The 51,647-nt window shown below is 47.6% G+C and carries 45 protein-coding genes, 8 pseudogenes and 1 riboswitch; of the genes and pseudogenes, 25 read left to right on the forward strand and 28 right to left on the reverse strand.

Features of this window, described 5'->3' with window-relative positions; translation table 11 throughout:
* Positions 1-56: 56 nt before the first annotated feature.
* Together fucP and rbsD are read right to left on the reverse strand one after the other, a co-directional pair.
* Complete coding sequence (gene fucP / locus JCM11969_RS07755; RefSeq protein ID WP_054710124.1) at positions 57-1,418, reverse strand: L-fucose:H+ symporter permease; 1,362 nt, start codon at positions 1,416-1,418, stop codon at positions 57-59.
* 63 nt (positions 1,419-1,481) lie between these two features.
* Positions 1,482-1,877, reverse strand: a complete 396-nt coding sequence (gene rbsD / locus JCM11969_RS07760) for a D-ribose pyranase (protein ID WP_054710127.1) — start codon at positions 1,875-1,877, stop codon at positions 1,482-1,484.
* Positions 1,878-2,247: 370 nt separating this feature from the next.
* Between rbsD and JCM11969_RS07765 the strand changes: the two genes are divergently transcribed.
* Positions 2,248-2,526, forward strand: coding sequence for a hypothetical protein (locus tag JCM11969_RS07765; RefSeq protein WP_054710131.1), 279 nt, complete (start codon positions 2,248-2,250; stop codon positions 2,524-2,526).
* Positions 2,527-2,633: 107 nt separating this feature from the next.
* Here the strand turns inward: JCM11969_RS07765 and JCM11969_RS07770 are convergent, their stop codons facing one another.
* The 4 genes and pseudogenes from JCM11969_RS07770 to JCM11969_RS07780 all read right to left on the reverse strand — a co-directional run bounded on the left by JCM11969_RS07770 (position 2,634) and on the right by JCM11969_RS07780 (position 7,364).
* Positions 2,634-3,269, reverse strand: a complete 636-nt coding sequence (locus JCM11969_RS07770; protein ID WP_054710134.1) for a helix-turn-helix transcriptional regulator — start codon at positions 3,267-3,269, stop codon at positions 2,634-2,636.
* Between the two features lie 109 nt (positions 3,270-3,378).
* Positions 3,379-4,287, reverse strand: coding sequence for a sce7725 family protein (locus tag JCM11969_RS17705; protein WP_056987936.1), 909 nt, complete (start codon positions 4,285-4,287; stop codon positions 3,379-3,381).
* Between the two features lie 18 nt (positions 4,288-4,305).
* A pseudogene (locus tag JCM11969_RS07775) lies at positions 4,306-4,975 on the reverse strand (hypothetical protein); the annotation flags it as partial.
* Entirely contained in the window at positions 4,953-7,364 is a 2,412-nt protein-coding gene (locus JCM11969_RS07780; protein ID WP_054710136.1) for an ATP-dependent DNA helicase, read from the reverse strand. The gene JCM11969_RS07780 and the pseudogene JCM11969_RS07775, both read right to left, overlap by 23 nt.
* A 192-nt stretch (positions 7,365-7,556) precedes the next feature.
* On the opposite strand from JCM11969_RS07780, the gene JCM11969_RS07785 reads away from it, so the two are divergent.
* The 5 genes and pseudogenes from JCM11969_RS07785 to JCM11969_RS07805 all read left to right on the forward strand — a co-directional run bounded on the left by JCM11969_RS07785 (position 7,557) and on the right by JCM11969_RS07805 (position 12,977).
* On the forward strand, positions 7,557-8,963 hold the full coding sequence (locus tag JCM11969_RS07785; protein ID WP_054710139.1) for an MFS transporter: 1,407 nt from the start codon (positions 7,557-7,559) through the stop codon (positions 8,961-8,963).
* Between the two features lie 929 nt (positions 8,964-9,892).
* Positions 9,893-10,837, forward strand: a complete 945-nt coding sequence (locus tag JCM11969_RS07790) for an aspartate carbamoyltransferase catalytic subunit (protein ID WP_054710141.1) — start codon at positions 9,893-9,895, stop codon at positions 10,835-10,837.
* Positions 10,838-10,852: 15 nt separating this feature from the next.
* Positions 10,853-12,129, forward strand: a pseudogene (gene pyrC / locus JCM11969_RS07795) (dihydroorotase).
* Between the two features lie 102 nt (positions 12,130-12,231).
* Positions 12,232-12,441, forward strand: a complete 210-nt coding sequence (locus tag JCM11969_RS07800) for a hypothetical protein (RefSeq protein WP_054710144.1) — start codon at positions 12,232-12,234, stop codon at positions 12,439-12,441.
* 134 nt (positions 12,442-12,575) lie between these two features.
* On the forward strand, positions 12,576-12,977 hold the full coding sequence (locus tag JCM11969_RS07805; RefSeq protein WP_054710147.1) for a hypothetical protein: 402 nt from the start codon (positions 12,576-12,578) through the stop codon (positions 12,975-12,977).
* 119 nt (positions 12,978-13,096) lie between these two features.
* On the opposite strand, the gene JCM11969_RS07810 is transcribed toward JCM11969_RS07805, so the two are convergent.
* Positions 13,097-13,552: a MerR family transcriptional regulator gene (locus JCM11969_RS07810; protein ID WP_054710151.1), complete on the reverse strand. Its 456-nt coding sequence runs from the start codon at positions 13,550-13,552 to the stop codon at positions 13,097-13,099.
* Between the two features lie 76 nt (positions 13,553-13,628).
* Between JCM11969_RS07810 and JCM11969_RS07815 the strand changes: the two are divergent.
* Positions 13,629-14,359 (forward strand): annotated as a pseudogene (locus JCM11969_RS07815) (SDR family oxidoreductase).
* A 365-nt stretch (positions 14,360-14,724) separates the two neighbouring features.
* On the forward strand, positions 14,725-15,879 hold the full coding sequence (locus JCM11969_RS07820) for a 5-methyltetrahydropteroyltriglutamate--homocysteine S-methyltransferase (protein ID WP_054710152.1): 1,155 nt from the start codon (positions 14,725-14,727) through the stop codon (positions 15,877-15,879).
* 169 nt (positions 15,880-16,048) lie between these two features.
* Here the strand turns inward: JCM11969_RS07820 and JCM11969_RS07825 are convergent, their stop codons facing one another.
* The 6 genes and pseudogenes from JCM11969_RS07825 to JCM11969_RS07850 all read right to left on the reverse strand — a co-directional run bounded on the left by JCM11969_RS07825 (position 16,049) and on the right by JCM11969_RS07850 (position 22,606).
* Complete coding sequence (locus tag JCM11969_RS07825; RefSeq protein ID WP_054710155.1) at positions 16,049-17,464, reverse strand: hypothetical protein; 1,416 nt, start codon at positions 17,462-17,464, stop codon at positions 16,049-16,051.
* A gap of 486 nt (positions 17,465-17,950) precedes the next feature.
* Positions 17,951-18,133, reverse strand: coding sequence for a hypothetical protein (locus JCM11969_RS18875; RefSeq protein ID WP_054710158.1), 183 nt, complete (start codon positions 18,131-18,133; stop codon positions 17,951-17,953).
* 652 nt (positions 18,134-18,785) lie between these two features.
* Positions 18,786-19,858, reverse strand: a pseudogene (locus tag JCM11969_RS07835) (ABC transporter substrate-binding protein).
* On the reverse strand, positions 19,858-20,685 hold the full coding sequence (locus JCM11969_RS07840; protein WP_054710161.1) for an ABC transporter permease: 828 nt from the start codon (positions 20,683-20,685) through the stop codon (positions 19,858-19,860). Before JCM11969_RS07840 ends, JCM11969_RS07835 begins: the two are co-directional and overlap by 1 nt.
* On the reverse strand, positions 20,682-21,503 hold the full coding sequence (locus JCM11969_RS07845) for an ABC transporter permease (protein ID WP_054710163.1): 822 nt from the start codon (positions 21,501-21,503) through the stop codon (positions 20,682-20,684). Before JCM11969_RS07845 ends, JCM11969_RS07840 begins: the two co-directional genes overlap by 4 nt.
* Positions 21,500-22,606: an ABC transporter ATP-binding protein gene (locus tag JCM11969_RS07850; RefSeq protein ID WP_054710165.1), complete on the reverse strand. Its 1,107-nt coding sequence runs from the start codon at positions 22,604-22,606 to the stop codon at positions 21,500-21,502. Before JCM11969_RS07850 ends, JCM11969_RS07845 begins: the two co-directional genes overlap by 4 nt.
* A gap of 359 nt (positions 22,607-22,965) precedes the next feature.
* Between JCM11969_RS07850 and JCM11969_RS07855 the strand changes: the two genes are divergently transcribed.
* The 3 genes from JCM11969_RS07855 to JCM11969_RS07865 all read left to right on the forward strand — a co-directional run bounded on the left by JCM11969_RS07855 (position 22,966) and on the right by JCM11969_RS07865 (position 25,496).
* Positions 22,966-23,640 carry a Crp/Fnr family transcriptional regulator gene (locus tag JCM11969_RS07855; RefSeq protein WP_054710168.1) on the forward strand — a complete coding sequence of 225 codons (675 nt, stop codon included), beginning with the start codon at positions 22,966-22,968 and terminating at the stop codon, positions 23,638-23,640.
* Between the two features lie 138 nt (positions 23,641-23,778).
* On the forward strand, positions 23,779-24,138 hold the full coding sequence (locus JCM11969_RS07860) for a YxeA family protein (RefSeq protein WP_054710170.1): 360 nt from the start codon (positions 23,779-23,781) through the stop codon (positions 24,136-24,138).
* 635 nt (positions 24,139-24,773) lie between these two features.
* Entirely contained in the window at positions 24,774-25,496 is a 723-nt protein-coding gene (locus tag JCM11969_RS07865; protein WP_054710171.1) for an SDR family oxidoreductase, read from the forward strand.
* A gap of 48 nt (positions 25,497-25,544) precedes the next feature.
* Here the strand turns inward: JCM11969_RS07865 and JCM11969_RS07870 are convergent, their stop codons facing one another.
* A complete protein-coding gene (locus JCM11969_RS07870; RefSeq protein ID WP_054710173.1) occupies positions 25,545-26,795 on the reverse strand; it encodes a chloride channel protein in 1,251 nt (416 codons plus the stop codon).
* Between the two features lie 375 nt (positions 26,796-27,170).
* A pseudogene (locus tag JCM11969_RS07875) lies at positions 27,171-28,357 on the reverse strand (NADH-dependent flavin oxidoreductase).
* A gap of 127 nt (positions 28,358-28,484) precedes the next feature.
* Here JCM11969_RS07875 and JCM11969_RS07880 point away from each other — a divergent pair.
* Positions 28,485-28,895, forward strand: a complete 411-nt coding sequence (locus tag JCM11969_RS07880) for a winged helix-turn-helix transcriptional regulator (protein ID WP_054710176.1) — start codon at positions 28,485-28,487, stop codon at positions 28,893-28,895.
* A gap of 46 nt (positions 28,896-28,941) precedes the next feature.
* Here the strand turns inward: JCM11969_RS07880 and JCM11969_RS07885 are convergent, their stop codons facing one another.
* Positions 28,942-29,421 (reverse strand): AP2 domain-containing protein, encoded by a 480-nt coding sequence (locus tag JCM11969_RS07885; RefSeq protein WP_054710179.1) that lies wholly within the window; start codon positions 29,419-29,421, stop codon positions 28,942-28,944.
* 275 nt (positions 29,422-29,696) lie between these two features.
* Positions 29,697-30,362, reverse strand: coding sequence for a hypothetical protein (locus JCM11969_RS07890; RefSeq protein ID WP_054710181.1), 666 nt, complete (start codon positions 30,360-30,362; stop codon positions 29,697-29,699).
* Between the two features lie 248 nt (positions 30,363-30,610).
* On the opposite strand from JCM11969_RS07890, the gene JCM11969_RS07895 reads away from it, so the two are divergent.
* The 3 genes from JCM11969_RS07895 to apf all read left to right on the forward strand — a co-directional run bounded on the left by JCM11969_RS07895 (position 30,611) and on the right by apf (position 32,497).
* Positions 30,611-30,931: a MazG-like family protein gene (locus JCM11969_RS07895; protein ID WP_054710184.1), complete on the forward strand. Its 321-nt coding sequence runs from the start codon at positions 30,611-30,613 to the stop codon at positions 30,929-30,931.
* Positions 30,928-31,404: a GNAT family N-acetyltransferase gene (locus JCM11969_RS07900; RefSeq protein WP_054710188.1), complete on the forward strand. Its 477-nt coding sequence runs from the start codon at positions 30,928-30,930 to the stop codon at positions 31,402-31,404. The genes JCM11969_RS07895 and JCM11969_RS07900 overlap by 4 nt, the downstream gene beginning before the upstream one ends.
* 451 nt (positions 31,405-31,855) lie before the next feature.
* Positions 31,856-32,497, forward strand: a complete 642-nt coding sequence (gene apf, locus JCM11969_RS07905; protein ID WP_054710192.1) for an aggregation-promoting factor — start codon at positions 31,856-31,858, stop codon at positions 32,495-32,497.
* Positions 32,498-32,959: 462 nt separating this feature from the next.
* Here the strand turns inward: apf and JCM11969_RS07910 are convergent, their stop codons facing one another.
* Positions 32,960-33,337, reverse strand: coding sequence for a hypothetical protein (locus JCM11969_RS07910; protein WP_054710195.1), 378 nt, complete (start codon positions 33,335-33,337; stop codon positions 32,960-32,962).
* A gap of 223 nt (positions 33,338-33,560) precedes the next feature.
* On the opposite strand from JCM11969_RS07910, the gene JCM11969_RS07915 reads away from it, so the two are divergent.
* Both JCM11969_RS07915 and JCM11969_RS07920 read left to right on the forward strand, forming a co-directional pair.
* Positions 33,561-35,000 carry an MFS transporter gene (locus JCM11969_RS07915; protein ID WP_404814722.1) on the forward strand — a complete coding sequence of 480 codons (1,440 nt, stop codon included), beginning with the start codon at positions 33,561-33,563 and terminating at the stop codon, positions 34,998-35,000.
* Positions 35,001-35,008: 8 nt separating this feature from the next.
* Positions 35,009-35,695, forward strand: a complete 687-nt coding sequence (locus JCM11969_RS07920; protein WP_225353184.1) for a YjjG family noncanonical pyrimidine nucleotidase — start codon at positions 35,009-35,011, stop codon at positions 35,693-35,695.
* A gap of 593 nt (positions 35,696-36,288) precedes the next feature.
* On the opposite strand, the gene JCM11969_RS07925 is transcribed toward JCM11969_RS07920, so the two are convergent.
* The 3 genes from JCM11969_RS07925 to JCM11969_RS17710 form a co-directional block, all read right to left on the reverse strand.
* Complete coding sequence (locus JCM11969_RS07925; protein WP_369523215.1) at positions 36,289-36,885, reverse strand: AEC family transporter; 597 nt, start codon at positions 36,883-36,885, stop codon at positions 36,289-36,291.
* Positions 36,779-37,198, reverse strand: coding sequence for an AEC family transporter (locus JCM11969_RS20385; RefSeq protein ID WP_369523214.1), 420 nt, complete (start codon positions 37,196-37,198; stop codon positions 36,779-36,781). The genes JCM11969_RS07925 and JCM11969_RS20385 overlap by 107 nt, the downstream gene beginning before the upstream one ends.
* A 344-nt stretch (positions 37,199-37,542) precedes the next feature.
* Entirely contained in the window at positions 37,543-37,701 is a 159-nt protein-coding gene (locus JCM11969_RS17710; protein ID WP_156319303.1) for a hypothetical protein, read from the reverse strand.
* Between the two features lie 116 nt (positions 37,702-37,817).
* Here JCM11969_RS17710 and JCM11969_RS07930 point away from each other — a divergent pair, with 116 nt between their 5' ends.
* The 3 genes from JCM11969_RS07930 to JCM11969_RS07940 all read left to right on the forward strand — a co-directional run bounded on the left by JCM11969_RS07930 (position 37,818) and on the right by JCM11969_RS07940 (position 40,394).
* On the forward strand, positions 37,818-38,792 hold the full coding sequence (locus JCM11969_RS07930; protein WP_054710204.1) for an asparaginase: 975 nt from the start codon (positions 37,818-37,820) through the stop codon (positions 38,790-38,792).
* 72 nt (positions 38,793-38,864) lie between these two features.
* Positions 38,865-40,031 carry a hypothetical protein gene (locus JCM11969_RS07935; RefSeq protein ID WP_054710207.1) on the forward strand — a complete coding sequence of 389 codons (1,167 nt, stop codon included), beginning with the start codon at positions 38,865-38,867 and terminating at the stop codon, positions 40,029-40,031.
* Between the two features lie 12 nt (positions 40,032-40,043).
* A complete protein-coding gene (locus JCM11969_RS07940; protein ID WP_054710211.1) occupies positions 40,044-40,394 on the forward strand; it encodes a hypothetical protein in 351 nt (116 codons plus the stop codon).
* A gap of 226 nt (positions 40,395-40,620) precedes the next feature.
* On the opposite strand, the gene JCM11969_RS07945 is transcribed toward JCM11969_RS07940, so the two are convergent.
* Positions 40,621-41,460 (reverse strand): DegV family protein, encoded by an 840-nt coding sequence (locus JCM11969_RS07945; RefSeq protein WP_054710215.1) that lies wholly within the window; start codon positions 41,458-41,460, stop codon positions 40,621-40,623.
* 161 nt (positions 41,461-41,621) lie between these two features.
* Between JCM11969_RS07945 and JCM11969_RS07950 the strand changes: the two genes are divergently transcribed.
* Together JCM11969_RS07950 and JCM11969_RS07955 are read left to right on the forward strand one after the other, a co-directional pair.
* Entirely contained in the window at positions 41,622-41,819 is a 198-nt protein-coding gene (locus JCM11969_RS07950) for a hypothetical protein (RefSeq protein WP_156319304.1), read from the forward strand.
* A 12-nt stretch (positions 41,820-41,831) separates the two neighbouring features.
* A pseudogene (locus tag JCM11969_RS07955) lies at positions 41,832-42,337 on the forward strand (O-acetyl-ADP-ribose deacetylase).
* Between the two features lie 177 nt (positions 42,338-42,514).
* On the opposite strand, the gene JCM11969_RS07960 reads toward JCM11969_RS07955, so the two are convergent.
* Positions 42,515-42,697 carry an LBP_cg2779 family protein gene (locus tag JCM11969_RS07960; protein ID WP_173585416.1) on the reverse strand — a complete coding sequence of 61 codons (183 nt, stop codon included), beginning with the start codon at positions 42,695-42,697 and terminating at the stop codon, positions 42,515-42,517.
* Positions 42,698-43,363: 666 nt separating this feature from the next.
* Here JCM11969_RS07960 and JCM11969_RS07965 point away from each other — a divergent pair.
* From JCM11969_RS07965 to JCM11969_RS07975, 3 genes and pseudogenes are all read left to right on the forward strand, one after another.
* On the forward strand, positions 43,364-43,984 hold the full coding sequence (locus tag JCM11969_RS07965) for a C40 family peptidase (protein ID WP_054710224.1): 621 nt from the start codon (positions 43,364-43,366) through the stop codon (positions 43,982-43,984).
* 284 nt (positions 43,985-44,268) lie between these two features.
* Positions 44,269-45,139, forward strand: a pseudogene (locus tag JCM11969_RS07970) (bifunctional 5,10-methylenetetrahydrofolate dehydrogenase/5,10-methenyltetrahydrofolate cyclohydrolase).
* Positions 45,140-45,444: 305 nt separating this feature from the next.
* Complete coding sequence (locus JCM11969_RS07975; protein ID WP_054710227.1) at positions 45,445-46,080, forward strand: hypothetical protein; 636 nt, start codon at positions 45,445-45,447, stop codon at positions 46,078-46,080.
* Between the two features lie 22 nt (positions 46,081-46,102).
* Here JCM11969_RS07975 and JCM11969_RS07980 read toward each other — a convergent pair whose 3' ends face one another.
* The 5 genes and pseudogenes from JCM11969_RS07980 to JCM11969_RS08000 all read right to left on the reverse strand — a co-directional run bounded on the left by JCM11969_RS07980 (position 46,103) and on the right by JCM11969_RS08000 (position 50,689).
* Positions 46,103-46,456: a hypothetical protein gene (locus tag JCM11969_RS07980; RefSeq protein WP_054710230.1), complete on the reverse strand. Its 354-nt coding sequence runs from the start codon at positions 46,454-46,456 to the stop codon at positions 46,103-46,105.
* 65 nt (positions 46,457-46,521) lie between these two features.
* A complete protein-coding gene (locus JCM11969_RS07985; protein WP_054710233.1) occupies positions 46,522-47,184 on the reverse strand; it encodes an energy-coupling factor transporter transmembrane component T family protein in 663 nt (220 codons plus the stop codon).
* The gene (locus JCM11969_RS07990; protein ID WP_054710237.1) at positions 47,181-48,620 is read right to left on the reverse strand and encodes an ABC transporter ATP-binding protein; all 1,440 of its coding nucleotides are present in this window, start codon (positions 48,618-48,620) and stop codon (positions 47,181-47,183) included. The genes JCM11969_RS07985 and JCM11969_RS07990 overlap by 4 nt, the downstream gene beginning before the upstream one ends.
* A 15-nt stretch (positions 48,621-48,635) precedes the next feature.
* Positions 48,636-49,208, reverse strand: a complete 573-nt coding sequence (locus JCM11969_RS07995) for an ECF transporter S component (RefSeq protein WP_054710239.1) — start codon at positions 49,206-49,208, stop codon at positions 48,636-48,638.
* Positions 49,209-49,318: 110 nt separating this feature from the next.
* Positions 49,319-49,408: riboswitch (TPP riboswitch) on the reverse strand.
* Positions 49,409-49,457: 49 nt separating this feature from the next.
* Positions 49,458-50,689, reverse strand: a pseudogene (locus JCM11969_RS08000) (MFS transporter).
* Positions 50,690-51,647: the final 958 nt, after the last annotated feature.

The raw sequence follows: 51,647 nt of genomic DNA on the forward strand, positions 1-51,647 counted from the left end.
CCAAGGCCAAGGGACCCAGTTGGTATTTTACTGTCCTAAAAATTTAAAGCCTCTAACTAATGTTCCTGCAGTTCTTCCGGATGTTTCTTCTCATAACGATACTCTAAGAAGAAGTAAACGGTAATATAGAGGTAGCAAAGCGCGGGCACGATGAATGAGAATTGCATTGAGCCGGTCACATCTGACACAACTCCTTGCAAAGCAGGCATGATAGCCCCACCAATCAGTGCCATTACAATAATGGCACCAGCCGTTTCGGTATATTTCTTTTCCTTAACTTGATCGAGCGTATGCGTGTAGATCGTTGGCCATTCGGGACCGAAGAAGAAGCTGGTCATGATGGCGGCGTACACGGCCGTCATGTTCGGCACGGTGAACGTGATGATCAGACTGACGACGCCGAGTAGTGAAAATCCAGTCAGCGTACAAGTAATCGAAAAGCGACTCATGAAGAAGTTGGCGACCAGCTTACCGATAAACCAAGCAACATAACTGTAGATCATGAACGTTGAAGCCGCACTATCGGTAATGTTGTGGTTAAGGTTCAGGGCTAAACGAATCGTAAATGACCAGACCGTTGTTTGCAAGCCGGCGTAGATCAGTTGCGTGAAGACGCCTTTTTTGAAGTTTTTGTTGTGCCAAAGGTAGGCGACAGTTTCCTTCAAACTTGGTTTTTCTTCTTCAGCGACTTCAGTGCCTGAAGTTGTTTCAGCAGTGGCTTTCGCGCGAGGCATTGGGACCAGGGCAAAGATGACCAGCATCACTAACAACACGATCAAAATGTACTTGTATGGCCGAAGCGTCATTTGCAGCATTTGTTCCCCGTAAGCTAACCGTGCAGCACCGTGCATGGTGGCCATTTTTTCAGAGAGGTTGCCAACGGACCCAAAAATCAGGTACTTCCCTAGCAGGATCCCGGCGATGTCACCAAGTGGAACCAGGGTTTGAGAAAAGTTCAACCGAATCGTGGCGTACTGTTTCGGGCCAAGCATTGAGCTGTACGTGTCACAAGAGGTTTCGAGGAAGCTCAGTCCCACCGCGATGGCGAAAATGGCAACCAGAAACATGCTGTAAGTGGCGACGTGTGACGCTGGAAAGAAGGTTGCACAGCCAATAATGTAAAAAATTAAACCGGTCATAATGGCAAATTTATAGCTGTTCTTCTTGATAATGAGTGATGCGGGGATAGCAATCAAGAAATACCCGCCATAAAAAGCGCTTTGCACGAAGGCTGTTGCGGCATCGTTGAGCTGAAACACCGTTTTAAATTGGGTGATCAAGATGTCGTTTAGACTAGCGGCTGCGCCCCAGAGTGGGAAGATCAATGAAACCAATAAAAACTGGAAAACAGGGGTTTTGCTGAGGTACCCATCTGAAAGTTGGGTCCAACTATGGTGTTTTTCGGCTGTTTGTTCCATGAGAATTAAGGACTCCTTTAGTCGTAATTGAAATTGTGCATAAAACGTTTTACTAATGAAAATTTAGAAGGTGACACCGGATTCTAAAATGATGTTTGAGAAGGGGGTCATTTCACCCGTCCGAACAAATGCGTGGGTGTTGGCCAGATTCTTTTTTAAGTCGGTGTGGGGCATGAACGCAACCTCAACGTCAGGTAACAGCGCCTTGATCGCAGTCAATTGTTTAGGATTTTGTGTTTTGATCTCATCAGCGAGGTAGATCTTTTGAACTTCCAGCTCACTGAGAATGTTCTTGAGTACGTCAATAAAGCTCGGTAAGTTCTTGGTCAGGGCTAGATCGATCTTCTTGGTACCCATTGGGACGGGCATACCGGCGTCACCGATGCTGAGCCAATCCATGTGGCCCATGCCAGCGATAACGGCGGATAATTCAGAATTAATAACGGTGGTCTTTTTCACGATGGTCATCCTTTCAATGTTGGGAACTATAGCGATGATCGAGCAGTAAACAGCATATGTAAATCGTTTTACCTAAATCATCAACGAGAAATACTTTATCATACCCTGAAAACGATTGCAACCATTTCTTTGATAATCACATCACAAAATGACAGCAACAAAATGGCTACGTAGGCACTGCTTGTACGACCATACTTTAAGAAATCAATAAGCGGTCTCATTTTGAAAACCGCGCTATGAAAGGGTTTCCTTTTTGTCAGTTATGGCAATATTAGAAGTTGATAAAGCCTCTTCAAAACCCCTGTATTTCGGGCACTAGTGCGTTACAATAATCATGGAAATTAAAGAAAACCGATGGGAGTGATTGATAATGATGAATCGTCTGAATTTACAGTTGGTAGCACGAGAACACCGAATCACGGAGGGCCAATTCTTGGTCGTGATGCTCAACATTGTTAACTTCTTCGCACTGCTGGTCAGTACCTCAAATGCCGTCTATGGCATGCTGATGTTCACGAGTTTGGTTGTGCTGAGCGGCCACTTCATTGTCTTTCCTTCGACTAAAAATGCTGGCCGGTTAGCGGATCTGAATTTATGGATCGTTGGCCTAACGCTTGCAGCAGGTATCGTGAAATTATTATTGTTATGATGGCACACTAAAAAGGACCTGGGAATGCTAAATTCCCGGGTTCTTTTTTGAACGCGCTTGTCCTAAAGTGATGTACTAGCGGCCTTAAAACATGCGTTTGAGTACAGTCAGTCATCGTGTGTCGTACCCGATGGTTTAAAGAATACCATGATCTCAATGCCAATACTGATCAGCGCAATTAAGATGTAGCGTCCTAAGAACAATCCGTTCAGGAAGCTGTAATTATGCAGATGGTGCCAGGTAATGATCGTTGGCGTGAGTAAATTGAGGTAAACGTGGAGTGCGAAAACGGCCGCAAACACGATGATGGCTAACCATCCAAGCCACCGGCGTCCGGCAAATCGTTGCCAGTCGTTGAAGTAGGCCATAAAAACAACCTCGTTGATGACCATGATGAAGGAAATCAGGATGGTGTGAAACCCGTGTGGGTGAAATAAATTGAGATAACTAACCAGCCACATGATGATATTGATATAGTACGCGTAGGTTAAAACGCGCTGTTCACGTTTGGTGTGCTTGGCCTCATTGGCGTAGTGCTCAAGCAAACGATCGTCGCGCACCAGGTCATCAACGGAGACGTGGTACAGATCACTTAACGCGACCAGCCCGTTGATGTCTGGAAAACTCCGGTCGTTTTCCCAACCTGAGATGGTTTTACGGGACACGTGAATCAGGTCCGAAACCTCTCCCTGAGTCAAATTCGCCTTGGTGCGGCAGTATTTTAGTTTTTCCGATAATTTCATTGTTCAAATAACCTCTGACCGTTAATTTAGCATAGATTACTGAACGGGCAAGGTGCAGTCAGTGGGTGGTGTGACAACCGACACAAAAAAGACGCCAAACAATAGCGTCTTAACCGTTTTTTCTGAGGTGGAGATACCGTGACATGATTGCTAAATGATGTTCAATCATGAGCTGCTTTAAAATCCCCATGCCAGGGAATTTATGCGTTGTCTGTAAGGCAATCAACCGGGTGGTGGTTGTTGTCAGATTTTCTTCTGGTTGGTCTGAAATCCACTCGACAGCTTTGTCTAACGCTTCAAAAAATTTTTCTTTCGGGTGCGAAAAATCGGCATGTTGATCGGACACAAAGTGGCGAACGCGTACCTGCGCATCCTTAAGATAGGTGAGGTGCAGCGTGACCGCTCGGCTGGGGTGTCCCTGTTCCGAGTAGGTGTGGCCGAGGGTCAGAAAGTCGCTAAAGCCGGTCTCACCATATTGGTGGGCAAACGTGATGTCGTCGGCATAAAAACTGTCCGTCATGTTTTCAAAATCAGCGCTGTGTTCCGGAAACGGAAAATGGTCAAATATATGGCCAAATTGACGGCCCTGCAACAGCTGGCGCGTGCGTGCTTCTGGCGGGGCTAACAGGGGCGCTGTTTCGGGCAACCAGCCACGCTGGATAAACAGTCTTAAATCATCAAAGTGTTGCACGATAATGAGCGCTCGCGGGTTTGCGGCAAGGGTTTCTGGCGGCAGCAATGGTGTCAGCACAAACGCCGGCACAATGTTCACTGCGTCAAGCACCGCGTTGATTGGGTAACGTTGCTGGGCCTGATACTGGTAATGCCCGACCTGGGGATTTTGAATGATAGCAAGTGGACGGTTAGCAGTTGTGAAGGCGGCAATCGTTTTCGGGAGGGCGTTGAGATCCTTGACAGGTTCGATCACTGGCACGATATCGGCGTAGTCGGTCGCGGCAAACTGTGTGAGTGCCCGCAGATCGAACTGTCGACCGCGAAAGTAGGGGTAGTAGATCATGCGTCGCCTCTTGAGTAAATCAGCCTGTAACTGGGCAATCTCCAGGTTCAACGCGTCGATTTCTTCCTGTAATGCGGTGACGGCCGTAGATTGCGTCTCGTCGATGAACCGGTCATAAAAATTCGCTTCTGGATCGTAGATATCGTAGTGCTGATGCCGTTTTTTAAGCTCGTTATAGAGTTTTTCGGTTGGATACTGTGCGATGCCAGTGTCCATGCGCTTCGCCTTGCCGACTTCGCGCGCCAGGGAGTGCACAAAATGATCGGTCAGCGCGGATTCATCTAATTGCAGGTCTTGGTAACGTGGTTTGCGTTCAACGGTAAAGTAACCGGGTACCGTAACGGGTTCGTCCTCTGCAGCGAGGCGTTCTGCGTCATAGTTGATAGGACAACACCCCGATGCGTTCGGGAATCTCGTCAGCGACCTCCCGATAGAGTTTAAGCGGCAGCACAAAGTAGTTATAGTGGCCGATGAACGATAATTTTGCTTTTGAGTGGAAATCACTCTTAGTGACTTTGAGTTCGTAACAGCGCCATTCGACATGACCGTCTGCCTGACGCTGGTAACTGAGGGTGTCAACGATGCCCTGGTCATCCGGCATCGTCACTTCCTCGACGGCGACACAACCGGCGTCACGGCAGTATTGATAAAGCGTGCGTTCCATTTCAAGCGTGAGTTTGGTCTTCATTTTCAGCCTCCGTTTCAGCGTCGATCATTTGCCAGAATTGTTGGATCGTGGGTGCGAGGTCGTCTTGTTGATACAACGTACGATGAAATTGCCAGTGCGGCGGGAAGTAGCGGGTATACCTGCCGGCACTGAAACGACGGTCCATCAGGAGAATCACCCCGTGGTCGTGGACGGTCCGAATTAGGCGCCCAGCGGCCTGAAGCACGTGGTTTAAGCCGGGTAACTGATACGCGTATTCGAAGCCGGGTTCATCCTGCAGGTCGAAGTAGTCCCGCAGCAGGTCGTTTTCCGTACTGATTCCCGGCAGACCAACGGACACGATGCCGACGCCGATCAAGCGGTCAGCGGTCAGGTCAATGCCCTCAGAAAAAATACCGCCAAGAATCGCAAATCCAACCAACGTTTCGTCTGGATCATCATCAAACGCGGCCAGAAAATCACGCCGAGTGTACTCATCCATGGCGGTCGTTTGCGCAATTGTTTTGACGTCGGGAAAGGCTGTTTGAAAGACCTGTAAAACGGTATTCAGGTAGCTGTACGACGGGAGAAAGACAAGGTAATTCCCCGTTTTTTGGGCCACCATTGTGTGAATGCTGGCGACGATGTCGGGCAGACTGGCCTCCCGATTGCGATAGGTGGTATCAATATAGTTGGCAATTAAAATGGCCTGGTGCTTCGGCGGGAAGGGGGACGGTAGCTGGTAGCACAGACTATCCGTGTCGCCGCCAAGAACCCGCTGGTAATAAGATAACGGCGAGAACGTGGCGGAAAACAGGACTGCCCCGCAGCCCTTCAAGAGGGAATCCCGTAGAAAAGCACTGGGGTCAAGACATAGCTGTTTGAACACGATATCACGGTTTTCGTCGTCACCGATCATGATTCGCGTTCGGAACGTATCATCATAAAAGTCAGCTATTTTGAGGTAACTTAAACAGGCAAAGTAGTAGTTTAAAACGGCTTCGGTAAAGTCGTTTTGCGGCTGCTCATCCGCCAACCAATCACTGATGGTCCCAGAAAGTTTGTCGACAGCCTTGTTGAAGTCATCGGCTGGACTGTTAAACACGCTCTCATGCGTTGGCTTGGCCATCGTTGGTCCACTAAAGGTAAAGAAGGCCTTGCGGAGTTTGCGAAAGGCGGAAAGTAATGGCGTGCTTTTACCTTCCTGAGCCTTGGATAGATCAATGAGGTCTTGCAGTCCGGCTAGTGACAGTTCAGTAGAATACATATCCCGAGCCCGGTTGACGAGGTTGTGTGCCTCATCGACCAAAAAGAAATTATCATCATCGTGGTCGACTGCGAAGAATCGCTGGAGATAAACTTGCGGGTCGAACAGGTAGTTGTAGTCACAAATGATGACGTCACAAAATAGACTGAGGTCCAATTGAAATTCAAACGGATCCAGTTGATGGTCGCGGGCATAAGTTTCGACAGTCGTTCGCGTAATGGCGTCTTCGTGTTCCAAAACGTCCTTCATTGCTGGTTTGAGCCGGTCATAGTAGCCGACCATGTAAGGGTTATCCTCCGGCGCTAAGTCGGCCTCTTCAGGAAAGGTGATGGTGTCCTTTGCAGTCAGCGTGATACTTTTGAGATGCAGATCCTGTTTGGCTAACAGTGTGAGCGCCTCTTCCGCAACGTGGCGGGTACTCTGCTTGGCCGTTAAATAAAAGAGGCGCTGCATCTGGTTTTCCCCCATCGCCTTAATACAAGGAAAAATGGTCGAGATCGTTTTCCCGGTACCAGTCGGCGCTTCGATGAAAAGTTCGCGCTGCAAGCGAATCGCTTTATAAACAGCTACAGCAAGTTCTCGTTGGCCCTGACGGTAGTGGTCGAACGGAAACTGTAGTGGCGCAATGCTGGCGTTGCGCTGGTCACGTAAATCAGCGCGTAACTGCAACCATTCTTCATACTCCTTGGTGACACCGTCAAAAAAGGTCGTGGCTTCTGCTAAGGTATAGGTGATTTTCTTAGTCGTGACTTGTTCGGTCGGCCGTTGGTAGTAGGTGAGCTGCAGGGTCAAACTAGATAGCCCTTCATCGGTCATTAGGATGAAGGCGTACATCTTCGCTTGCCCCCAATATAGGGTCAGCGTGTTTTCGGGGAGTTTTTCAAACGGCAGGTCAGAGGTCTTGATCTCTTCGATCACCGTCTTATCGCCGTTTAAAATAATACCGTCAGCACGGCCGTGAATTAACAGGTCCCGGCCCGCAAGCGTAATGGGGTAGTCCAAGGTGTACTCTTTTTGATAGTTTTCACCACGTTGACTTTGCAACATACGGTGAATGCGGGCACCTTCCAACGCGGTGTTCGTACTGTTGAGACTGGCGTTTAAGTCGCCGCCCTTCAACGTAAATTCAATTAGTTCGCGAATCCCGATCTTTGTGACGCTCATGCTGATTCCCCTTCGATTTTAGTCCAAACCAGTATACCATGTTTTGCGGGTCACTTAACGATGTGTGACTGTGTGTTCAGCATAAGTTGACCCCGTTAACTTGTGTGATTTTACGCAAGTCGCATCCCAGCGTGATCTCGCTTATGGCGTTATAATTCTCTTAATCAAAAAGGGTGAATTGGGGGTAATTAAATGAAAAACCGATGGTGGATCTTAGTTTCAATTGGACTGTTTGCGTTTATGTCTAATCTTGATGCGAGCATTGTGAACGTTGCGATGCCGTTGATGGCAAAGCAACTACAGATTCCCATGAACCAAATTGAGTGGGTCGTGTCCTTATACTTGATCGTGTTGAGTGCGTTCCTCTTATTCTTTGGGAAGTTGGGGGATCTGTACGGTAAAATTCGGATCTTCAAAATCGGCACAATCGTCTTTTTAATGGGCTCATTTCTGTCCGGTTTGCAGATCAACTTTCCGTTTTTATTATTCGGTCGAATTATTCAAGGACTAGGCGGGGCCATGACGTTGTCAAATACGTATGGCATCACGACTGCAACCTTTGATTTGAAAGAACGGGGGCGTGCGATGGGGTTTATTAGCACCTTCGTGGCATTAGGTGCCGTTGCGGGCCCAGGTGTCGGCGGTTTGATTCTCGCAAAACTGTCGTGGGGCTATATTTTCTGGGTCAACTTGCCGATTGGGCTTATCGCTATTATTCTGGGCATGTTTGTCCTACCCAAATCAACTGCTGAGACCAGTGGGAAAATTGACTGGGCCGGATTCTTAAACTTTGCGGTCCTCATTGTAAGTTTCTTTGTGGCCATTTTTATTGGTCAGGAAGTCGGCTACCTCAAGCCAATTCCACTGGTGCTTTACGCCATTGCTATCGTTACTTTTTGGGGCTTTATTCATAGCGAAAAACGTGCTGATTCGCCGCTAATGCCGTTATCAATGTTTAAGATCAAACCGTTTACGTATGGGGTTGGCGCGGCTGTCCTGATTTTTCTGTCAAACTTCTTTACGGTGGTCATTATTCCGTTTTATCTGGAAGATGCCCGCCACCTCACCGCGAGTGAAGCGGGATTGCTGTTGATCATCTTCCCAATCGTCATGACGTTTGCAGGACCGATTGGTGGTTATCTGGCGGACCATTTTTCCCAAAGTCGCATGGCAACGTTGGGACTATTGATCGTCGCAATTGGTCAATCCGGGTACATTTTCCTTGGCCTCAATAGTCCAATCTGGGTCTACGTTGCGGTCACGGTCGTCATGGCAATTGGCACCGGGTTGTTTCAATCGCCCAACAGCGACATCGTGATGTCGGTCGTCCCACGAAGTCAGCTGGGCAGCGCTGGTAGTCTTAACGCGCTAGCCAGAAACATCGGCATGATCTCAGGCACAGCGCTGTCCACGACGACCCTATTTTTAGCAATGAGCGTTAAGGCGGGCGTTCGCGTAACAAATTACCTGCCTAAACAACCAGAAGTCTTTATTTTTGGGATGCACGCGGCCTTTCTGGTCTCACTGGTGATCATCATTTTGGCGTTCTTGCTGTCCCTGCTACAGGGGAAGGCTGTCGCGGATGTGAAACTGCAGTAGGCTGAATGATTTAAATAGCACTAATATGCCACTCCGTTGCGCCGGTCGGTCCTGCAGGCTGAGGTGGGACTCCTACATCTCCCGTGTTCGTAACCGACCCAAAAACGGTCGCTAACGAGCACCGACACCACAGCCTGCAATGCCGACCAGCGCCACTATACTACGATACTTGTAATTGTTTGCATAGATGATCAGGCTTCATAAGCAATATCATGAAACCCGTTGATCAATCGTGACCTATAACTAGAGCAAGGTGAGAAGCATACCTGTTAATGATCTGATTAGCAGTCGAGGGCGGATTCACCGCAAACTAGGGTTAATGTAATTGCGATGCTTAGTTAATAGAAAAAAGACAGCTCAACGATAGTGGAATGGCGCAATTTGGCACGGCGCTGTGGTGTCGACATCAGTTGGCGACCGTTCTTTGGTCGGTTACTGATGTGCGAGACGATGAAGATCCATTCGAGAGCTGCGCAGCAGAAATCGAATTAGCTTCATCGCGAGCCACTTCAGCGCCGTGCCAAATTGCGGAATGCAACGGACTGTTACCTGATCTTAGCCTGTTTACTAGAGACCTTAACATCGCAGCTAACATCCGCACGATGTCGTAAAGTCAGACAAAACCAGATTTCTGCAAAAACATCGCAAAACGACCTTGCATTTTTTAAAATAGTGCGTATACTTTAATTCAATTAAACCTTTAACATTTAGTCCTGTGAGGCTAAAAAGGATCGGCTATGACTGGACAGAAGTCTAGACTCGCAACCTCTTTACTCACAGGCAGTAAAGAGGTTTTTTAATTCATATTGACGATTTAATTGTCTCCCGTGAGAGCAAAACGTCCAGGAAAATCCGAACATTACAACGGACTCCTAAAAGGCGCGCTTTGCAAACATGGCAAGGCGCGTTTAATTTTAGGAGGAACTATTATGCTAGAAACCACCAAGCCGTTAAGTTACGCAAACGTACTCAGTATGAAAGAGTTAAGTGCTGAAGAAGTCATGGACATGATCCGTGAAGCCCAACAATTTAAAGCCGGTAAAGAGATTCAATTGAAGCGGCCAGTCTACGCAGCCAACCTATTTTTCGAATCAAGCACCCGGACACACACAAGTTTTGAAGTGGCAGAACGAAAACTCGGCCTGCAAGTGGTCAACTTTGATCCATCAAACAGCTCAGTGAACAAGGGCGAAACGATGAGCGACACCGTTAAAACATTCCAGGCCTTAGGGGTGGATGTTGTGGCGATTCGCGACCGGAAGAATGAATACTACAATGACCTGGTTAACGACCCACACATCCATTTAGGCATCGCGAACGGCGGGGATGGCTCTGGCGAACATCCATCACAATCGTTGCTTGACATGATGACCATCTACGAAGAATTTGGTCACTTTGACGGCTTGAAGGTTGCCATCGTTGGCGATCTGACCCACTCACGCGTTGCCCGGTCCAACATGGAAGTGCTGAACAAGTTAGGCGCTGAAGTGTACTTTGGCGGACCTGAAAAATGGTTCAACAACGAATTTGCTGAATACGGCACATGGATGCCCGTCGATGACTTAGTTGAAAAGGTCGACGTCATGATGTTTCTGCGGGTTCAGCACGAACGTTTGGATGCGTCAGAAAACAGCACCTTTACCGCTTCGAAGTACAACGCTGCTTATGGCTTAACTGCAGAACGCGAAGCACGTATGCAGGACCACGCCATCATCATGCACCCGGCCCCCGTTAATCGCGGCGTTGAAATTGCTGATGAGCTGGTTGAATGCGACCGGTCTCGTATCTTTGCACAGATGGCCAATGGCGTGTTCATCCGGATGGCAATCATGGCCAGCATGCTGCGTTACCGCGGCCTGATCGACGAAGACTAGGCGGCTAAGAGAAGAATGAAACGATTGATTAAAAACGGCCAGTTACTGATCAATGGCCAACTTAAAACACAGGACATATTAGTCGAAAATGACAAAATTGCTGCCACTGGGTCACTTGATGACGTGCAAGTCAACGCGGACGCTGTTTTCGATGCCACTGGACTGTTCGTCAGCCCAGGCCTTGTTGACGTCCACGTGCACTATCGCGAACCGGGGCAGACGGATAAGGAAACAATTAAAACTGGGAGTCTCGCTGCTGCTCACGGCGGGTTTACGACCGTCGCAGCCATGCCGAATGTCATCCCAACGCCAGACACACCAGAGCGCATCACGACACAAATTGCCAAAAATCAGCAGGATGGCGCAGTGCATATCGTGCAGTATGCGACCATCACAACTGATCGCGGCGGTGACGAACTGGTGGATTTCAAAGGCCTTAAAGTGGCCGGCGCCTTCGCGTTTAGTAACGATGGCAACGGTGTTCAGACCAGTGAAACCATGTACGAAGCTATGAAACAGGCTGCTGCGTTGGACATGGCAGTGGTTGCGCACGCGGAGGATGATAGTCTGACCCACGGCGGCGTGATGCACGAAGGCGCAGCGTCACAGCGACTCGGGTTACCCGGAATCCCAAGCGTCAGCGAAACGGCGCAGGTAGCGCGTGACGTGGTGTTAGCACAAGCAACGGGTGTCCATTACCACGTTTGCCACGTTTCTTCGGCCGCAACGATTCAGGTCGTTCGGGCAGCAAAACAAGCTGGGGTCCATGTGACAGCTGAGGTCTCACCGCACCATTTACTCTTGTCAGATGATCAAATTACGACCGATAATGCCATGCTGAAGATGAACCCGCCACTGGGAAGCGACACGGACCGACAGGCGCTGATTCAAGCTTGTTGGATGGGACGATCGACATGATTGCCACCGATCACGCGCCGCATACGGATGCGGAAAAGGCGCAGTCGATGCTGCAAGCACCGTTTGGCATCACAGGCAGTGAAACGGCTTTTCAGGAACTGTATACGAAGTTCGTAAAGCCGGGCACGTTCAGTTTGGCACAACTGGTTAACTGGATGGCGGTGCAACCAGCAAAGGTCTTTGGCCTGCAACAGGCTGGCAGTTTAACAGTTGGTCAACCAGCTGATATTGCGGTGTTTGAGCTAACAACACCGTATGAGATTCAAGCTGCAGACTTTCTTTCAATGGGACACAATTCACCATTTGTCGGCGATACCGTTTATGGCGGCACGCAACTGACATTGGTTGATGGCCAGATTGCTTATCAGCGTTAATGAAGACACAGAATTTCTCCTTAAAAAACTACCGGACAGTTGACCGGTAGTTTTTTGAGTCTGTGGTAAACTTGATGGGAGACTAAAAAGGGAGCATCAGAAATGACTGCAGCAGATCTTCAAAAATTGACTGAATTACTAAAAGCCTACAATATTGAGTTGAAAACAGACGGCACCAAAATTACGCACGTGAACGGCCACGTTGCAGAGCTTAACGGCGAAGATTACATGCCAGAACAACTCATTAACGTGGTGTTACAGATTGTTGGGACGGACCTTCGAAGTGCATGGTTTAAAGCATTACACGGATAGTGTTACATTTTTATTTCAATTATGACAAAACAACAGAATTAGGTAATCTGTATGTGACAGGCACGTCACGTTTTCTTGGTATGCTATTCCCCGGGTTGTTAAGAAAATTTAAAGGAATCGGGGAATGAAGAACAGTGTCAGTTAAAAAGTGGTTAAACGTCATCATTATCTTTGTTGCGATGATTGGTGGTCTGGCACTGCCTTCATTGTCAACGGCCGCGCCGCAAGCATACGCAAAGGCCAAATATAATCCGAGTTCGGATGCCGTCATGAGCGTGAGTGTCTTTAAGCGCATGGGGCGTGTCTACTACCATAAGCGGGTGTTTACCTATTACTCTCCAAATGGTAGCCACGTCTATGGGATGGGCGCATATACATCCGATGGAACCTACACGCTAAACGGCCGTGATAAAAACGGCTATCTCATTTTAGCCAATAACAAAAAATTTGGCACAAAAATCAAAACACCATTGGGCGTTGGGGTCGTTCACGACCGCGGGACCTATGGCAGTCACTATGATATTGTTGTGAAATGAATTGAAAGACACCACCTAAAAGACGACTCCAGAACTTTTAGGTAGTGTCTTTTTTATTGCTATTTTGGCGGGAACGGAGCGGCATGACAGCGCCACATGAACCATTGGTCTATAAAAGCCTACTTTGCGTCATCCTGTTCTTTGAGATAAATCTGCCGCCATTTACCGTCGACGATTTTGGTACCCGGAATCAAAAAATCCTGTTCAGTACCAGCTTCGTTGGCTTTTTGGTAATACCATTTTTTCCATCGCAGAAAGTCCAGATTAGCATTGAGAACTGCAATCCGCTGTTCCAGCAGGGTTTCTTGATCCGTCATGAACTTGAACCGTTCTGGTAGTGTTTCATCACCCTGCATACACCAATCGATAAAGACTCGGATATCCTTTAAAGGGATAGCGGATTGTTTTAAACAGTCGATAACTTCAAGATACCCAAGGTCATCATCCGTAAAAACCCGCTGACCCGCGGCGTTGCGTTTTACGAAGGGCAGTAGACCGCTCTCGTCATAGTACCGCAGTGTGGGGACGGTCACGTGGTAGGTTGCGGCAATTTCACTGATCGAATAAGTTTTCAAGTTCTTCTCCTTGCGCTCAAGCTAACTTGAGCTGTTATAGTGGCTTACATCATAACAAAAAGGATGGGAATTAAAAATGGAAAAACCATTGAACGTGATTACAGGCGCATCATCTGGGTTTGGTGCCGCTATGGCAAAACAGTTTAACGAAGAAGGATACGCGCTGTTACTACTAGGACGTCGCGTTGAAAAGATTGAGGCACTGCCGTTAAATTTTGACCGGGTCATGGTTCGAGCTGTTGACGTCACCGATAAGGCTACCTTTGGCGCAGCATTACAGAAGCTGAGGCAGTGTATGGCCCAGTTGATCTGCTGGTGAACAATGCGGGCGTTATGTTGTTAGGCAATGTGCTGCATCAGGACCCACAGGAATGGCAAACGATGTTGGACACCAATGTCATGGGGGTGTTAAACGGCATGCAGCTTGTGTTACCAGACATGGTAGCGCGTAAAAGCGGAACGGTGATCAATATTTCCTCGTTGGCTGGCAAAAAGACGTTTGTTAACCATGCCGCTTACGTTGCATCGAAGTTTGGCGTTCACGGATTATCTGAAACCATTCGTGAGGAAGTTTCTGGCAACAATGTTCGGGTGACCATCGTGGCACCTGGCGCTGCTGAAACGGACCTGTTGACCCATGTGACCGATGACGGTGCCTTAAAGGATTACGAAGCTTGGAAACAAACGATGGGTGGGCTGTCACTGGATCCTAAGCACGTCGCTGAAGCGGTCGGGTTCATTTACCACATGCCGCAAGATGTTAATGTGCGTGAAATTGACATTGCCGCTACTCGTCAAGATAGTTAGTCTCTTGACATTCACAGTGGAATCTCATATAATCTACCTAGAATTTAATTAATCGTTAATCAAAATGCGTTGATGAGAAGAGTAGTTGCGTGAGTGGTATTCAGTGAACCGTGTAAGTGAGAAGCGGTAACCATGATCGTGACGAAGATGAGCTCAGAGCAGTCGCAAGGTTCACGCTTTGCTTCCGGTTGCCACCGATAATAGGCCGGGTATCAGCAGGTACCTCGAGGTATTGCGTGTGAACGCAGTACGAACTAGGGTGGTAACACGAAAAATCGTCCCTATACCAGAACACTGGTATAGGGACGATTTTTTGATTAACGGGCAATATTGGCAAATGAGAATATATAAAGGAGATTTTTTAAATGAGTGAAACCACAACAAAAACCTTTACAAAGCGCACCACCTCGCCATTTCGATACGATGTCGTTGGCAGCTTTCTGCGCCCATCATCACTTAAGCGTGCTCGTGACCAGTTCGCTAACCATGAGATCAACGCCGTCGAACTCAAACAGGTTGAGGACCAATCGATCATTGAGCTGTTACGGAGAGAAGAGAACGCTGGCTTGCACGCGGTTACCGATGGCGAATTTCGGCGCAGCTGGTGGCACTTAGACTTCTTCTGGGGCTTACAGGGTGTTGAAAAAGTTGCCCTGGATTCTGGCTACAGTTTCCATGATGAAGAGACCCGGGCTGAAAGTGCGCGGTTGACCGGCCTACTTAGTGGGGCCAACCATCCGTTCGTTGACCATTTCAAGTTCACCCTGAAGCACGCCAGCGATAATGTGTTGGTGAAGCAAACGATTCCAGCACCCGCTCAGTTTTTGGCGGAATTACAGCGACCAGAAAATTTAAAGGCTACGCAAGCGTACTACCCAACGGATGATGATCTGATCGAAGGCATCGCTGCGGCGTACCACCAAGTCATTTTAGACCTTTACAACGCGGGTTGTCGCAACGTCCAGTTAGATGACTGTACCTGGGGCATGCTCGTGAGCCAACACGATGGTGCCCGCCCAGATGCATCGCAGGATGAGGAACGGTTGACCATTTTGAAGCAACAGTACGTCACCGTTAACAACCAGGCGATTGCTGACCTTCCTGCTGATTTAACCGTGAACACCCACATTTGTCGTGGAAATTACCACTCCACTTGGGCGTCAGCCGGCGGTTATGATTCTGTTGCCGACCCGCTGTTTAGCCAAGAAAACGTTTCTGCATACTTCTTAGAATACGATACAGAACGCGCTGGTGGGTTTGAACCGTTGAAAAAAGTGTCGACTGATAAACTCGTTGTCCTGGGGCTAGTCACTTCCAAAGACGGGAAGCTCGAGGATCCTAAGGTCATCATCGACCGGATTCACGAAGCCGGCAAATATGTCCCACTCGACCGACTCTGTCTGAGTACCCAGTGCGGCTTTGCCTCGACTGAAGAGGGCAACGTTTTGACGGAGGCTCAGCAGTGGGCAAAAATTGAACTCGTTAAAAAGCTCGCAACTGCCGTTTGGGGCGAAGGCTAAAACACAATTTTGCGATGTAAAAAACCACGTTTCACCAGAGTCAATTAGACTTTGTGTGAGACGTGGTTTCTTTTTCACGAGCGGTTTGGTGACTCGTGAGCATTGATTGTTAACAGCATGCTAGCACTCATTCGGAATAAGATTTTTTGTGTTGCAGGCGCGATTGCGATTAGCTGACATAACTGGTGTTCCCAGTGTCAGTCGTAGTCGTGGTCGATGGGGTAGTGATATAGTAGGTGTCAAAGACAACCTTGATCGTATCGCCATAACTCAAATTACTGTTGGCTGCAGCGGTCTTTGCGGCGTCATAGACGTAGAAGGTAGACCGGCCATTACTTGCCGTTTCGCCAACATAACCAGACTTCGTGCTGCTGGTGGTCCCGGTTGCACTGTCGTAGACCGTTTCTGAGGTGCCTTGGAACAGGCTGCCGATCGACCCGCTATCCGTGTAGGCATCCGAACTGATCGTTGACCCGCTTGTGCCAGTTAAAGCGGCTTGCTGGGTGGTGGTTAACGATGGGTAGCCATTCGCAAAGTCACTTGATGACAAGGTGTTGTAGTTACTGTTAACGAAGCTGACCTTCGATGTTGCGGCTTTCGCAACGGTGACGTAGGCGGTTCCGCCATAGACGGCCGATGAGAGATCAGACGTGCTCGTGACGGTGTACCCCGACGGCGCGTTGTCCTTGGCAAACGTTTCAAGCGATTCGCCAGCCGTGTTTTTGTCCGAGCCGACCGTTTGACCTTCGGCTGTCGATGTCCCGGATGCGGCGATGAACTTGTTTGAGGCGGTCGAAATGATATTGCCGCTGGAATCGCGGTAAACGACCGTGACGCTGTTCGCCGATGTTGCGGTTGGCTCAGCGTTGGTTTGGCTTACGTTCGATGCCTTGACCCAGGCGCCAACGAGACCGTTTGTTGTCGACCCGTTTACCGAGGCGATCTTGTACCAGGTGTCGCCTTCGCGGGAAGTCTTTTCGGCGGCGCTAAAGGTAAATGTGGCGTCCGCGTAGGCACTTGTTGACGTCAGGGTCGACCCGTTTACTTTAGCCCGGCCAATCTTATATTCTGCGTACGACGGTTGGGCGTAGAACAGGGTGTTGGATGATGAGCTGGTCGACGCGCTCAACTTATAAGTAACTGTTGACGATGGGGCAGTCGCTGAGCTCGTGGTGTCATATGTCTTGATCCCGCCAGCAAAGGCAGACGTTGATTTGCCACCGTAGATCCAGCCACGATAGGTTCCGTCAAATGAGACGACCTTATAGTAGACCGAGCCGTGGCTTGTTACCGCAACCTTGTAAGCACGGAAATTAGCCTTGCCGCTTGTCGACTTCGCCAACTTCTTGGCGGTCGTCTTGGTCACGACTAATTTGGCACCCTTTGACGTACCCACCTTACTGTAAATGGCGTTGGTTCCTGTTAAAGTCACGTTCCGGCTGCTGGCCGTTGTGGTTAATGTCTTATCCGATTTGATTGTTGCGTAGGATTTAGCACTCGCAGTTGTGGCGCTGGCGGCACCTGCACCAACTAACGACATTACGGCTAACCCTAAGTAGAGAGATTTCTTCATGCCAGTTTTCATGGACATTCGCTCCTTTATAATAGAAAATCATTAAGTTCGCTAACGGTTGCGTTAACGTTAGAAGCACTATAGCATCAAACTGGTCAAAAGATTGTGAAATACTGAAAGTTTAAGAATTTTGTGATGGAATATAAAGAAAAACGAAAGGTCTTTTTAGGGTTCGATTAATGTTGAATTAGCGCCATTCACATGAATCCTAGAGTAATAAGATAGGGTTAAAAAGCCGCTCAATGATGATTTTTTAAGGTTGACATAAATTCACAATGTTATAAAAAACGCCAATTAAAAACGACGGCTGCAATTCGACTGCACCGTCGTTTTTTAGTGACAAGTTAGTTGTTTTTCCAAGAGTCAAACTCTTGCAGATGCTTACCAAGGTAGGCCATTGCTTCCTTGGTGAGTGCCTCAGACCGAGTCTCAGCGGTTTCTTGATCCGTCACGCTGGTTCATCTGAAATGGCGCCTTCACCAACTGCTTGGTAGGACTTCAGGCGGCCTTCGCCTGGTCTTTAAACAGGTCATCAAGCCCCTTAAGGTCGTCCTTACCAGCCTCGAATACGATCTCAGCCAGGTTATCTTTGTTGCCTAATTTTTTAGCAGCATATTCTAATAAAAAGTCATTCATATCAATGATAACTTGATGTTTTCTTTCATTTGTAGATTGTGCCATGAAATCACCTCTAACCTATTCTAGTCCTATTTTAGGTGAGGGTGCAAGCTAGATAAGCCTTGGTTGTAGTTCGTTGCATTCCGCAATTCGGCAGGTTGTCGTAGTGGCTCGCGACTGAGATCCACTCGATTTCTGCTGCGCAGCTCTCGAGTGGATCTCAGTCGTCTCGCACATCAGTAACCGACCAAAGTACGGTCGCTAACTGATGTCGACACCACGACAACCTGCCGAATTGCTACATTCCACTGACATTGAACTTGCTAATTACCACAAGTTAAACATCACAGTGGCGTTAAAACTAGTTTTCGGAGAATTCGCCCTCGACTGCTAGTCGGGCTATTAACAGCAATGCTTCTCACAATACGTTAGTCATCAGTAACGATTGGTTACCAGGGGTTATGCCACTACTTTTGAAAATTTACCATCTATGTTAACAATGTCAAGTATCGTAGCGTAGTGGAGCCGGCCGGCATTGCAGGCAGTAGTGAAAGCATGAGTTGATGACCGTTCTTTGGTCATTTACTCATGCGGGAGTGAGGGAGATCCACTTTTGCAACGCAAAAGTTAGCTTCCTCGCGACCCCACTACAGCCTGCAGGGCCGGCCGGCGCAACGGAGCGACAAGTCACATCTATCAAATCAGCCAACAGTATTTAGTGGTGCATCTTAAACTCCAAATACAAATCGTTATACTTGCCAACCATCTCAGGTGACAAATTCTGATAGATCTGTAGATGAGCCATTGTTTTTGCGTCTGGATAGAACTGCCGATCATTGCGGACGGATGCAGGCAGCAGTTGCTGGGCGGCCTTGTTAGGGGTTGCGTAACCGACGTACTTAGCATTTTGGGCGGCGTTTTTCGGTTGCATCATGAAGTTGAGGAAGGCGTAGATTGCCTTGTAGTGTTTGGCGGTCTTGGGGATGACCAAGTTATCGAACCACAAATTGCTGCCTTCAGAAGGGACAACATAGTGTAAATGGCGATTGTTGGCCATCATTTCTGAAGCTTCGCCCGACCAATCGACGGCAACCGCTGCCTCGTTTTCTGCCATGTACATTTTGATTTCATCTGCGACGATGGCTTTGACATTTGGACTGAGCCGGTCAAGTTTGTCCTTGGCCGCTTCCAATGTTTTGAGATTAGTGGTGTTCATCGATTGTCCGTTTGACGCCAACGCGAATCCTAAGACATCGCGGGCGGAGTCGACTAACATAATGTTGTTTTTGTACTTTGGCGACCACAGTTGATTCCAGTGTTGAAGCGACCCGGGCTTCACAAATTTATCGTTATAAACGATGCCGAGTGTTCCCCAGAAATAGGGAATCGAATAGCGATTATGCGGGTCGAATTGCTTATTCATCAGCCGGGGATCAAAGTTGGTCATCCCGTGGAGTTTTGACTTATCCAGCGGGACCAGCAGGTGAGCAGCCGCATTTTTTCAATCATGTAGTCACTTGGCACAGTCAAATCATAGTCAGTGCCGCCTTGCTTGATTTTGGTGTACATCGCTTCGTTTGAATCAAAGGTTTCCATATTAACGTGATAACCAGTTTGTTTTTCAAATTTTGTGATGAGGGCTGGGTCAATGTAATCGCCCCAGTTATAGAGGTTGAGCACCTTGTTGCCGCCATTTGAATGGTCACTCGCATTTAACCGCTGAACGCCAAATCCAAGCAGTCCGCAGAGCGCCAGAATCAAAACGAGATAGCTCACGAGTCGCTTCATCAGTCAGCCACCTCATTTCGTGCCCGTCGGCGTTGCCGTGCTTGCCGTTTTTGCGCAGCCTGCTGCATGAGGTAGTATCCCACGATAAGCACCAGCGTAATGAGGAAAATCAGGCCGGACAGCGCGTTGATCTCAAGGTTGATGCCTTGGCGTGCCCGCGAATAAATTTCAACAGATAGGGTGGAAAACCCGTTCCCAGTCACGAAGAAGGTGACCGCAAAATCATCCAGCGAGTAGGTCAGCGCCATAAAGAAACCGGCAAAGATGCCTGGCGTGATAAACGGAATCACCACGTTACTGAGGATTTGACGCTGGGTGGCACCAAGATCTGCCGCCGCGTCCAGCATACTCGTGTTCAGTTCCTTGAGCCGCGGAAGGACCATCAAGACAACGATGGGAATTGAAAAGGCAGCGTGGCTTAATAGCACTGAAATGAAGCCTAAAGGCACCTTCAGTGTGGTAAAGAAGATCAGGAAACTGGCCCCGATGATCACATCAGGAGACACCATCAGGATGTTGTTTAACGACAAAAGGGTGTTTTTAAACACGGGTCGGCTGGTCTGATGGATCCAAAGTGCACCAAATGTGCCGGCCGCGGTGGCGATACTGGCTGAGAGCAGGGCAATAATGACGGTGTTTAACACGATAGCAATCAGCCGGTCGTCAGCAAATAACGTTTTGTAATGTGCGAGCGTCAGTCCCTGAAAACTGTCCATGGTACTGCCGGAATTAAAGGAGTAGACGATCAAAAAGAGTATTGGGGCGTAGAGAATGGCGAACACTAAAATGAGGTATAAATAGGACCACCGGAATCGTTTTCGAGTCATCGTGACAACCTCCCATCCGTGCGGCGTTCACCAGTCAGAATCATCATGATGACCATGGCAACGATCAATACGACGCCGATTGTTGAGCCCATGCCCCAATTCATCGTCGTGAGGAAGTGTTCTTCAATCGCAGTCCCAAGGGTGATGACCTTGTTGCCGCCAATCAATCGGGTCAGCATAAAGAGGGAGAGTGACGGGATAAACACAGACTGCACGCCGGATTTAACGCCAGGCAGTGTCAGGGGCCAAATGATCTTGGTAAACGTCTGCCAGTTGGTCGCCCCTAGGTCACGGCTAGCGTTGATGTAGGAAAGATCCAGGTCATCAATGGCGTTGTAAATTGGCAGGATCATGAACGGAATCTGAATGTAGGTCGCCACGAACACAAAACTGAAGTTGGTAAATAATATCTGTTGCGGCGCGATGCCAAACAAGCCTAGGAACTGGTTGGCGATCCCCGACTGGCTGAAAATCCCGATAAATGCGTAAGCCTTAAGTAACAGGTTGATCCAGGTCGGTAAAATAGTGAGTAAGATCCATAGCTGGCGATGTTTGAGTTGGTGAATGTAGTACGCTGCCGGATAACTGATCAGCAGCGTAAACACCGTAATTAAAAAGGCCCACCATAGTGAATTGACCGTCATCATGAGATACGTACTGGACTTAAAATAGGTCGCGTAATTTTGCAGGGTAAAGTGATTGTTTAAGTTTAAAAACGACTGGTAGATGATCAGGCCAACCGGCGCGATGACAAAGAGGCCGATCCAGAGGCCGTACGGGACGTAGTATGTCCAGTTGGCAAATTGTCGACGGTTCATGATTGCGTCTCCTCCGCGTCCTCATATTTTTCGAGCCGGGCGTCAAAATCGGCCTCTGACTCGTGCAGCCGCATGACGTGAATATCGTAGGGGTCAAAGGTCAGCCCCACCCGTTGGCCTTCTTCGGATGGATTGGTGGCGTGCACCAGCCATTCGTTGTGGTCGGCATCGGTTGCGACGATTTCGTAGTAGTCACCACGAAAGAGCTGACTGTCGATCGTCACGGTTAGCTTGCCCGCATCGATCGTCGTAATGTCCAGGTCTTCCGGCCGTAAAACGATTTCGACTGGTTCGTTTGGCCGCATGCCGGCATCAGCACATTCAAAGGTCTTGCCGACAAAGGCAACTTCGTAGTCCTTAACCATGGTGCCGTTTAAAATATTGGATTCCCCAATTAAATCCGCAACAAAGTGGTTGATCGGTTCATCGTAAATATCGACAGGGGACCCACTCTGCAGGACGCGGCCATCATTCATGACGAAGATCTCATCACTCATTGCCAACGCTTCTTCCTGGTCGTGCGTCACAAACAAAAAAGTGATGCCAAGCCGTTGCTGCAAGTCGCGCAACTCGTACTGCATGTCGCGGCGAAGCTTGGCATCCAGTGCTGACAGCGGCTCGTCCAACAATAGGATCTTCGGGTTCATCACGATTGCCCGCGCGATGGCAACCCGCTGCTGCTGCCCACCAGATAATTCACTGATTTGGCGGTCGGCAAACCCCTTAAGGCGCACAGAATTCAGGGCTTGCGTGACCTTCTCGTTAATTTCTTGCTTTGAAAATGTCTTTTGCAGGCGCAGTCCAAAGGAGACGTTATCGTGCACGTTCATGTGCGGAAACAACGCATAGTTTTGGAAAACGGTGTTGACCTGTCGTTTGTTAGCCGAGAGGTCATTGATGCGGTCGCCGTTAAAGCGCACATTGCCCTCGGTAGCGTCCTCAAAGCCTGCGATGATCCGCAGAATCGTTGTTTTTCCACACCCAGAAGGACCCAGCAACGTGTAAAATTTTCCTTGTTCTAGTTCAATATCAATGCCCTTAAGCACTTCGGTTTCATCATAACGTTTAATCACGTGTTCAAGACGAATAATTGGTTCAGTCATTGGTCTTCCCCCAGTTGGTCAGGTATTTTTGAGTCAAAGCCGGTCATGATGGGGTTCTAAATGATAATCATGACGGGTTGAACGACCAGTCACCATTATAATTGGTTCGGGTGGGAAAACCAAGCAAATTAACGCGGGATGTGGGACATTTTGATGTTTCTTGCAGAAGAGACAACAGGGGTGGTTGTATCAGGTTGAAATGAACTTGAGACCGATTTTGAACGCGGTGTCGCATAAAGAATTATAATACGATTGGTATAGGTGATTTAAACGAATTGTGCTAACTTGACATCGGTCAAGGAAACCAAGCAAAATTCTGGTACACTAAGGGTAAATTAAAGGCCAAAGGAGGCGGTCGTATGGCACACCATGATGCAGTTGCCTGTGTGCAACTAGTACCCATTTTTCAAAAATTAGATTCAGCAACGACCCAAGCCATCGCAGACTTGGTTCAGGAACGGACTTTCAAAAAGGGGGATTATTTGTTCATGGCTGGCGACGACGCCCAATCGCTGATCATCGTTGCCCAGGGCCAGGTCAAGGTGACACAAACAACGGCAAGCGGGCGCGAACAATTGATCCGCGTCCTGTCAACCGGTGACTTTGATGGCGAAGCAGTCTTGTTTACCGGTAGCGGCCGAGAGACAAGCGCTCAGGCCATGGTCGACACGCAGGCCTGCATGATTTCACGAACAGCGTTTCAGCAACTGCTGCAGGCTTCTCAGTCGGTTGCGTTAAACATGCTTAATGCCCTGGGAACTCGTGTGGCGGCGCTGGAATCACAAGCAGCAGCAACGTTAACGACGAGTGTAGGTGAACGGTTAGCCAACTATTTGGTTGATACGAGCTCTGAATTAGGCGAAACCACGTTTAAGTTGCCCCTTGCTAAAAAAGATTTGGCGGCGTATTTGGGGACTTCACCAGAAACAATCAGTCGCAAATTGACCCAGTTTTCGAACCAGCACCTGATCAGTCAGTCAGGGCGCAGTACGGTTGAGATTTTAGATACGGATGGGTTAATGCTTATTGAATAGCGAAACTAAACTATCTTTAAAAAAAGTCAGGACGGATAAGGTCTTGGCTTTTTTAGTTACTTTTTAATTGCAAAACAGTCCTTCGTGTTATATAGTTAGTTAGTCAAGTAATTAACCAACTATTTGGAGGATCCGAGCATGAAGAAAAAAACTTGGGTGTGGTTAGTCATTGCGGTGATGATTATCGTGCCGACTGCAATTTTAGGCTATTCAAAGGTCCATGGGCAGACGTATTTTGCCCAGGTCGGCAAACTGGACAGGTCTTACACAGAGAAGTCTGATAATGGGAAAAATATGGGGACCGTCTATGTTTATAAAATGACGGGGTATGACAAAGCCGGAAAGGGCAAGGCGTTGACGGTTCATTCAATGGCCGGTGTTAGGTTTACCAAGGGCCACTATGTCAAGGTGCTTTGGTCGGCTAGTAAGGGTGTTAAAAGCTATGAACGGGTTAAGTTAACGCAAATTCCACGCGGGGCGCGGGATGCGTTGGATTGAGGTTATCTGACCGTTTTTTTTGATGACGTAGACTAACGAATTACAGAAAAGACCTTGTGATTCAATAGTGTTGTCATGTCGCTTCGTTGCGCCATTCGGCCCTGCAGGCTGTGGTGTCGGTATTAGTAACCGACCAAAGTACGGTCGCTAACTAATACCGACACCACAGCCTGCAATGCCGAACGGCTCCACTACGCTACAAAACTTGTCATATTAACATTGAAGGTAAGACTTCATAAATGTTGTTACGAAGCCTGTTAATCAATCGTTAGTGTCACTAGCACATTGTGAGAAGTATTACTGTCAAGGGTCTTGCCTGCAGTCGAGAGCGGGTTCTCTGCAAACTAGTTTTAACGCCATTATGATGCTTAACCAGTGGTAAAAATATAGTTCAGCATCAGTGGAATGCAGCAATTTGGCACGGAGCTGTGTCTCGAGCCACCACACGAAGTGCCAAATTGCGGAATGTAACGGACTATCACCCAGTAATGGAAAGACCCTACAGAAAGCAGAATGTTGCACATAAACGTTTTCTTTCACTCTCTACAAAATGGTTGCATTTTCCAAAACCCTAATGGTAACTTAGAGTCAGGTGCATCAACACACAACTGAGCACAGACTGAAAGGATGATTGGGTGACTTTAACAGGCAAACATATTTTGATTATTGGCGGAACTTCAGGCTTTGGACTGGCCGTCGCCCGCCAGGCGGTGCTTCAAAAGGCAGATGTGACGATTGTTGGCCGCCATGTTGACCGCGTGAACCAAGCTGTAGAACAGTTGCAGAATATGTTCACGCAGGTTCGCGGGTTAACGCTCGACGCCACGAAACCGGCAGATCTTGCGCAACTATTTGACCAGCCAGAACGGTTCGACCACGTTGTTTCGATGCTGGGTGGTGCAATGGGCGGTGGATTCCTGGATAATTCGCTGGCTGACATTCGGACGGCCGTTGAAGCCAAATTTTTCGATAATTTACGGGTCGCACAAACGGCCAGCAAGCATCTCAACCCTGGTGGCTCAATGATCTTTACGTCGGGGTCGGGCGGCTCTCCAGCAACGGCGTCTGGCGCAATCATTGGGAACCACGACATTAATTTAATGGTTGAAGGACTGGCAGTTGAGCTGGCACCTGATTACCGTGTTAACGCTGTGTCACCAACCTGGACGCCAACGGGGTTGTGGCGTGATATGTCAGCTGAAGATAAGCAGGCCCAAGAGACCGCCTTTGCACAGGGTGTGCCGCTTCAACGGGTCTCAAAACCAGAAGAAGTTGCGTCTGGGTATCTCTACTTAATGGATAATGCGTTTATCACCGGTCAGGTATTACGGATTGACGGTGGCGTGGATCTAGGATAATAAAAATGACCTTGGTAGCAGTTGCTACTAAGGTCATTTTTAGATTGCTTAATCTTTAGCAGGTTTCAAAACCCAAGTCGATACCAGCATCGCCAGACTGACGCCAATGGCGAGCGGCAACAGTGCTGAGTAATTCAAATGACTGACTTCAAACAACATGAAGAGGGCCATTAACGGCGCCTGTTGTGATGAGGCAAGCAGGGAACTTGCGCCTAAGACGCCACATTGCCAGATGGAGACGCCAGGAATAAAGAGGCTTGCGCAAAAGCCAATGGCGGTTCCAATGACTGCACCAACTGAAATTGATGGGGTCAGCGTCCCACCGGCAGCGCCTGCGCGCAACGTAAACGTCGTCACCAGTGCCTTCGCGAGGGCACCTAGTAAGAAGATCCAAATCAAACTTGCTGATTTGTTGTCTAGTGCAGTCTGCGCTAATGCTCGGCCATTCCCCATGATCTCTGGGTAATGCATGGCAATCAGACCGGTAATCAACCCCATGAGCGGCAATTGCCACAAAAGATTGTTGTTTCGAGTCTGCTTGGCGCCGGCCCACTTGAAGCCCTTTCGGAAGTAGGCACCGGCAAGACCACTAATGGGGCCGATGACAAGAACCAGAACAACAGATTTCAGCGTGAAATCGCCGGTTCCAACGGCGTAGTAAGGCCGAAACCCTTTGAGGATTGCGCCCATTAACATCGCGATGACAGACATGGTCAGACTAACCATTACGGCACGTTTCGTGATTTTTTTGTAGAGAATTTCCAGGCAAAACAGTGCCCCGGTAATTGGGGCGATGTAGACTCCGGCAAATCCGGCACCAGCTGCAGCCGCAACCAGCAACCGCCGATCGTCCTCGGTCAACTCGACCTTGTACACGCGCTTTAAGAAGCGTTGCCAAGTTTGAGAGATCATGGCACCTAATTCTCGTGGTGCCAGTTCACGGCCAACTGAGCCACCAGTGGCGACGTAGAAGATCTGCGTCATGACGTGAACGATCGTTGTCCACACCGGCATGTCTTCACCGTCAACACCCTTTGCAAGGCTAACAGTTGGGCGCATCCGAGTGCGCATCAGCCACCAAACGATAGCCGCGATGATGCCGCCAATGAAGACGGATAGCAGCCGGTGAGTCGGTGAGACTAACCAGGAATAGGGATGAAATTCGTTTTCATTAAAACTCAAAAACAGTCGTTCAATCACATTTAAAAATAATCCCAGACAAAGGGAACCCGCCCCAACGACGACCCCCAACACAACAGTCGAAATGGCCATTGTTAGATTTTCGTGTTCCTTTAACATAAGTTCAACATCCTTTGACGCGGCCCTGTGTAATCGGGCAGGACTGCGTCACATTCTTTAAATTTATACGCTAATCACTCATTATAGAGAGAACTGGGTCGAAATTCAAGAAAGGGTCATGCCCTAATGTGTTGACTAGTGGGTTGTGATGGCACTGATCAAGGAAAGATCGTTTTCAGGTATCCGGTTCCATTTTTGTGAGGCCGGCTTTTGATTGACTGACTTTTTTGAACGGTTATTTTTCCACAGTGCCACTTATTTTTTTAGAAAGTAAAAGGGATGACCATTAGTTGCTTGGTCATCCCTTTCATATGAATGGGGGTGTATCGTGAATGATGGGTGATCAGGAATCACAACCTGGGTAAATCGATTACTTTACAGCTTCTTTTCAAAACCCTCCATTGGTGCCATGGTGTTCTGGTAATCCTGGGCCTTATTTGCATCATTACTAAAGTGCATGACATCATGGAAGGACGTTTTCAGGTAAGTCTGCATGACACTCGGAATTGCCAGCTCATCCATGTCGTTTGGACTGATCTCAAAGCGCAAACTAGCGGCGTCACCGCTGGCCACTTTTTGCACCCACTGCGGCTCACGAAGCAATTCACGGCCAATAGCAACGAGGTCGCCACCGTCAGCTAACACTGCATTGGCATCTGCCGGCGTTTCAACCGAACCGATACCGATCAGCGGAATGGTGCCATTAGTATGAGCAGCAAATTGCGACAGGAGTGTTTTTGTATTGGTCTTATCGTTCAACGACGTCCGCTTATAGTTCCCCATTGAAAGGTGCAGGTAATCGATCTTGTCCTTGACCTGATCGACGAAATACAGGGAATCTTCAAGCGGATGCCAGGATTCTCAATTTCCTCTGGCGAGATTCGGTAGCCTAGCAAGAATGGTCGGTCGGCGTATTTCTTAATTGCTGACTTTGCGGCATCGATCACTGCCAACGCAAAATTCATGCGTTTCTCACGCGAACCACCCCAGTTGTCTGTGCGCTGGTTTGAGTTAGGTGAGAAGAACTGCTGTAACAGATAGGTGTTGGCACCGTGTAATTCAACGCCGTCAAACCCGGCTGCAATGGCGCGGCGAGTTGCCTCGCCAAAGTCGACGATCAATTGCTGGATCTCGTCTTCAGTGAGAGCACGGGGTGTTTCAGAGTCGGGTGGGTAAACGGCTGCTACCGCACTGGCACTCACTGGCTGGTCACCACGGAGAATATGGTGGTTCGACTTTCTGCCGGCGTGAAAAATCTGCATAATGGCCTTGGTACCGTTTTGGTGCAGGGTGCGGGCAAGCTTGGTCAGGCCAGGAATCATATCATCGCTCGCAACTGAGAGTTCGCCTTCGAAGCCCTTGCCAGAATCGGCAACGTTTGCCACCGCGGTAATGACCATTCCTGGTCCGGCAGCCCGGGCAGCGTAGTAGTTCAGCTCATCGCTGGTGACCATCCCGTTATAGAAACTGGTCATGGTCGTCATGGGCGACATCACGACCCGGTTCTTCAGTGTGAGACCGTTGTTAAATTGAAACGAGGATAAAAATTGGTTAGTTGTCATCGTCATTACCTCTCCACTTGTTATTTTGGTGATGCAAGTGTTAGTATAGTGGCTACACAATAACAAACAAGTACGTACTATTTAGTGCGATAGTACCCAAAAAGTAACTAATGACTCATATCAGGGATTGGAGGAGGCAGGTCATGAAAAAAATTATCGCATTGGTGTTGAAGCAACGTTGGAAGTCATTGGTGGCAAATGGAAACCGATGATTTTGTGCTATCTCGGCAATGGCCCCATTCGCACCGGGGAATTGAAACGCAATTTGCCGAACATCACCTCGAAGATGTTGACACAACAACTGCGTGAACTCGAGGCGGATAAGATCATCAGTCGGAAAGTGTACTCTCAGGTGCCACCCAAGGTGGAGTATGCCCTGACGGATGATGGCCGGACCCTGCGGCAACTGCTCGTTGATATGGCTGAATGGGGCGAACACAGGGTTCATGAGCGTCAAGCGGCTGGTGAGGATGTTGCCTTACTGCATGAAGACCACGGCGGTTATTTGAACTTTGAGCCAATCACGACCGAAGCATAGTATCAAAAAGACCCTGCGAACAGTGATGTTCGTAGGGCCTTTTTACTTAGTGCTGAGCCACCTGCTCTTGAGGGGTCAGGTAGCGTAATTCTGCTTGTCGTCGTGCTTCGACGGCATTGGCTTTGTTATCAAAAGTCTTATTGAGGACGTAGCGGCCCTTAAAGTAGATCCGGGCGATCCAACGGTCTTGTTTTTGGTCATAGCTGACGCCGGTAATGCCGCTGCTGTTATTCTTGCGGCGGTCGGTCGCACGGGGATGCCACGTTTTTTCTAATGGCTTCCAGTTGCCGATAAATTGTCGTGTTTTTGTATTATTACGAATAAGTTCCCGGGAACGCTGCTTGCGGATACACCCACAACTAAGGGTGCGTCCGGTACGTAACAGGTGCCCGTCAACAACACATTTATTCCCGCAGTCACACTGACAATACCAGGTGATGTTCCCGTTACTTAACTTACCAGCTCGTTTGATCACGACCAAACGTCCGATTCGGTGACCGGACATATCGATCATTCTTTGACTCAAAATGTTCACTCCTTAGCTAATGAACGCCAGCGGTTCCGACATTTAGGGCGTAAATATCGACCGCAGTTACAGACAGTAGTTAACCTATAACAATTCCAGACTATCATTATAAGACTTATTCGAATGCTTGACTAGCGCAATAGTTGCGTTGCGAAATAATTTAACCCAAACTTAAGATACGGGACATTAATAACTATAATGTTGCAAATTATCATTGCTGCGTATTTTTCAAAGCAATAAAAAACGCCCCTGGCTGGACGTTTTCATCGTGATGCTTATTTCAGATCAAAGGCGGTGACAACCTGCTTAGCAACCTTTGTGGCATATGTGTTGGCTGCCTTTTTAAGCGCTGCTTGGTAATCAGAGTCCGTAATATCAGTCTTTTGTGCCTTAGCTTCGGTGTTTGCTGCCGTTGTAAAGACCTTAGTGATCGTCGGTTTTGTAAACTTGGTTGCATAAGTTGATGCGGGATTTTTCGTCGTTCTTGTGAACGTATACGTGGTTCCCTTTGTGCTGACTGCCCGGCCGTTACGGTAGTTGGTCAGTTTTGCGGTATACGTGGTGCTGCTCTTCTTATTAAGGTAAAGATAGTAGTTCTTTGTCCCAACCTTACCAGCGCTAGAGAGCGTGTGGAAACGCGCAGTGAATTTCGTTCGATTATTTGTGATTGTATTTTTCGTTGGCAACATGACCGCAACTTGAGGGGCCTTAAAGTCGCCCATAATGATCACGCGGGCAGTACCGGATTTAACTTTCACATTAGCCCACCTAAAGGCAAACCCTGCTTTGTCGCTTTTGAAATAACCTGTGGGTCCCTTAACATCCGTTTTTGAAAAGACGGATGAGGCGTGTGCAGTTGCTGGCTGATGCAGAACTGTGGCGCCAATCCCGATAGTGACAAGAACAGCGGCAATACCCTTTAATAAACGGTGCATTTTCATAATTTTCCTCCCTATGAAGCCCCTTAATATGCCCAAAGCGTACCATAGAACGATAGGGATAACAACATCAACTCGCTAAGAAATAAAAGATTTATTAAACAAAATGTGACTATAATTGTATATAAACAGCAAGGCGGCTGTTCTGTCGGCGTGGCTGGATGGTCACACATCGTGCAATCATTTTCGTAAGACCGATAGATTCGTCGACCTAGCATGGTATAGTTGAGGGTAACCAAGGAGGTGACGATGTGTCAGATTTAATGAAACAAATTCGGTTAGCCGCTGAACAGGAACCTAAAACGGTGTCCCAACAGTTCTTGAAATTAATGGAAGAAGTTGGCGAATCCAGTCAGGCTTACCTATCAAGCCAGCATGCGTCTGGCAGTGGGTATAAGCAGCTCACGACTGCGAATACCAAGGAAGAATTGACGGACGTGCTATTGGTGACGTTGGCAATCCTCCATAAGTTAGGGACAACGGATGAGGAATTAGCAACATTAGTATCAACTAAAACGGCCAAGTGGTTATCAAAACAGGATCACTTGACCTCAAAGAAGGATGACAAATGACCAAACAGATTACCTACATACAAGCCAGGACAGCAACTGAGTTTGAAATTGCTAAAAAATTGACCTTAGCGTATTCCAAAACACTCAATCTGGACCTGTCGTTTCAGAATTTTCAAGAAGAAATTGCGAGCCTTGATACCCGCTATAATGGTCCAAAAGGCGCATTGTTGATTGCGGAGATTGACGGTCAACCGGCTGGCGTGGTGGCTGTTCACGAATTTTCGGAAGGCGTTGCCGAGTTAAAACGGCTCTACGTTGATCCCAATTTTCGACAATTCGGACTTGGCGCAGAGCTGGTCGAACGCATCATTGCGATTGCGACTGATAAGGGGTATCAACGTATCCGGTTGGATACCTTACCAACAATGACTGGTGCTCAGAAGATCTATCGGGCACTCGGCTTCCACGCAATCGAAGCCTATCGGTATAACCCTGTTGTTGGAACTTTATTTCTTGAAAAAACACTGGCGTAGCTTGTTCTAGCGGTCCAAATTGGATTCTGCCACTCATATTTGAAGCAACTTGATCGTCGACTTAATCGTTAAGTTGGCGATTTTTATTGCAGTGATTCGTTATCCAAACCTATTTTTTAGGTAATCATGAGAAGGTTAGTCACTGACATAAACCGCAGTCCAATGGGCATTGTCAAACAGAATTTAGTCAGATGTTGCGTATTAGGATTCATTAAAACGGATGAAAAACTAATCAAATCCTTAATTTTATGAAATATAGGACGAAATAGCGGTATTTGTGCAATTAAAACGATTTATCTAGTCATTTTGCCGTTAATTTATGACAAATTATGACAGTTTGAAGATTTCTTGAAATGGTTGCGGTTGAACTGTAATACCATACATATTTGCCTGTAACGTTGGGTCTGTAGTATAGGCATCATCAATTAAACAAAAGGAGTTTTCAACTTACATGAAAAAATTATTACTGGCAACACTAGGTGCAACGGCAATTTTCGCAGCAGGGCTTGGGTTCAACGCAACCACAGCAAGCGCTGATACACGGGTTACTGTTAAGTCCGGTGATTCTGTATGGCAGATTGCTCAGGACAACAATTCAACGATCAACGCGATCGAAACGGCAAACAGCATTTCAAACCACATGATCTATGTTGGCGAAGTGTTAACCATTCCTGATGGCACAACGTCATCAAACACGTACAGCACCCAGTCAGCTACTGTTAACAACAGTGCTAACTATAGTAATAGCACCCAGTCAACGACCGGTTATACTGGCTCAACTACTGGGACAACGTCAACAACCAGCAACTACATGCCAAGCACGACCACTTCAAGCAACACAACGACGTCATCATCATCGTCAACGTCTAGCTCAGATGCTTCTGCAAAGGCGTGGATCGCAAACAAGGAATCAGGCGGTTCATACACAGCAACCAATGGCTCATACATTGGGAAGTATCAATTAAGTGCGTCATACTTGAACGGTGACTATTCAGCAGCTAACCAGGAAAAGGTTGCCAACCAGTACGTCTCATCACGGTACGGTTCATGGTCAGCAGCGAAGTCTTTCTGGGAAGCTAATGGATGGTATTAGAGTGTGGAAGCAGGCGGTTAGAGGGCGGAGCCTAAGTAACTTTCGGGATCAAATTCCGGGTTTGGATTTGGTACCGGAAGTTGCTTAGGCTCCGCCCTCTGCCTGCTGGAACACGTTTCGGCTATGAGCCTAGAAGTCTCGATTGAACGAAATCTATAAAGCTTTAACTAAATTAAAAGTGCGTCTTCAGTAGTAATTCTTACTGGAGGCGCACTTTTTACGTTTGGCTGGATTTTAAGTTAATTGTTGAAATAGGTTTGTTGGCGAGAATTTCTTGATTACTTGGATCGAGCACCTCTGGTCAACATGAGGCAGTTTACGTCCGAAAGTCTGATCCGGACACTCTGGGGTTTCGCAGTCAGAGTAGTCCTAGCTACTGCGCTCCCTTGTTATCTAGACTAAACGAGTTTCGCAAGGCAAACGCCCGTTACACAGCGCCCCTAAACCGCCTTGCTCCACTCTCTACCCATGTCTCACCGACCGATGCCCCCCTGATCTCCTACCTTTAAGCACTTTACGCTTATATTTTGTTCGAGCATTGTCCGCCTCGAACTTAAAGTGGCGCATTTTTCCCGCGTATGGTTGGCCGTTCATTCTTGTTCTTAGCCAGGTGTGCATGGCATCCACCATTTGTTCGGCATTTTTTACCTGGACATCCTGATGTGCTGCCTTTGCTGTGGGGATGATATCGTCTTCAATTTGTTTGACTAATTTTTGATGATAGGCAATCAGCTCCATGGTCAGCGGCGCTTGAACGTACTGGTTAAAGAGACCTTCGATGTAGCACAGCGCGTCCTTGGCGTCCTTTGGCTGATAGAAACGATTATCAGGTTCAGTCATTTTAGTGTGCCTCGTTTCTTAGAAAATTTAGGTCATTTAAAACAAAATCGTGTGTAAATTCGTTTATATAGGTGTAATCACCTCATAATACTTCCCAAGTATCATAGCTATCCGTCATGAAAATGTCAAAATATACCGGTCTAATAGACTTGACTTGGAGACGTTGTCAAGCGTACATTAATTATCTAGAATCAAAAAAATGTTCAGAAAAAGGGGTGTCGTAGTGGCTGAAAAAAGCTATTTAGAAGACGAAAATGTCCAAAAACATCGCTGGCTGATTTTGACGGCAACGGGGCTGTTTACCTTTATGTCGACGTTGGATGCCAGTATTGTAAACGTGGCATTACCCGTGATCAGTCGGGATCTTAAGGTACCGATGAACCAGTCCGAGTGGGTCGTTTCCATCTATCTTATTGTTATCTGTGCTTTGCTATTATTGTTCGGAAAACTCGGTGATTCGCTGGGGAAAATTCGTATCTTTAGAATTGGGACAGGATTGTTTGTGGTTGGGTCGCTTCTAGCCGGTTTTAATGGCAGCTTTCCACTGTTATTAGGCGCACGGGTCGTTCAAGCGCTTGGCGCATCGATGACTATGGCGAACAGTAACGGCATCGTTACGGAAGTCTTTCCGTTTAATGAACGTGGTCGCGCATTAGGCACGATTGGGTCCTTTGTGGCCTTAGGGTCGATTGCCGGTCCTGGGATTGGTGGCCTCGTGCTGGCACACTTGAGCTGGGGCTATATTTTTTGGATCAACGTCCCGGTTGGTATTTTGACGATTCTGATTGGACGGGCAATTTTTCCAAAGGATATCACGATGTCGCATGAAAAGATTGACCGCAGCGGCGCGACCAGCATGGCATTGCTGATGGTATCCTTCTTTGTTGCCATTTTCCTTGGGCAGGAAGTTGGGTTCACGAACCCGTGGATCCTTGCGCTGTTTGCGGTTGCCATTATTGTTGGTTACTGGTTTGTGCACACCGAAAATCGGTTGGAAAAACCGTTATTATCGTTTACACTATTTAAGAATCGAGAATTTTCAATCAGTTTATTATGTGGGTTTCTGATCTTCATTACAAACTTCTTTTTCAACGTCATTGCGCCGTTCTATTTAGAAAATGCCCGCGGGTTAAAGCCCAATATGGCAGGGTACATTCTGATGATTTTCCCAATTGTTCAGGTGATCGTGGCACCAGTAGCGGGGACGCTTTCTGATAAAATTGGTCCGGAGATGATCACGTTTGTTGGCCTGTGTTTCATCTTAATCAGCCAAGTCGGTTACATGCTAACGAGTCTAAGTACACCGCTTTGGCTGTTTACGGCCAACATCGGCTTAGTTGGACTTGGCAACGGGATCTTTCAGGCACCAAACAACACGATCGTTATGAACGCCGTGGCACCGAAAGACCTGGGTGTTGCTGGCGGGATGAACGCGCTTGCACGAAATCTCGGGATGGTGATCGGCATTTCGAGCGCAACCACGGTGTTATTTGCTGCCATGAGCCATTACGAAGGGCGGCATGTGACGACCTATGTCGCTGGTCGACCGGATATTTTTATCTACGGGATGCACATTGCATTCTGGCTGGCCATCGTGATTTGTGCAGTGGCAACGGTGATTACGGGATACCGGATGTTTAGTCGAAAACATAAACTGGCTTAGAAGGCCTCATGATGCGTTATCAAACACTCTTATTTGATGTTGACGATACTCTTTTTGATTTTCAAGCAGCGGAGAAACAGGCTGTTATCCATCTTTTTCAAGATTTAAACCTTCCATTGAGTTCAGAAACTTATGCTTATTACCATCAACTGAATGAATCGCTTTGGCGGCAATACGAAGTGGGGCAGATCACACGACCAGCGCTACTGGTCAAACGATTCCATGATTTATTTGCGCACATGGGACACTCAGAAGTTGATGATTCGCGTGCTGAAAGACTATACCGGGACCACCTCGCTGAGGGGCATGAGCTTGAACCGGATGCCCTGCAGTTGATTACTGATTTAAAGCCTAATTATGAGTTGTACGTTGTCACAAATGGCGTGGCGGCGACGCAGCGGAAACGATTAGCGGATGCGCACGTCAACGGTTATTTCGAGAACGTCTTTATTTCCGAAGTACTAGGCGCACAAAAACCAGAACCAGAATTTTTCGAACTGGTGGCGGACCAAATTCCTAACTTTGATAAATCTAAGACACTTGTGATTGGTGATTCACTTACCTCAGATATTAAGGGCGCAAATGGGTTTGATTTGGATTCAGTTTGGTTCAATCCAAATGGGGTTAACAACCAGACTGATACGCAACCGACTTATGAGATCTCGAAGTTGTTAGAGTTGGAAACAATAGTGTAGTGGCGAGTGTGGAAGAAGGCGGTTAAGGCGCAGAGTTACTCACATGGTCGCCTCTTGCCTTCTGGAATATTTTCCATTGTTGGGTTATCAAAGTAGCACTTTAATGTCGCTTCGTTCGGAAGCCAGCAGGTGTCATGGACCCTGTCAACTGATTGTTACTGTACTTAGCAGATTGTGCGAAGCATCGATGACAAGAGGCTTACCAGCAGTCGAGGGGGATTCACCTCGGACTCGGTTTAACGCAAATGTGATGCTTAACTAACGGTAAAAATAAGCTCAATATCAGTGGAATGGAACAATTTGGCACGGCGCTGTGGTGTCGACATCAGTTAGCGACCGTCCTTGGGTCGGTTACTGATGTGCGAGACGATGAAGATCCATTCGAGAGCTGCGCAGCAGAAATCGAATTAGCTTTATCGCGAGCCACGACAGTGCCGTGCCAAATTGCGGAATGCAACGGACTATCACTTAACATTATTCTGGAACGCGTTTCGGCCACGAAGACAAGAAAGCTACTAAACTTATCGTACAAGCCAAACTAAAAAATGGTCATCGCCAAACAAAGCGATGACCATTTTATTACCCCAGACATCCTAGCTCAATGCCAAAAGGAAAACAGCGAGCGTCACGAACGAGCAAACGGTACTCCAAAACTGCGTCGAAGCGAGTTCGGATTCATTAACGTTGAACTGAATTGCAAGTGTGGTAGGCATGGTTGCCGTTGGAATTGCCAGCGTGAGCACAACTAAGCGTTGCAACTCAGACGTTGCCCCCAACGCCAGCATAATTGCCCAGACAACGAGCGGAAACAGGATATTCTTTGAAAAAACAGTGCCCACAATAGCTTTATTAACTAAGATCTTCCGGGTGAATAAGACGATCCCGGTGGCGAAAATAGCTAATCCACCGGCGCCCTTGCCCAACAGTTCAAAGGAACCGCTGAGTTCTTCGGGCATTTGCCAGCCAAGCAATGCGAGAATAAAACCGAGCAGTGCGGCAGCGACAAGCGGCTTTTTTAACGTGCCAAGGAGCCGTGACCCGAGACTGGCATCACTGCTGAGGGTGGCAAAAACGGTCGGAGGATCAGAATATTGATAATGAGGGTACAGACACCAATTGTAATGGCACTTTGTGAGGCGCCGAAATAAGCGGCAGAATGGCAGAGCCGATGAAGGGCACGGAGGGATCAGCGACCGACATTGCGCGCAGTGTTGCGATATGTAGTGAGGTGTGAAAAAGATACCGATTCATGATGAGAAAGATGATGTAGCAGCCAACCATGCTACAAAGCAGCCAGACACCCAAGGGAATATCCTTGATGATGATTTTTCTGGGCGTACTCCAAATACCCGAAAAGACGCTTAGTGGGAGCATGAAGTTCATGACTAATCGGACAAAGACCTGACTATCGTGATCGTCAAAAAAGTTCTGAGCAGCTGCAAAATATCCTAATGCAATGGTCACGATGATCGGTAACAACGCAAAAATTAAAGTTTTTAACACAGTGACATCTCCTCTCGACTTCTTAATGTAAAATTATACAACTAACGATTTAAATTACAAGATTATGAAAGAATATTAGATAATCTCATTTTTATTTAATCACGGTTCTTGAGGAGATTTTCTGATAATTCGTGATTACTTAACTTTTATTTTAAAACAAATTGGGGTGGCGTTACGTCTTTATTGAGTAGACACACAAAAGATGAGGTGAATGCTCTGGGCGATTGGAGTAAAAATACGGGCCCCAACCAGAAATGAATAAAATAATATTATGAGAATAATATTTGATACTAACAAAAAACCGCCAAGGCCATTGGCGGTATCATTTGGCGCTGCGTTAAAAATTAATGGGACCGGTGGAACAGGTGCTTCAGGCCGTCAGTTGCCCACTGAAAAATGGGTCCCCAGTTGGCAAAACCACCCGAGCTTGGCTGCGGCTTAATGTGGACTTTGATTTTGGGCAACCCGCCCTTGGGTTGGTTGTTATCAGGTGTACTCGGCATTTGGTGCGCCTCCGTCTCATCACAGGATTTTACTCTATTTTAACCCACTTTTGCCAAAAGGCGGGTAAAATACGTTATTGTAAGGATAATTCAATTCGAAAACCACGAGGTTAATGATGAAAACAATTTTAGCAATTCATACAGGCGGCACCATTTCGATGTCGCAAAACGAAAAGGGTGAAGTTGTGCCCAACGCAGAGAATCCAATCGCTAAGGAAGCCACCATTATAAATGGCCAGGTGAACCTGATTACGGATGAACTCTTTAATTTACCATCACCGCACGTTACGCCATCCGTAATGCTCCAGATCAAGCAGCGCATCGACCGTGCCGTTACTGAAGGCGTTGACGGTGTCGTCATCACCCACGGGACTGATACCCTGGAAGAAACGGCCTATTTCTTGGATTTAACACAGACGAGTGATATTCCCATTGTGCTGACCGGGGCCATGCGGTCGTCAAACGAGATCGGTTCAGACGGTCTGTATAATTTTCAGAGTGCCATCATGGTTGCGGCCACGCCGGAATCACAAGGCAAAGGTGCGCTGGTGGTCATGAACGATGAGATCCACACTGCGCGCTATGTCACAAAAACGCATACGACGAACGTGGCAACGTTTCGGACGCCAACGTTCGGTCCCATTGGCGTGGTCGCTAAGGGGAAGGCACAGTACTTCCAGGAATTAATTCAACAGGGGACTTGCGATATTGATCACGTTGACGACAACGTTTTCTTGATCAAGGCCTATGCTGGTATGGATGGTACGCTGTTCAACGCCATCGCAACGCCTGAGACTAAGGGACTTGTGATTGAGGGCCTTGGTGCCGGTAATCTGCCACCCGCAACCTTGCCTGCCATCGAAAAACTTCTGGCGCTCAGAATTCCAATTGTGTTGGTATCACGCTGTTATAATGGTGTAGCCCAGGACATTTACGACTATGAGGGCGGCGGCATTGAACTGACTAAAATGGGCTTGATCCTCTGTCAGGGACTAAACGGCCAAAAAGCCCGGATCAAATTACTTGTTGGGCTCAGCGGCGGGTTGACCGGTGACCGGTTAAAAGCGTTTGTTAGTAACGCAATTTCGTAGTTATTCTAAGTATTTAGGACTCAGATGTGCTATCATAGCTGTTTGAGAATAATTAAAAGAAGGTGAGACAATTTGAATTCAATCGTAAACGATTTAAGGTTTGCGTTGCAACGCGAAGCCTTAGTAAACGTCTATCAGCTGAATCAAAACGTTGTGTATACTGGGTACGTCAACATCATTGACGAGCTCAGTATCGTTTTGACCACGTTTGACGATAGCGGCATCGAGGACGGGGCTGTCTATTTGACCTTTGAAGCCATTGAATTTGTTGAGTTTGACAGCGATGACTTGGACAGTATGCGATTTCGAATTGAAAACGCACAGCAGTCTCACTTTGTGAGTTATGGTAAACTAACATCAGCGTTTAATTTAAAACGACCCCTGGTGCGCCAAGTGTTGGAAAATGCGATGGTCAATGAAAGTACCGTCATGGTGGTTGAACGCGACTCAGATAAATTTTACGAAGGCCAAGTGACCCGGATCTCAGACCACGATATGGATTTTCAGGTCTTTGATAAATTTGACCTTAGCGATAAGCCAAAATTAACCTTTGAATTTGCGGACCTGCTTCTTGTTGAGTTTGAAGGCAAGGAACTGACGCTTCAGACCGTTGCGATGGGCGTGTTTGAAAACATGCCCCCAGTGACGACCCACCTGGTTGAAAGCCAGACGAGGATCGTGGAAGCGCTGAAACACGCCGCAGAGATCAACGCACTGGTTTCCGTTAATCCGAAAGCTGACGAAGGCATGTTCTTTGTCGGGCGGGTCAATACTTTAACGTATGACACCGTTTTGATCAACTTAGTGGATATGGCGGGGCAGTTTGGCGGTTATTGGCTGACTAAATTGTCGGCTATACAACAGGTGATTACGCGGTCTGACTATCTGCAGGTGGTTGAGACCTTCATCAGCATTGATCAGCGGGTTGGCGTCACCAAACAACCTGGACTGAATGACGAGCGGCTGTTTGATCCGACCACGGATCTATTTTCAATGATTCTGGGCCAGTCAGTCGCCATGCGGCGGATCGTCCGGATTCAACTCCACGATTATCAGAGTATCACCGGTTATCTGAGTCGGTTAGATGATAAACAATTTATCTTCCACCAAGTTGAAGGGGGCATGATCATTGATCCGTTGGGGACCATGTTTGAGATTGCCGATGTCGATGAAGTGGCGTTTGACTATATGGATGCGCAGTTATTAGAAAAAGAATTACGTAATCAGGGCGAGTTGTAGGAGGAATTTGTTGTGGATCAGATATGGAAATGGTGGCAAAAACTACCAAAGTGGCTTCGGGATACGATTCAAGTGGTCATGGCAATGACGATTTTGCTGATTATTTACGACCTCGTTGCACCATTAATGACGCATAAACCGTATTCAATGAACATGGTGATCTCGTTTCCATTCCAGGTGATCCTCGGCTTCATTGTAGTGGCTGTTTATAACTATCTGAAATCGCGTTCACAGGCTAAAGAAAAGGCGGCCAAAGAACATGCAGCAGAGGTTGAACGGCTTAAGCAGGAAGAACAAACCAGACAACATTCCGAGAACCTGAAACGTAATCAGGCGAATGCGGCTAAGCAGCAGGACCGGTAATAGGGTTTTTGAATGCTGATTGTATAGAAAAAGAGCGTCATCAGCCGATTTGGGTTGATGGCGCTCTTTATTTTTTTGGCTTGACTGGCTTTCTAGTTTACCGTGCCGAAACGCGTTTCAGAAGGCAAGGGGGCGGCCATGTAAGGGACTCTGACACAAAATCCAGAACCGGGATTTTCCGTCAGAGTCCCTTACATTCTGCCCCTTAAGCGCCTTCTTCCACGCTCTAATCTGTATAAAACTCAACCGCCAACGCACCCAATCCCGTATACGTACTTATCACGGGGCCGGCCTCATGAATGGTTACCTCGGTATTCGGTAAACTCTCATGAATGCGATTGGCAATTTCACTTGCTTGCGTCAAGTTATCCACGTGGGTTAAGCCTACTTTTGCCGGTGATAGTAATTGAATGCGAGACACGAGTTCGTCGATCTGCTTATTTAAGAATCGCTTACCACGGCCCTTAGCAGCTACCTGCAACGCGCCATCCTTGAGTTCAGCAACCACCTTAATGTGCAGCAAATTGGCAATGCCACCAGCCGTTCGACTAAGTCGACCACCCTTGATCAGGTTTTCCAACGTGTTTAAAAACACATAGATTTCCGTATTTTGTCGATGCAGGTCAATGGCGTTGATGATATTTTCTAGTGGCGCGTGGTTTTTCGCCATTTTTGCAGCGGTGATGACCTGAAAGGCCAGGCCACGGTCAATGGACAACGAGTCAATGACGGTTACCTTTGTTTCGGAAATATCAGCCGCCTGCCGAGCAGCGTTCACAGTCCCGCTGAGATGGTGTGTCAGATTCAAACACAACACTTCATCGCCCGCATCGCCAATGTCGTTGAACACGTCAAGAAATTGGCCAATTGACGGTTGGCTTGTTTTTGGGAGTTCTTCATCACCAGTGAGGTGACTTAAAATTTCAACGTTTGTAATATCCTTACCGTCGTTTAAATACTCCTTATCGCCTAAGCGAACAATGAGCGGTACCACGGTAATGGGTAAATCAGCTAATTCTTCTTCGGTTAATTGCACGGTTGAATCCGTCACAATCTGGATACTCAATAGCGACACCTCGTTTTAAATGAATGACCTAAACTAATTAGTGATGCTGATTGGTTAATTGATGTCTATGCAGGTACTTTCAGCGCTCGTGGCGTTATAATAGGAGCATCAACACCGACCATTATACAGTAATTTGTCGGGAATACCAGATGCGAGGTTGAATGATGACAGAAAACGAAGAACACACTGAAGACACACCTGTGAAAGAAACTGCAGCAACGAAGAAAAAAATCGATCTTAACGCGTTGGCGATGAATCCAATGCAGGTGGGGATGGCGCGGATGAAGGCGCAAAAGAAGGGGGCTGCCTCGGATGAACCCGCTAAGGAAAAACGACACTGGTGGTCACGCCGAAGATAAGGGGATGACAGGATGGCAACCGTTCAAGTAGTTCAAGCAGACATTACAACGATACGGGTGGACGCAATCGTGAACGCCGCCAATACAGGATTAGTCGGAGGTGGTGGCGTGGATGGTGCGATCCATCGCGCAGCCGGGCCGCAATTGGATATCGCCTGTCGAAGATTGGGTGGTTGTCCAACCGGCGAGGCGAAGGTTACGCCTGGATTTGAGTTACCAGCCGAATCATCATCCATACGCCCGGACCAATTTGGCGTGACGGGTCGTTTGAGGAGCCCAAACTGTTGCGGGCCTGTTATGTGAATAGTTTAAAACGGGCTGTCGAAAATCATTGCCAGACGGTTGCCTTTCCGTCCATCAGTACAGGTGTTTACGGGTATCCGTTGAAACCAGCTGCAGAAATTGCGCTCACCACCATTCGTGCGTTTGATGCGCCACTTGATGTGCAGATGGTTTGTTTAGATGACCCGACGTATGCGGTTTATCGAGACGTATTTGCTGAACTTACAGCGAAATAGAGATAAAAATAAAGCGGTTTGCTGCGAGTGATTACTCGGGCAAGCCGCTTTTGTTCGGTTATTTGATTGGTTGGTGCGGTTGTTCCGGCTAGGTTGCTGTGATGTGCTTTCTTGGCCACCGTGTCGAAACGCGTTCCAGAAGGCAAGAGGTTGCACCTAAGCGACTTCAGACACGCTCTAATTAATAAACTTCGTCAACTTCGCCGTTTCTTCTGCAGTCGGTTGGCTTTCCATTGATTTAATGTTATGGAGTCGTTCGACCGTGATATGAAGATTCAGTGCGAGTTCAGTATCCGTCAAATTGTGCTTTTTTTGGTATCCAATGATTTTTTCAGCGATTGCGCTCATTTCTTGTTCCATAAGATCCCTCCACCTTTTGATTTGGTCTAACCTTATTATAGCCGATTTGGACGAGAAAGGACAATGATGCGTTGGAATGGGGGAATGGTGGGATTGAGAGCGGGGATGGTTGAGTCGTTTCTATGTGGATTTGTTGTTTATTGAAGGCGGTTAGGGTTTGTGGGATAAGAATCAGGCTTTTTTCTACCTAGGGCTTTTGGCAATGGTTTTCTAGCTTATATGGCCTCAACTTCGTCAGCAAGGCTGAGGGATACTTGGGTAAGCAACTTTAGTCAAATAAGTTAGGCTCGTACTTTTCTAACTAACCGGCTATTAGCCTCGAGACTAAACGTGTTCAGCAAGGCAAGGGGCGGCCATGTAACGGGCTCTGGCAAAAATGCCAAGTTCAGGCATTTCTGATAGGATGCGGTTTGGCGACGTGCTTTCCTGCTATATTGCCTAAACGTGTTCAGCAAGGCACGGGGCTAACGTGTAACGAACACTGACCAAAAAGTCAGGCCCAGACTTTTCGGTCAGTGTTCGTTACACACCGCCCCTGGACCGCCTTGCTTCACACTCTCTGTCACCAAATCATCACCTTCACGTAATCTTCTAGTTATCTTCACGAGTTATCATTAAATTGTTGCTATAATGAAACCTAAAGAAAATAATAGATGAGGTGTTCCTATGACTTTTAAAAAGACAGTTCTCGCACTTGCTGCGACCGTTGCTTTGTTTGGTGTTTCTACTGTGAGTGCGCATGCTGCTACCATTCAAGCATTGCCGAATCAGACTGAGACTCAAGCAGCTCATGATGCTGTTAATGCTGCTTCTGATAGCGAGACGAGCAGCGCAACGTCAACCACAACCAACAGCGCCGCAACTAGTACCAGTGCCGATACAACCAGTACCTCGACCACTAGCACCAGTGCCACAAGCAGTACGACGAAGAAAGTTGTCGCCTTGGCCAAGCAGCTTGCAACTGAGAACATTCCCTATGTTTGGGGTGGCGAATCCTTAAAGGGGATGGATTGTTCAGGTCTGACAGATTACGTTTATCAGCACGCAGCCGGTATCACACTTGGCCACTATACCGTTACCCAAGAATCTAAGGTGACTAAGGAAGCTGTTTCGGATGCCCAACCTGGTGATCTGCTTTTCTGGGGTAGTCAAGGTGCCAGTTACCACGTTGCTCTCTACATCGGCAATAACCAATACGTTGCCGCACCAGAACCTGGCGAAGATGTGCAGATCCAAACGATTAGCAGTTACTTTATGCCTAGCTTTGCGGGTAAGGTCAACGCCTAAGTCTTTAAATAATTAAAAAAGGCTCAGTCAAGTGAAGACTTGCTGAGCCTTTTTGCTTTTCGCTCATGATGGTTTCATTAATGGCCGAATTAAATGAGAAATGGCATATAATACGAATAATTATAATGAATATAGAATTAAAGTTTGTGTTTGACGATTGTTAAACTGGTTAATTTAGTGTATGATTGCACTGTAAGAAAATTGTTTCAGACCACTTTCTTAGTTTGAAACAAAATGAAAACGAGACGCCACTTTGACACTGCATAATGAGACTTGAGACACTGATGTTAATCGATGGTAAAGGGTTATCTAAGCAAATGGATGCGGCCATTATTGAAAAAGTGAATACGTTAAAAACAGCTGGTATCGAACCGAAACTCGCCGTGATTCTGGTCGGTCACGATCCAGCAAGTCAGATTTATGTTCGTAATAAGCATCGTAAAGCCAAACTGGTTGGGATTACCTCAATTGATAAGCGGATGCCTGAAACGACAACTCAGGATGAACTACTTGCGGTGATTCACGAGTACAACCGTGACGCCAGTATTCATGGGATATTAGTCCAATTGCCGTTACCCCAACAGATCGATGAATCGGCAATTATTCAAGCAATTTTACCGAGTAAGGATGTTGATGGGTTCAGCAGTGAACTTGGGCCGGTTATTTGAAGATAGTGCTGAAGCCTATCCAGTGCCGTGCACACCGCGCGGCATCATGACAATGTTGGACACTTACCACGTGCCGTTAGAAGGGGCACATGCTGTTATGGTCGGGAGCTCTAACATTGTTGGCAGGCCGCTTGGCGCCATGCTGCTCAATCGCAATGCCACGGTCAGTTATACCCATAAGTTTACCCAGGATCTCAGCGGTATTACCCGGACGGCTGATATTTTGGTCGTCGCAACCGGGGTGGCACACCTCATCAAGGGGCAAGATATTAAGCCTGGTGCCACAGTGATCGATGTTGGTATGGATCGCGATGAAAACGGAAAACTTGTTGGTGACGTGGATTTTGATGAAGCGGTTCAAGTTGCTGGAAAGATTACGCCTGTGCCGGGTGGGGTCGGCCCAATGACCATTACGACGCTGATGCAGCAAACCTTAGAGTTAGCAGAAGGTAAATTTAGTAAGACGCGCGAACGACAACACGTGTAAGACAATCATAGTCGTAACTTGCAAGAGGCCTTAAAGTTGTTGCTTTTGGGCCTCTTTTTTTGTGCCGTTTGCCAGTTGACATAGGACACCCGTCACATTTAATAAAATTGTGGTATATCAGTAATGGAAACCCTTACATTTTAATGAAATCTAGTCCTTGAAACCGTTATTTTCCACCCAACTAATGCTATAATTAAGGAGAGATGAAGACAAAGGAGGTGGGTAAGACCAATACTTGGTTATTACCGCGATTATGAAACCTATTTTGAAATTGATGGTACCACTCGCACTTAGTGTGCTCCTCGTTGGCTGCGGCAATTCCAGTCAATCAGGGTTCATCAAAAAAGGCTGAAACGCAAACGAGTCAGTCCACTAAGAAGTCAGACAAGACAACGACTTCGGCTGCGGATAAGGCGTCGTCCAGTTCGAATGCGTCAACCAGTGCTTCTTCCGATAGTAACAGTGACGCGAACTACCGGGTGGAATCCTCGTCTACCACAAACGCAGCAAGCACGAGTTCTGCTGATACAAGTTCTGACGTAACCACCAGCCAATCGGCCGACCAAACCAGTTCTGCAACACAAACGCATACGGTTTACCAGAGTACACTTACGGAACGGATCTATCGCTTATTAAGCGGTGCATACGCCCGTCAGGATCTGATCATGCAGATCAGTCAGTCCAGTCCTAACATCTATACCGTTCAGGTGCGTGAAAACCATCAGTCACCGAACATGCGGGCGAAGTACGTTGATCCAAGTACAAGCCAACGGTTGCTTGGTTTAAAACAAATTCTACTGGGCAATTACTACGCTCCGATGACGGCGGTGCTACCTACTACGTTGTTGGTACGGCTTACTAATGTTAAAAATAAAGATAACACCTCATGCAAGAATCCAGCTGGACCCTTGCATGAGGTGTTATTTTCGTCTCGGTGTTGACCGGGTTGATCTAAGCTTAGGTCTACCATGATTGATGCCGATGGCGAACGGTGTCGCGCAGCTTGAACATGGATAGAATAAAAGCGTAGAAGGCGACAAAAGCGATGATGGCCCACAACCAATTCAGATGGGTTTGAATGAGAACAAAATAGCCAACCCCAAGCGAACTAATGGTGGTCAACACCAGTGAAAGTGTAAGTGAGTCGAGTCCGAAAAACGCGTGACCCACAGTAACGGCAATGGCGCCAGTGAAAACAATTTCAGCAGATTCGAGACTGCCAACATGGTAGAAAAGGGCACCAACTTCAAGGATGACACCGATAACGATCACGATAACACCAAATAACGTTGTAAACTTGAGTGAACTTTGTTTCATATCCATCACCTTCTTTTGTCATCATTATATAACTTTTTTGAAAACTGGGTTAGAAAATAATGAGATTACGGTAAATGAACGGCAAACAGCCCAACTTGAAGCACCAGTAGTGGCACAATGACGAGCACCCAATCCCACCATTTAATTGTGATAACAGTGAGGTGGGTTCTGGCCGCATCCTCGACAAAACCGTGGGATGTCATGGCATCAGCGAGGTTTTCAGACCAGTTCAGTGAGGCCAGGATGGCCTTGAAATATAACTGTGGCGACCAGAAATGTAAGACCTGGCCACGCATTTGCCCAGCGGCACGAATCGTTGCAACCTCACTGACGATTTTCGGCATGAGATTGAAAGCACCGAGAAAACCATAGGCAAATTTGCTGGGAACGTGCACGTTTTGTTCCAATGACATCACCAACGTTTGAATAGGGGTCGTTAACGTAGCAGCGGACCCTACAAAGACGTAGGCGTAGATCCGGGTGAACAAAACGGTGGCGAAGTGCACATTGTTGTCGCCACGGCCCTGCATCAACATGGCAACAGCCAGTGCCGTTGCCGGAATCAGTGGTACGAGCAGCAACAGGCCAACTCGTTTTAATGGGGTCCGGTGCCACAAAATGACAAGCAGCCCCAACACCGCCAGCACGACGTTGATCACCCACACGCTGGTGAATGAAATTTCAAGTGCAATCAACACCGCCAGCGCAAATTTAAATGTTGGGTTCATGACAGGGACTCCTCGTAAGTGAGCTGCTGATCGCGCAATTGAACGTGATAGTCGATCAGGTCTGCAATGCCGTACAGCTGATGGCTAACGATAATGTAGGTCTGATGGCAGTCGTGCGCAACCTGTTTCATCAGCACGATGACCTGTTGCATCGACCTGAAGTCCAATCCCGTAAACGGTTCATCGAATAACAAAATTGGCGTGCCCATCATCAGCATTTCAAGAATTTGCAGCTTCTTTTTCTGACCACCGCTCAGAGAATAGACGACGTGCTCAGCCATACCATCTAGCCGTAACTGGCGCAACATGGCTGGCAAGCGGTCTTTAAAGTACGCAGCTTGTTGACTGTTCTTCGTCGACAGTGCAAGCTCCTCTGCCATGGTGACGTTTAAAAATTGCTCTTCGGCGTCTTGAAACACGATGCCGAGATGGTGATAGAATTTGCGTTTCGCCCACTTATGAACTTCTTGATTTTTGACTTGAATGGAACCAGCGTACGGATGAAGCTTTGCCATCGCGTCAAGCAGTGTTGATTTACCGACGCCATTGGGGCCAGTCAGTAATGTAATCCGATTTTGATAGAACGTAAACTGATCCTGGTCAAGCAGCGTTCGGGTGCCGGCCGTTAATTTAAGGCCACTGAGTTGAATTGCTGGGTCTTCCGTTTGGGTTGGCAGTGCGAATGTTACCTGGTCGGTCTTACTCCGGCTGAAGTCCGCCAATCGCTGGTCTTTTTCAGCATCTGAAAGGCGTGTCAACGCGGTGCCGTCAGCATTCATCACGATCAGTTGGTCAATGTAGCGACCGTAATCTTCCAAATCGTGGTCGGCTAAAATTATCGTTTTATGCTGTTCACGTTGCAACTGAGAGAGTTTACCCAGCAACAGTTGGCGGGCCTCAGGGTCCACGCTGGCAAATGGTTCGTCGAGGAGAATCGTATCAGAATCCATTGCAACGATGACGGCAAGGGCCACCTTTTGTTTTTCACCGCCCGATAACGTGCTGAGCACGCGGTCGCGTAACGCTGTGATTTCAAGAAAATCCAGTGCCTTGTCGATGCGCGGCGGAATATCTGATGGGGCTAATTGTTGGTTTTCTAACGCAAAAATCAGTTCGTTTTCCACGGTATCCATTGCGAATTGCTGATTGGGATTTTGAAACATCATGGCCACCAATTGACTACGCTTCGTCGGCGTAATTGCTGACAATGGCTGGTCATTCAGCGTCAGCGTCCCGTGAGTTACTTTGCCGGAAAAGGCTGGGTACAACCCGGCAATGAGTTTCAAAAGGGTTGATTTACCAGACCCTGATGGCCCAGTGAGCAGGGTAAACGCGCCGTTCTTAAACGTCATCGAGAGATCGGTCAGCGTGGCCTTGGGTGTTTCATCCTCAGCAGTATATGCAAATGATAGGTGGTTAACAGACACGGTAGCCATTATAAAACCTCAATTCTAGCGAGTTTGTGTTTGCAACAGATGCGTACGGTCTAGCAGGTTGGTGATGGCTTTTGATAATAATCCGCCAAAGACCCACATTGAGATCAGCCGGATAATGAACAGCGCAATCAGTAAGCCGAAGTGGTAGCTGGCGTAACCGTTTCGTGCCATGTCCCAAGCAAAGGTGATGATCGTTGTCGTCAGCACACTCATGTTAAGACCTAACCAGTTGAAGTTCTTGTAGCCGGTAAAGGTAAACCCAAGTTCGGATGCAATCCCTTGGACAACGCCAGAGATCATCGTGCTAGCGCCCCATTGGCCGCCGAGAAACATCTCAACAACGGACCCTAAGAATTCACCAAGAAAGGCGGCACCGATTCGCTTGAAGATGATGCCGGCCAGGGGACCAGCCATGCACCAGACGCCCATGAGAATGTCGTTTGCAGCCGGTCCAAGGCCAACTGGCGTTAAAGCAACGGTCAAAATGTTATAGAGCGGACCGATCACCCAAAAAATAACACCGCAGAAGATCGCAATTAAAGCTAATAAGATAATGTCGCGTAAATGCCAAGCATTTGAACGTTTCATGATGATACCTCCTAAAATTTTTGGTACTAAACGAGATCTGACTGCAAAAAAAGGGCGCCTTCAGTTATCCTGAAAACGTCCTTTTGGCTTTTTATGATTTCAAAAATTGCACAGTTCATTCATTATTCTCCCTACGCTGGTACTGACCAGATCAGGTTCAATGGGTGTATCTCAGCCAAAAGGCACCCCAGATAACGTTTAGTTTAGCACCATTTTACACGGAAACGATTTCAAATGCAATCAACGACCCTAACCTTCATTAACTTGACCAAGTCTGCGAAGGCTTGGAATCGTCAACATGGTGATGAAGCTGATGACGTAGAGAACGGCCAGGAAGCCCATGACGACAGTCAGCGAGTAGCGGTCCATCAGGAAGCCAATGACGACGGATGAAAAACCACCGATTGCTCGACCAACATTGACGATCACGTTGTTAGCAGTTGACCGGATCTCCGTTGGATAAAGCCGGCTAATGACGGCACCATAACCGCCAAACATCCCGTTTGAAAAGAAGCCGAGAATTGCACCGGCAAACAGCAGGGTGAGTTCGTTAAACGCCAGCGTGATACCGAAGACAGAAACGGCTGAACATAACAGAAAGATGCCGAATGCACGCCGCGGTCCGAAGTAATCCAGAATAGAGCCAAACGTCAGCATCCCAATACTCATCCCGACAATTGTGGCAATCATCCAGAGGGAGGAGCCAGAAACGCTGAGACCGAGTTTTTGTTGCATGATAGAGGGCAACCAGTTCATCAGGCCAAAGTAGCCGGCAATTTGTACGATAACCATGACCATTAATGCAACGGATTGATAAGCGAGTTGCGGTGTCTTAAAAAGGGCGCTGATCCGAACCCGTTTCCGCGGATCTTTAACGGCGTTTTTAGCAGCAATAAACTCATCAGATTCGTGTAAGTGACGCCGAATAAAGTAGGTCAGCACCACTGGAATCAGCCCGAACAAGAACAGTGCCCGCCAGCCCAGCGTTGGGATGATCAACGACGCGCAAATTGCGGCTAAGATTGCCCCAATTTGACCACCGATGGCAGCAACCGAGGTCATTTTACCAATATTTTTGTGCTTGAAATTTTCTGCAATCAGCGTAATGCCGACACCGTATTCACCACCGGCACCGACGCCTGCTAAGAACCGGCAGGCATAGATGAGCGTGATGTTACTTGCAAAGTACATCAGCGCCGTTGCAATCGCAAAAATAAACACAGTGTGCGAAAATGTCCTGACCCGCCCAAACCGGTCCGCAATGACGCCAAACAAAATACCACCCGCTAACATCCCCAAATTGGTGATCGATGAAATCAATCCAGCTTGAGCACCGCTGATGTGTAATTCAGCGATGATCGACGAAAGTGCAAACGAGAGAAATAACACATCCATATTCTCCAAAGCAAATCCAGCTGACGTTGAGGCAATCGTCCACTTTTGTTGGTGGTTAACGCGTGGTCATGTACAGTTGTTTCCATATTCAATTCCTCCAAAATGAATGCTCACAGGCACTCGTTATTTTTGACGGCCACAACCGTCCTTTGTTGGTTGTATTGTGGCATAGATTTTTTGATCGTGCAACTATTATTTTGAGATAATGCGTTGCTTATTGGTGATTGTTGGGATGCTGGAAAGGGGTGGGCGAGTCCGTTGCATTCCGCAATTTGGCAGGCTGTCGAAGTGGCTCGCGATGAAGCTAATTCGATTCCTGCTGCGCAGCTCTCGAATGGATCTTCATCGTCTCGCACATCAGTAACCGACCAAAGTACGGTCGCTAACTGATGTCGACACCACGACAACCTGCCAAATTACTCCATTCCACTGACGTTGAGCTACCTTTTTACCATTAGCTAAACATCGCCATGGCGTTAGCCCTAGTTTGCGGAGAATCCGCCCTCAACTGCTAGTAAACCCATAGACAGCAATGCTTCGCACAATATGCTAGCCACTGGAAAGATTAATTAACAGGATTCATGACACCGCTTTTGAAGACTCACTAACCAAGAAGACCATGACAAGTATCATAGCGTAGTGGAGCCGGTCGGCATTGCAGGCTGTGGTGTCGGTGTTCGTTAGCGGCTGTCTTTTGGCCGGTTACGAACACGGGAGACGTAGGAGATCCTTGAATTTCGGACAAGACATTCAATAACTCCCCAGAGCGACCCACCTCAGCCTGCAGGGCCGACCGGCGGAACGGAGCGACATGTTAGCAGTATTTAACTCATTGAACAATGGACAAAATCAGCACACACCTGTTTTGCGACACACTTTGACCTTGACGCCTAAAATGTCCTGCGCTACACTGTCATAAAGAGTTCTTTAATTTAGCCCTGTGAGACTAAAAAGGTGACCGGAATAACCCACTGTTGTTACGCAACAGGTGGGATTTAATTGCAAACCGTTTAGCCGAGGGCTGGACGGTTTTTTCGAGTGTTT

Source organism: Secundilactobacillus paracollinoides DSM 15502 = JCM 11969 (assembly GCF_001311135.1).
Classification (GTDB): Bacteria; Bacillota; Bacilli; order Lactobacillales; family Lactobacillaceae; genus Secundilactobacillus; species Secundilactobacillus paracollinoides.

Bases quoted from the DNA above. Each gene is read 5' to 3' on its own strand.
- JCM11969_RS07980 (WP_054710230.1), bottom strand. From the start codon at position 46,456: ATGAAACAAAGTTCACTCAAGTTTACAACGTTATTTGGTGTTATCGTG.
- JCM11969_RS07785 (WP_054710139.1), top strand. From the start codon at position 7,557: ATGAAAAACCGATGGTGGATCTTAGTTTCAATTGGACTGTTTGCGTTT.
- JCM11969_RS07780 (WP_054710136.1), bottom strand. From the start codon at position 7,364: ATGAGCGTCACAAAGATCGGGATTCGCGAACTAATTGAATTTACGTTG.
- JCM11969_RS07890 (WP_054710181.1), bottom strand. From the start codon at position 30,362: ATGAAAATGCACCGTTTATTAAAGGGTATTGCCGCTGTTCTTGTCACT.
- JCM11969_RS18875 (WP_054710158.1), bottom strand. From the start codon at position 18,133: ATGGCACAATCTACAAATGAAAGAAAACATCAAGTTATCATTGATATG.
- JCM11969_RS07900 (WP_054710188.1), top strand. From the start codon at position 30,928: ATGACCAAACAGATTACCTACATACAAGCCAGGACAGCAACTGAGTTT.
- JCM11969_RS07845 (WP_054710163.1), bottom strand. From the start codon at position 21,503: ATGAACCGTCGACAATTTGCCAACTGGACATACTACGTCCCGTACGGC.
- JCM11969_RS07790 (WP_054710141.1), top strand. From the start codon at position 9,893: ATGCTAGAAACCACCAAGCCGTTAAGTTACGCAAACGTACTCAGTATG.
- JCM11969_RS17710 (WP_156319303.1), bottom strand. From the start codon at position 37,701: ATGCCGAGTACACCTGATAACAACCAACCCAAGGGCGGGTTGCCCAAA.
- JCM11969_RS07950 (WP_156319304.1), top strand. From the start codon at position 41,622: ATGATGACAGAAAACGAAGAACACACTGAAGACACACCTGTGAAAGAA.
- JCM11969_RS07920 (WP_225353184.1), top strand. From the start codon at position 35,009: ATGATGCGTTATCAAACACTCTTATTTGATGTTGACGATACTCTTTTT.
- JCM11969_RS07855 (WP_054710168.1), top strand. From the start codon at position 22,966: ATGGCACACCATGATGCAGTTGCCTGTGTGCAACTAGTACCCATTTTT.
- JCM11969_RS07820 (WP_054710152.1), top strand. From the start codon at position 14,725: ATGAGTGAAACCACAACAAAAACCTTTACAAAGCGCACCACCTCGCCA.
- JCM11969_RS07860 (WP_054710170.1), top strand. From the start codon at position 23,779: ATGAAGAAAAAAACTTGGGTGTGGTTAGTCATTGCGGTGATGATTATC.
- JCM11969_RS07960 (WP_173585416.1), bottom strand. From the start codon at position 42,697: ATGGAACAAGAAATGAGCGCAATCGCTGAAAAAATCATTGGATACCAA.
- fucP (WP_054710124.1), bottom strand. From the start codon at position 1,418: ATGGAACAAACAGCCGAAAAACACCATAGTTGGACCCAACTTTCAGAT.
- JCM11969_RS07965 (WP_054710224.1), top strand. From the start codon at position 43,364: ATGACTTTTAAAAAGACAGTTCTCGCACTTGCTGCGACCGTTGCTTTG.
- JCM11969_RS07770 (WP_054710134.1), bottom strand. From the start codon at position 3,269: ATGAAATTATCGGAAAAACTAAAATACTGCCGCACCAAGGCGAATTTG.
- JCM11969_RS07870 (WP_054710173.1), bottom strand. From the start codon at position 26,795: ATGTTAAAGGAACACGAAAATCTAACAATGGCCATTTCGACTGTTGTG.
- JCM11969_RS07765 (WP_054710131.1), top strand. From the start codon at position 2,248: ATGATGAATCGTCTGAATTTACAGTTGGTAGCACGAGAACACCGAATC.
- JCM11969_RS07985 (WP_054710233.1), bottom strand. From the start codon at position 47,184: ATGAACCCAACATTTAAATTTGCGCTGGCGGTGTTGATTGCACTTGAA.
- JCM11969_RS17705 (WP_056987936.1), bottom strand. From the start codon at position 4,287: ATGATCTACTACCCCTACTTTCGCGGTCGACAGTTCGATCTGCGGGCA.
- JCM11969_RS07840 (WP_054710161.1), bottom strand. From the start codon at position 20,685: ATGACTCGAAAACGATTCCGGTGGTCCTATTTATACCTCATTTTAGTG.
- JCM11969_RS07995 (WP_054710239.1), bottom strand. From the start codon at position 49,208: ATGAAACGTTCAAATGCTTGGCATTTACGCGACATTATCTTATTAGCT.
- JCM11969_RS07910 (WP_054710195.1), bottom strand. From the start codon at position 33,337: ATGACTGAACCTGATAATCGTTTCTATCAGCCAAAGGACGCCAAGGAC.
- JCM11969_RS07850 (WP_054710165.1), bottom strand. From the start codon at position 22,606: ATGACTGAACCAATTATTCGTCTTGAACACGTGATTAAACGTTATGAT.
- apf (WP_054710192.1), top strand. From the start codon at position 31,856: ATGAAAAAATTATTACTGGCAACACTAGGTGCAACGGCAATTTTCGCA.
- JCM11969_RS07990 (WP_054710237.1), bottom strand. From the start codon at position 48,620: ATGGCTACCGTGTCTGTTAACCACCTATCATTTGCATATACTGCTGAG.
- JCM11969_RS07800 (WP_054710144.1), top strand. From the start codon at position 12,232: ATGACTGCAGCAGATCTTCAAAAATTGACTGAATTACTAAAAGCCTAC.
- JCM11969_RS07930 (WP_054710204.1), top strand. From the start codon at position 37,818: ATGAAAACAATTTTAGCAATTCATACAGGCGGCACCATTTCGATGTCG.
- JCM11969_RS07825 (WP_054710155.1), bottom strand. From the start codon at position 17,464: ATGAAAACTGGCATGAAGAAATCTCTCTACTTAGGGTTAGCCGTAATG.